53 protein-coding genes (2 of these 53 cut by a window edge) are annotated in these 57671 nt (G+C 38.8%); 35 read left to right on the top strand and 18 right to left on the bottom strand.

Features of this window, described 5'->3' with window-relative positions:
- The 5 genes from nuoL to SOI81_RS13860 all read left to right on the top strand — a co-directional run.
- Positions 1 to 805: the 3' portion of an NADH-quinone oxidoreductase subunit L gene (nuoL, locus tag SOI81_RS13880; RefSeq protein WP_239975485.1), read on the top strand. 1085 nt of this gene lie to the left of the window's left edge; 805 of the gene's 1890 nt are visible here — the last part of the coding sequence; its start codon lies off the left edge, out of view; the stop codon is at positions 803 to 805.
- Between the two features lies 1 nt (position 806).
- The gene (gene nuoM, locus SOI81_RS13875; RefSeq protein WP_002120006.1) at positions 807 to 2405 is read left to right on the top strand and encodes an NADH-quinone oxidoreductase subunit M; all 1599 of its coding nucleotides are present in this window, start codon (positions 807 to 809) and stop codon (positions 2403 to 2405) included.
- Positions 2406 to 2407: 2 nt separating this feature from the next.
- Positions 2408 to 3901 (top strand): NADH-quinone oxidoreductase subunit NuoN, encoded by a 1494-nt coding sequence (gene nuoN, locus SOI81_RS13870; RefSeq protein ID WP_016142090.1) that lies wholly within the window; start codon positions 2408 to 2410, stop codon positions 3899 to 3901.
- Between the two features lie 100 nt (positions 3902 to 4001).
- Complete coding sequence (gene upp, locus SOI81_RS13865) at positions 4002 to 4637, top strand: uracil phosphoribosyltransferase (protein ID WP_002120045.1); 636 nt, start codon at positions 4002 to 4004, stop codon at positions 4635 to 4637.
- A gap of 115 nt (positions 4638 to 4752) precedes the next feature.
- Positions 4753 to 5046: a cold shock domain-containing protein gene (locus SOI81_RS13860; protein WP_239975486.1), complete on the top strand. Its 294-nt coding sequence runs from the start codon at positions 4753 to 4755 to the stop codon at positions 5044 to 5046.
- A 19-nt stretch (positions 5047 to 5065) separates the two neighbouring features.
- Here the strand turns inward: SOI81_RS13860 and gigC are convergent, their stop codons facing one another.
- Positions 5066 to 5950, bottom strand: coding sequence for a LysR family transcriptional regulator GigC (gene gigC / locus SOI81_RS13855; protein WP_009393857.1), 885 nt, complete (start codon positions 5948 to 5950; stop codon positions 5066 to 5068).
- Positions 5951 to 6036: 86 nt separating this feature from the next.
- Between gigC and fpr the strand changes: the two genes are divergently transcribed.
- The gene (fpr, locus tag SOI81_RS13850; protein WP_320540919.1) at positions 6037 to 6798 is read left to right on the top strand and encodes a ferredoxin--NADP reductase; all 762 of its coding nucleotides are present in this window, start codon (positions 6037 to 6039) and stop codon (positions 6796 to 6798) included.
- Positions 6799 to 6847: 49 nt separating this feature from the next.
- Here fpr and SOI81_RS13845 read toward each other — a convergent pair whose 3' ends face one another.
- Positions 6848 to 7267 (bottom strand): hypothetical protein, encoded by a 420-nt coding sequence (locus SOI81_RS13845; RefSeq protein ID WP_171067949.1) that lies wholly within the window; start codon positions 7265 to 7267, stop codon positions 6848 to 6850.
- 290 nt (positions 7268 to 7557) lie between these two features.
- Here SOI81_RS13845 and SOI81_RS13840 point away from each other — a divergent pair, with 290 nt between their 5' ends.
- The 3 genes from SOI81_RS13840 (at position 7558) to SOI81_RS13830 (ending at position 10011) form a co-directional block, all read left to right on the top strand.
- Positions 7558 to 7785 carry a hypothetical protein gene (locus SOI81_RS13840; protein WP_005803268.1) on the top strand — a complete coding sequence of 76 codons (228 nt, stop codon included), beginning with the start codon at positions 7558 to 7560 and terminating at the stop codon, positions 7783 to 7785.
- Between the two features lie 225 nt (positions 7786 to 8010).
- Entirely contained in the window at positions 8011 to 9711 is a 1701-nt protein-coding gene (locus SOI81_RS13835; RefSeq protein ID WP_320540918.1) for a mechanosensitive ion channel, read from the top strand.
- A 129-nt stretch (positions 9712 to 9840) separates the two neighbouring features.
- Positions 9841 to 10011, top strand: coding sequence for a hypothetical protein (locus tag SOI81_RS13830; protein ID WP_016142085.1), 171 nt, complete (start codon positions 9841 to 9843; stop codon positions 10009 to 10011).
- A gap of 12 nt (positions 10012 to 10023) precedes the next feature.
- Here SOI81_RS13830 and SOI81_RS13825 read toward each other — a convergent pair whose 3' ends face one another.
- The 5 genes from SOI81_RS13825 to SOI81_RS13805 all read right to left on the bottom strand — a co-directional run bounded on the left by SOI81_RS13825 (position 10024) and on the right by SOI81_RS13805 (position 15653).
- Positions 10024 to 11223 (bottom strand): NAD(P)/FAD-dependent oxidoreductase, encoded by a 1200-nt coding sequence (locus SOI81_RS13825; RefSeq protein ID WP_224993307.1) that lies wholly within the window; start codon positions 11221 to 11223, stop codon positions 10024 to 10026.
- Between the two features lie 117 nt (positions 11224 to 11340).
- A complete protein-coding gene (gene dcyD, locus SOI81_RS13820) occupies positions 11341 to 12222 on the bottom strand; it encodes a 1-aminocyclopropane-1-carboxylate deaminase/D-cysteine desulfhydrase (protein ID WP_320540917.1) in 882 nt (293 codons plus the stop codon).
- 65 nt (positions 12223 to 12287) lie between these two features.
- Complete coding sequence (hlyD, locus tag SOI81_RS13815) at positions 12288 to 13403, bottom strand: HlyD family secretion protein (RefSeq protein ID WP_320540916.1); 1116 nt, start codon at positions 13401 to 13403, stop codon at positions 12288 to 12290.
- A 40-nt stretch (positions 13404 to 13443) separates the two neighbouring features.
- Positions 13444 to 15087, bottom strand: a complete 1644-nt coding sequence (gene emrB / locus SOI81_RS13810) for an MFS transporter (protein ID WP_016142081.1) — start codon at positions 15085 to 15087, stop codon at positions 13444 to 13446.
- On the bottom strand, positions 15084 to 15653 hold the full coding sequence (locus SOI81_RS13805; protein WP_224993300.1) for a TetR/AcrR family transcriptional regulator: 570 nt from the start codon (positions 15651 to 15653) through the stop codon (positions 15084 to 15086). Before SOI81_RS13805 ends, emrB begins: the two co-directional genes overlap by 4 nt.
- Before the next feature lie 178 nt (positions 15654 to 15831).
- Between SOI81_RS13805 and SOI81_RS13800 the strand changes: the two genes are divergently transcribed.
- From SOI81_RS13800 to SOI81_RS13790, 3 genes are all read left to right on the top strand, one after another.
- Positions 15832 to 16455: a LysE family translocator gene (locus tag SOI81_RS13800; RefSeq protein ID WP_002120398.1), complete on the top strand. Its 624-nt coding sequence runs from the start codon at positions 15832 to 15834 to the stop codon at positions 16453 to 16455.
- Positions 16456 to 16617: 162 nt separating this feature from the next.
- Positions 16618 to 16806: an NF038215 family lipoprotein gene (locus SOI81_RS13795; RefSeq protein WP_016142079.1), complete on the top strand. Its 189-nt coding sequence runs from the start codon at positions 16618 to 16620 to the stop codon at positions 16804 to 16806.
- Positions 16787 to 17122 (top strand): calcium-binding protein, encoded by a 336-nt coding sequence (locus tag SOI81_RS13790; protein ID WP_414017390.1) that lies wholly within the window; start codon positions 16787 to 16789, stop codon positions 17120 to 17122. The genes SOI81_RS13795 and SOI81_RS13790 overlap by 20 nt, the downstream gene beginning before the upstream one ends.
- An 88-nt stretch (positions 17123 to 17210) precedes the next feature.
- Here the strand turns inward: SOI81_RS13790 and metG are convergent, their stop codons facing one another.
- Positions 17211 to 19274 carry a methionine--tRNA ligase gene (gene metG, locus SOI81_RS13785; protein WP_224993402.1) on the bottom strand — a complete coding sequence of 688 codons (2064 nt, stop codon included), beginning with the start codon at positions 19272 to 19274 and terminating at the stop codon, positions 17211 to 17213.
- 285 nt (positions 19275 to 19559) lie between these two features.
- Between metG and SOI81_RS13780 the strand changes: the two genes are divergently transcribed.
- The 3 genes from SOI81_RS13780 (at position 19560) to SOI81_RS13770 (ending at position 22415) form a co-directional block, all read left to right on the top strand.
- Positions 19560 to 20060 carry a hypothetical protein gene (locus SOI81_RS13780; protein WP_239967472.1) on the top strand — a complete coding sequence of 167 codons (501 nt, stop codon included), beginning with the start codon at positions 19560 to 19562 and terminating at the stop codon, positions 20058 to 20060.
- A 145-nt stretch (positions 20061 to 20205) separates the two neighbouring features.
- Positions 20206 to 21396 carry an iron-sulfur cluster carrier protein ApbC gene (gene apbC / locus SOI81_RS13775; RefSeq protein ID WP_239975493.1) on the top strand — a complete coding sequence of 397 codons (1191 nt, stop codon included), beginning with the start codon at positions 20206 to 20208 and terminating at the stop codon, positions 21394 to 21396.
- A 146-nt stretch (positions 21397 to 21542) separates the two neighbouring features.
- Positions 21543 to 22415 (top strand): 5'-methylthioadenosine/S-adenosylhomocysteine nucleosidase, encoded by an 873-nt coding sequence (locus SOI81_RS13770; RefSeq protein ID WP_320540915.1) that lies wholly within the window; start codon positions 21543 to 21545, stop codon positions 22413 to 22415.
- A gap of 32 nt (positions 22416 to 22447) precedes the next feature.
- On the opposite strand, the gene SOI81_RS13765 is transcribed toward SOI81_RS13770, so the two are convergent.
- Positions 22448 to 23014 carry a DUF2062 domain-containing protein gene (locus SOI81_RS13765; protein ID WP_224993294.1) on the bottom strand — a complete coding sequence of 189 codons (567 nt, stop codon included), beginning with the start codon at positions 23012 to 23014 and terminating at the stop codon, positions 22448 to 22450.
- A 361-nt stretch (positions 23015 to 23375) separates the two neighbouring features.
- Here SOI81_RS13765 and SOI81_RS13760 point away from each other — a divergent pair, with 361 nt between their 5' ends.
- The 7 genes from SOI81_RS13760 to SOI81_RS13730 all read left to right on the top strand — a co-directional run bounded on the left by SOI81_RS13760 (position 23376) and on the right by SOI81_RS13730 (position 32927).
- The gene (locus SOI81_RS13760; RefSeq protein WP_016142072.1) at positions 23376 to 23969 is read left to right on the top strand and encodes a LysE family translocator; all 594 of its coding nucleotides are present in this window, start codon (positions 23376 to 23378) and stop codon (positions 23967 to 23969) included.
- A gap of 115 nt (positions 23970 to 24084) precedes the next feature.
- Positions 24085 to 24654 carry a dCTP deaminase gene (dcd, locus tag SOI81_RS13755; RefSeq protein ID WP_003653416.1) on the top strand — a complete coding sequence of 190 codons (570 nt, stop codon included), beginning with the start codon at positions 24085 to 24087 and terminating at the stop codon, positions 24652 to 24654.
- Between the two features lie 303 nt (positions 24655 to 24957).
- A complete protein-coding gene (locus SOI81_RS13750) occupies positions 24958 to 26307 on the top strand; it encodes a hypothetical protein (RefSeq protein WP_224993293.1) in 1350 nt (449 codons plus the stop codon).
- A gap of 227 nt (positions 26308 to 26534) precedes the next feature.
- Positions 26535 to 28628, top strand: a complete 2094-nt coding sequence (locus SOI81_RS13745; protein ID WP_320540914.1) for a hypothetical protein — start codon at positions 26535 to 26537, stop codon at positions 28626 to 28628.
- A 15-nt stretch (positions 28629 to 28643) separates the two neighbouring features.
- The gene (locus SOI81_RS13740; RefSeq protein ID WP_224993289.1) at positions 28644 to 29369 is read left to right on the top strand and encodes a DUF6160 family protein; all 726 of its coding nucleotides are present in this window, start codon (positions 28644 to 28646) and stop codon (positions 29367 to 29369) included.
- Positions 29370 to 29400: 31 nt separating this feature from the next.
- Positions 29401 to 31812 carry a DUF6160 family protein gene (locus SOI81_RS13735; protein ID WP_239975496.1) on the top strand — a complete coding sequence of 804 codons (2412 nt, stop codon included), beginning with the start codon at positions 29401 to 29403 and terminating at the stop codon, positions 31810 to 31812.
- A gap of 161 nt (positions 31813 to 31973) precedes the next feature.
- On the top strand, positions 31974 to 32927 hold the full coding sequence (locus SOI81_RS13730; RefSeq protein WP_239975497.1) for a DUF6160 family protein: 954 nt from the start codon (positions 31974 to 31976) through the stop codon (positions 32925 to 32927).
- 78 nt (positions 32928 to 33005) lie between these two features.
- Here SOI81_RS13730 and dusC read toward each other — a convergent pair whose 3' ends face one another.
- Together dusC and SOI81_RS13720 are read right to left on the bottom strand one after the other, a co-directional pair.
- Positions 33006 to 33950, bottom strand: a complete 945-nt coding sequence (gene dusC, locus SOI81_RS13725) for a tRNA dihydrouridine synthase (RefSeq protein WP_016142066.1) — start codon at positions 33948 to 33950, stop codon at positions 33006 to 33008.
- 84 nt (positions 33951 to 34034) lie between these two features.
- Entirely contained in the window at positions 34035 to 34844 is an 810-nt protein-coding gene (locus SOI81_RS13720; protein WP_016142065.1) for an inner membrane protein YpjD, read from the bottom strand.
- A 140-nt stretch (positions 34845 to 34984) separates the two neighbouring features.
- Between SOI81_RS13720 and ffh the strand changes: the two genes are divergently transcribed.
- Entirely contained in the window at positions 34985 to 36397 is a 1413-nt protein-coding gene (ffh, locus tag SOI81_RS13715; RefSeq protein ID WP_016142064.1) for a signal recognition particle protein, read from the top strand.
- Between the two features lie 49 nt (positions 36398 to 36446).
- Here ffh and coaX read toward each other — a convergent pair whose 3' ends face one another.
- Positions 36447 to 37181 carry a pantothenate kinase gene (gene coaX / locus SOI81_RS13710; RefSeq protein ID WP_239975498.1) on the bottom strand — a complete coding sequence of 245 codons (735 nt, stop codon included), beginning with the start codon at positions 37179 to 37181 and terminating at the stop codon, positions 36447 to 36449.
- Between the two features lie 15 nt (positions 37182 to 37196).
- Positions 37197 to 37949, bottom strand: a complete 753-nt coding sequence (gene birA, locus SOI81_RS13705) for a biotin--[acetyl-CoA-carboxylase] ligase (protein WP_239975499.1) — start codon at positions 37947 to 37949, stop codon at positions 37197 to 37199.
- Positions 37950 to 37979: 30 nt separating this feature from the next.
- On the opposite strand from birA, the gene SOI81_RS13700 reads away from it, so the two are divergent.
- From SOI81_RS13700 to SOI81_RS13670, 7 genes are all read left to right on the top strand, one after another.
- Entirely contained in the window at positions 37980 to 38783 is an 804-nt protein-coding gene (locus SOI81_RS13700; RefSeq protein WP_224993281.1) for a sulfite exporter TauE/SafE family protein, read from the top strand.
- Between the two features lie 257 nt (positions 38784 to 39040).
- Entirely contained in the window at positions 39041 to 39736 is a 696-nt protein-coding gene (locus tag SOI81_RS13695; protein WP_016142060.1) for a GntR family transcriptional regulator, read from the top strand.
- A 10-nt stretch (positions 39737 to 39746) separates the two neighbouring features.
- On the top strand, positions 39747 to 43196 hold the full coding sequence (gene smc, locus SOI81_RS13690; protein ID WP_239975500.1) for a chromosome segregation protein SMC: 3450 nt from the start codon (positions 39747 to 39749) through the stop codon (positions 43194 to 43196).
- A gap of 1 nt (position 43197) precedes the next feature.
- Positions 43198 to 44244 (top strand): cell division protein ZipA C-terminal FtsZ-binding domain-containing protein, encoded by a 1047-nt coding sequence (zipA, locus tag SOI81_RS13685; RefSeq protein WP_239975501.1) that lies wholly within the window; start codon positions 43198 to 43200, stop codon positions 44242 to 44244.
- Between the two features lie 94 nt (positions 44245 to 44338).
- A complete protein-coding gene (gene ligA / locus SOI81_RS13680; protein WP_238515678.1) occupies positions 44339 to 46378 on the top strand; it encodes an NAD-dependent DNA ligase LigA in 2040 nt (679 codons plus the stop codon).
- A 252-nt stretch (positions 46379 to 46630) separates the two neighbouring features.
- On the top strand, positions 46631 to 47095 hold the full coding sequence (gene ftn / locus SOI81_RS13675; protein WP_001214863.1) for a heteropolymeric bacterioferritin subunit Ftn: 465 nt from the start codon (positions 46631 to 46633) through the stop codon (positions 47093 to 47095).
- 289 nt (positions 47096 to 47384) lie between these two features.
- The gene (locus tag SOI81_RS13670; RefSeq protein ID WP_239967543.1) at positions 47385 to 48578 is read left to right on the top strand and encodes an MFS transporter; all 1194 of its coding nucleotides are present in this window, start codon (positions 47385 to 47387) and stop codon (positions 48576 to 48578) included.
- Between the two features lie 68 nt (positions 48579 to 48646).
- Here SOI81_RS13670 and otsA read toward each other — a convergent pair whose 3' ends face one another.
- Complete coding sequence (gene otsA, locus SOI81_RS13665; RefSeq protein WP_239967498.1) at positions 48647 to 50080, bottom strand: alpha,alpha-trehalose-phosphate synthase (UDP-forming); 1434 nt, start codon at positions 50078 to 50080, stop codon at positions 48647 to 48649.
- Positions 50068 to 50919, bottom strand: a complete 852-nt coding sequence (gene otsB, locus SOI81_RS13660) for a trehalose-phosphatase (RefSeq protein WP_239975502.1) — start codon at positions 50917 to 50919, stop codon at positions 50068 to 50070. The genes otsA and otsB overlap by 13 nt, the downstream gene beginning before the upstream one ends.
- A gap of 356 nt (positions 50920 to 51275) precedes the next feature.
- Here otsB and SOI81_RS13655 point away from each other — a divergent pair, with 356 nt between their 5' ends.
- The 5 genes from SOI81_RS13655 to bioD all read left to right on the top strand — a co-directional run bounded on the left by SOI81_RS13655 (position 51276) and on the right by bioD (position 55931).
- Positions 51276 to 52007 carry a hydrolase gene (locus SOI81_RS13655; protein WP_320540913.1) on the top strand — a complete coding sequence of 244 codons (732 nt, stop codon included), beginning with the start codon at positions 51276 to 51278 and terminating at the stop codon, positions 52005 to 52007.
- A 93-nt stretch (positions 52008 to 52100) separates the two neighbouring features.
- A complete protein-coding gene (gene bioA / locus SOI81_RS13650) occupies positions 52101 to 53381 on the top strand; it encodes an adenosylmethionine--8-amino-7-oxononanoate transaminase (protein ID WP_320540912.1) in 1281 nt (426 codons plus the stop codon).
- Between the two features lies 1 nt (position 53382).
- On the top strand, positions 53383 to 54540 hold the full coding sequence (gene bioF / locus SOI81_RS13645) for an 8-amino-7-oxononanoate synthase (RefSeq protein ID WP_320540911.1): 1158 nt from the start codon (positions 53383 to 53385) through the stop codon (positions 54538 to 54540).
- Positions 54537 to 55286 (top strand): malonyl-ACP O-methyltransferase BioC, encoded by a 750-nt coding sequence (bioC, locus tag SOI81_RS13640; protein ID WP_320540910.1) that lies wholly within the window; start codon positions 54537 to 54539, stop codon positions 55284 to 55286. The genes bioF and bioC overlap by 4 nt, the downstream gene beginning before the upstream one ends.
- Positions 55287 to 55931: a dethiobiotin synthase gene (bioD, locus tag SOI81_RS13635; RefSeq protein ID WP_320540909.1), complete on the top strand. Its 645-nt coding sequence runs from the start codon at positions 55287 to 55289 to the stop codon at positions 55929 to 55931.
- Positions 55932 to 55992: 61 nt separating this feature from the next.
- Here bioD and rluB read toward each other — a convergent pair whose 3' ends face one another.
- The 3 genes in view from rluB to SOI81_RS13620 are tightly spaced (at most 41 nt apart) and all read right to left on the bottom strand, a layout consistent with a single transcriptional unit that may run on beyond the window.
- Positions 55993 to 56916, bottom strand: coding sequence for a 23S rRNA pseudouridine(2605) synthase RluB (gene rluB / locus SOI81_RS13630; protein ID WP_016142048.1), 924 nt, complete (start codon positions 56914 to 56916; stop codon positions 55993 to 55995).
- Positions 56917 to 56957: 41 nt separating this feature from the next.
- On the bottom strand, positions 56958 to 57554 hold the full coding sequence (scpB, locus tag SOI81_RS13625; RefSeq protein ID WP_016142047.1) for an SMC-Scp complex subunit ScpB: 597 nt from the start codon (positions 57552 to 57554) through the stop codon (positions 56958 to 56960).
- Positions 57551 to 57671 carry the 3' portion of a segregation and condensation protein A gene (locus SOI81_RS13620; RefSeq protein WP_031945544.1) on the bottom strand. 671 nt of this gene lie beyond the right edge of the window, so the window shows 121 of its 792 coding nt (coding positions 672-792); its start codon lies beyond the right edge, outside the window — the gene reads right to left on this strand; its stop codon occupies positions 57551 to 57553. Before SOI81_RS13620 ends, scpB begins: the two co-directional genes overlap by 4 nt.

The following is a 57671-nucleotide window of genomic DNA, read 5'->3' as shown; positions in this document are numbered from 1 at the left end:
TTTCAAAATGGGTGGTTTGTTCAAACGTAACAAATTCCTGTTTGCTTGTTTCGCGATTGGTGGCGGTGCATTAGCAGCGATTCCATTCTTGACTATCGGCTTCTTCTCTAAAGATGCGATTCTTGGTGAAGTTTGGGTACAAGGTCAATCAGTTGCCCTATATCACACCTTATATTGGGTGGGTGTAGCAGGTGCATTCCTGACTTCAATCTATACATTCCGTTTAATCTGGGTTGTATTCTTTGGTCAAGAAAACACGCCTTACCATGAAATTAAGGGTGCAACTTACTGGGCTCCATTGGGTATTTTAGCTGTATTGTCTACTTTTGTAGGTGCAATCTTAAAAGCTCCAGTAGCAGGTATTCTGAATACTGCAAAAATTCCTGAATTCCATGTAGCTGAACAATTTGTAGAAGGCATGCATGGGGCAGAGCATTTAGCGGTAGGTATTGCGCTAGTTGGTCTAGTTGTTGGTATAGCATTATTTACATTTGCTTATGGTGCAGTGAAATCATTTGCTCAAACAAGTTTGGGTTCAGGTTTGGCACATATTTGCCGTACCGCTTTTGGTTTTGATGCGTTGTATGACATCGTTTTTGTTAAACCTTATTTATTCTTCGCCAAAATCTTTGGCCGTGATCCGATTGACGGTTTGTGGTTGGTTCTTCCTGCACTCGTGAAAGGCGGAAACAGTTTTACAAGCTCACGTCAAACAGGTTCATTGCGTGAATACGCATCAAGCATGTCACTCGGTGTAGTGGTGTTATTGATGATCTTGATCGTTATTCAGGTAGTGGGGAAATAAAATGGAAAACAATTTAATTTTACCCGCGCTGATCCTTGTTCCGTTCATTGCCGGTTTTATTTGTTGGTTAGTCGATAAGCTCGACAAAACTTTGCCACGTTGGATTGCCTTAATTGGTATGCTCATTACTTTGGGCTTGGGTCTTGCGCTTTGGCAAAGCGGAACTTATAGCTACGAGTTGGGTTCTAAGATCCCAACTTGGTCTGCTGAGTTCTATTTACCGTGGATTCAATCACTCGGTATTGGCATTCACTTAGCTGTGGATGGTTTATCTTTACTCATGGTGTTATTAACAGCGTTACTTGGTGTACTTGCTGTTGGTTGTTCATGGGGCGAGATTCAAAAGAACGTTGGTTTCTTCCATTTAAACCTCTTATGGAGTTTAGGTGGTGTTATCGGTGTATTTTTAGCGATTGACCTGTTCTTGTTCTTCTTCTTCTGGGAGATGATGCTTGTACCAATCTACTTCTTGATTGCGTTATGGGGTCATAAAGGTTCGAACGGTCGTTCACGTGTTTACGCTGCGACTAAGTTCTTCCTTTACACGCAGATTGCTGGTCTAGTGATGTTAATCGGTATCCTTGGTCTTGTGGTTTATGGCTACATGATGACAGGCATGATCGGTTTCGATTACAACTATTTATTAGCTGTAGCTAACCATTTACCTGCGGGCTTAGCATACGGTTTCATGATCTGTTTCTTCATCGGTTTTGCGGTGAAGTTACCAGTATTCCCATTACACGGTTGGTTACCAGATGCGCATGCTCAAGCACCTACAGCGGGTTCTGTAGACTTAGCAGGTATCTTGATTAAAACAGCTGCGTATGGCTTGCTTCGTTTTGTTATTCCATTCTTCCCGACAGCTTCTGCACAATTTGCAGACATTGCGATTATTTTCGGTTTGATTGGCATTTTCTACGGCGCATGGTGTGCTTACCAGCAAACTGACATGAAACGTTTACTTGCGTATACGTCGATTTCACATATGGGCTTTATCTTACTTGCAATCTACGCAGGTAACATTTTGACCTTCCAAGGTCTAATGATCATGATGTTGGCACATGGTTTGTCATCAGCTGCATTGTTCATTATGTCTGGTCAAATCTACGAACGTTTACATACACGTGATTTACGTTTAATGGGTGGTCTTCGTGGCCAGCTTCAGTACTTGCCATTTTTCTTAATGTTCTTCGTTGCTGCTCTTGTAGGTGTGCCGGGTCTAGGTAACTTTATTGGTGAATTCCTGATTTTGATGGGTTCATTTAATAAATATCCTGTCTTCACGATTCTTGCTTCTATCAGCCTTGTATTCGCAGGTTTATATGGCTTGATCTTGATTCACCGTGCTTTGTTTGGTGAACCAAATCCTGAACAAAAGCAACATTACACTAGTCCATTGAAAGACTTATCTGCTCGTGAAGTTGGTATTTTGATGATTTGTGCGATTGGTCTCGTTTGGCTTGGTATCTACCCACAAACATTCTTGGATGTATCTCATTCAAGCATGCAGTGGTTGGTCAATAGTTATGTGCCAGTACAAGAAGTCGTTGAAACTGTTCAGCAAACAGCTACTCAACTTGACCATGTGGAGATCCAATAATCATGAACTTCACAGTATCATACTCTACGCTTATGCCTTTAACTCCGGTGATGATTGTTGCTTTGACAACAATCGTCGTCATGTTGTTAATTTCTATTAAGCGTAATCATAATTTAATCGCAACGACTTCTGTTGTTGGTTTAAACCTCGCTGCACTTTATATTTTATTTGCAGTATTTGGCGGTAAGTTTGTACCGGCAAATGTGATGGGCATGTTTATGGTTGATCCATTTACCATGTTCTATCAATTTATGATTTTGATTGCGGCATTGGCTTGTTGTACTTTGTCTCACGCCTATATCGAAACTTATAAAGACAACCGCGAAGAATTATACCTTTTGTTACTTGCTTCAGTAGCAGGTGCAATGTTGATGGTTGCAAGTTCTCACTACGCGTCGTTCTTCATTAGCCTTGAGTTAATGTCGATTCCTGTATATGGCTTACTTGCTTATACGTATCAACGTAGTAATTCACTTGAAGCGGGTATTAAATACCTTGTACTTTCAGCAACAGCTTCTGCAATGTTGTTGATGGGTATGGCATATATCTATGCATATACTGGTTCGCTTTCATTCTATGATTCTGTACAAGCATTATTTGAAGCAATCAAACAGCCAATGGTGTTATTAGGTTTAGCACTTATTATCTTTGCTGTTGCATTTAAATTGTCGCTTGCACCGTTCCATAAATGGACACCGGATGTATATGCAGGTGCGCCAGCACCAATGGCAACTTTCTTAGCGACTGCTGCTAAAGTTGCAACAATTGGTTTATTCGTGCGCTATATGCTTGCTTCGGGCGCAATGATGGTGAACTCGTTAGTAACTATTTTGACAATCATTGCTGTATTGTCGATTTTGGTTGGTAACTTACTCGCCGTTCGTCAAGTTAACTTAAAACGTATTCTTGGTTATTCATCTATTGCTCATTTTGGTTATTTGTTAATTGCTTTAATTAGCATGACTTATGCAAGCTTGGGCAGCGTAACTGTATATGTGGTGTCTTATGTATTAACAACTATCGGTGCCTTTGGTGCGGTAGCGTTAATGTCTAGCCCATATAACAACGTAGATGAAGCGCAAAGTCTTGCAGACTACCGTGGTTTATTCTGGCGCCGTCCAGTACTTACAGCAACTTTAACAGTCATGATGTTGTCTCTGGCTGGTATTCCATTAACAGCAGGCTTCATTGGTAAGTTCTTGGTGGTAATGGCAGCTGTAACAACTCAACACTGGTTCTTAGCTGCAATGATTATTGTGGGTAGTGGTATTGGTTTGTACTATTACTTACGTGTGATGGTTGTCATGTATATGACACCACCAGAAACTCCTCGTATTGATGCAGATGCTCATTGGGGACAAAAAGTGGGTGGTTTAATGGTATTGGCTGCTGCTGCATTAGTTATTATTTTGGGTGTTTACCCAGATCCAATGATTAATTTGGCATTAAAAGCAGAAATTTTATCTCCATTACATTTCATGCTTTCACAACAGTAAGTCTGGTGTACAAAAAAGCCTCCAAAACTGGAGGCTTTTTTTTATTGAGCATTAAAAAAAGATTATAATAAATACGTTTTTATATTTTTAGGTAACATCTGTGGCCATTCAAGAAATTCGTCACCCACTTATTCGTCATAAATTAGGTTTGTTACGTCGTGCTGATATCAGTACCAAGAACTTCCGTGAGCTTGCTCAGGAAGTGACTATGTTATTGACGTATGAAGCAACAAAAGATTTACCAGTTGTGGATTGCGAAATTGATGGATGGGCTGGAACTGTTACTACACAGCGTATTGCTGGTAAGAAAATAACGATTGTACCGATTTTACGTGCCGGAATTGGTATGTTGGATGGTGTGCTTAACCTAATTCCAAGCGCAAAAGTGAGTGTTTTAGGTCTTGAGCGTAATGAGGAAACATTAGAAGTTCGTACTTATTATAAAAAACTAGTTCCAGATGTCGCTAACCGTCTTGCGATGATTATTGATCCAATGTTGGCAACAGGTAATTCTTTAGTTGCTGCTATTGATGTGTTAAAGGCGAGTGGGTGTAAAGATATCCGTGTTATGGTGTTAGTTGCCGCTCCAGAAGGTGTTGCTAAAGTTGAAGCAGCTCATCCAGATGTGCAAATTTATACAGCATCTATTGATAATGGCTTAAATGAACAAGGTTATATTGTTCCTGGCTTGGGCGATGCTGGCGATAAAATTTTTGGTAGTGTACAAAAAGATTAATTTTTTGAAATCGTAATAAAAAGAGACTTCATTAAACCGTATAATTTTAAAACGGAATCGTGAGTCTCTTTTTTATTTACCGCAACAACTGGATTGGAAAAGTAGGGGAAAGATGATGAAGCAAGAGTTTTATACTGGATGGGTAAAACAATATAACCCTGATAAAGGGTTTGGTTTTATTGAAACTACAGAAGGAGATATTTTCTTTCATATTTCTGATTTCTCTGCATCAGAGGGCGAACCGAAAAGAAATGAAAAAGTAAGATTCCTTGCCGCAGATAATCAGGGCAAATTTAAAGCGATCAAAATTGAGCGTGTTGACCCAAATCCTGCGAAAACCAAGAAAAATAAAATTGCGGATCACAATAAAGCGATCACAAGCGAATTGTTGTCAAATTTTCGACGTTAATGAATGAAAAGATCAGGTTTTAAACCTGATCTTCACAAAATTGTAAGAATGCTTTGAGACCTGGACCTTGATACTTTTGACGGTGTACTAACATATAAAGTGGGCGGGTAAGCTGCCAGAATGGCGTATCTAAAATCACTAATTGACCCTTTTCAATTAGAGGTTCAATAGCAAGTTTAGAAATACATGACATACCTAAACCGCCAGCAACGATTTTTAAGATTGCTTCATTGTGACCCAGGGTTAAGCGAATATTCGCGTCTGGTAGATCTTGCAATATAGCGTTATCAAATACTTCACGCGTTCCTGAACCTTCTTCACGTAAAATCCATTCGACTTGAAGAAAATCATGAGCTGTTAAAGGTCTATTTAAGCGTGCTAATGGATGATTTGGGGAACAGCATACTGCAAGCTCATCATCACGCCAATGGATACATTGGAGCTGAGGTAAATGACATGATCCTTCAATTAAAGCTAAATCAAGTTGGAATTGATTAACTGCTTCAATCATTTGGCGTGTATTGCCCACTTGTAATTGTAAATGTGCTTTAGGATGATGCTGTAAAAAGTTTGCCATTAAATCTGGCATGAGGTAATCACTAATCGTTAAAGTGGCCCCAATACGTAAATCAATGCTTTGTAATTCACCTTTTGCAGCTTGTTCAAAAGCTTCACAGCGACCTAATATTTCTAGGGCTTGTGGTAATAAAAAGCGACCTAAATCATTAAGCTGTAATCGTTTACCTAAACGATCAAATAGAGGAGCACCAAGCCCATCCTCTAAATCTGCTAAAGCCATACTTGCTGCACTTTGCGTCAGTCTGACCGCATCACTGGCTTTAGTGACAGTTCCTTCTTGAGCGACTGCTACAAAAACAGCCAACTGGCGTAATGTCATGCGCATGTTTAAAAAGCCTTAACGTTTAAAAGTATTCATTATTTCGGCTGTCATGCTAACATGAGCGCACTATTTCATGCCACGTTGAAATCATGTCAATTGAAAAATTTAGCGTAGAAAAAGTTTTATCTGTACACCGTTGGACCCCAACTCTTTTCAGTTTCACCATGACTCGCCCTGCACATTTTAAATTTACGGCTGGGCAATTTGCACGTATTGGGCTGAAAGTTGGAGATGAGCTTGTTGTTCGTGCTTATTCGGTCGTCTCCTCACCATTTGATGAAACGCTTGAATTCTTTTCGATTGTAGTGCCCGACGGTGCATTTACATCAAATCTTCAACATCTAAAAGTAGATGATGAGCTTTACTTAGAAAAAATACCTTATGGCTATTTGACCTTAGCTCGCTATCAACAACCTTTACCGCATGATTTATGGTTACTGGCAACAGGTACTGGTTTAGCTCCATTTTTATCGATGCTACAAGACTTTGAAACTTGGTCTAATTATCAAAAGATTAATTTGGTTTACAGTGTTCGTACTGAAGCTGAATTAGCGTATGTCGATCGTATTCAAGAGATTGCTGAAACTTTTGGAGAAGGGCACGATGGTTTTAAATTTATTTCAATTATTACCCGTGATCCATCTGCGCCTTTACATGAGCGTTTACCAATTTTGATTGAAAATGGTGAACTAGAAAAATCTGCTGGTATAGAACTGAACCCTGCCACTAGCCATGTCATGCTTTGCGGAAATCCGCAAATGGTAGATGACACTAAAGAGGCTTTAAAACGACGTGGTTTGACGATGAATCGTCGAGGTGAGGGAAATATTGCGGTAGAAAATTACTGGTAATAAATCTTATTTTGGAATTACTTAAAAATTAATTTTATGGATATGTTTATTAGTGGACAAACATATCCATAAATTCGCGAATTTCTGCGATTGCACTATCTACATCAGTTGAGAGCCAAGTTGGTTCAAAAAGACCTGCATAATGTTCCAAACGATCTTGAGGGACAACTAAGCGAACAGGGCAGTCTTCTTCAAGCAAACGCCAAGGTAAAATCGGAACTTCATTATCCAAAAAAATATTGATATTACGAATATCAACAATCATGGCATTAATGCAGTCAGGAAATGGCATGACGGAAAATTCTTCGGTACGGCGACGAAAATACTCTAAATCACCCCATTTGAGTTCATAACTTGGTTTATTAAATTCAATAATACCAATGAGATGTTCGTCTCTCGTCTGATGTAAATAACATTGATGTGTGACGTCAGTGTCGAGATCAAGTGTTACGTTTTGCTGACGATACATCATAAAATAGAGCAGCTTTAAAACAAGGGGGCTTATTATAGCCTATTTTATAAAAAGTGAGCGCTAAAACATATTGTATTACAAATAGAACATTGAAGAAGCTCGGGCATAACTCATCATTATTTTTAAAGGGCAAAATAATTTCGCCTAAATTTTATACTGTTTTTATGATTTTAATAGTAGAGTTTTGCAACCACAGACACCTTAGAATAATGCTTTTTCACACAATGCAACAAACGAAATTGCTATGATGATTATAAAGTTAATGATAAAAGAAGAGGGGAAAGAAGATGCATGATTTTTCAAAACCACCTCATGTGACGAGTCCTGAAGAAACTGCGAAAAAAAGAAGATTGCCAGTTTACATTTTAATTATTGTTGGGCTTTTTCTTATTGCATTGATCGTCTACATGGTTGCTGATCACAGCAAAACACCTAAAGAAGAAGCCGCTTTTCAACATGAGGCCACACCACATGTCATTAAGAGCACTTCAGATTTGAATATTTATAAAGGGTAATAAGCTAACCAGTATATCTTTATAGAAAGCCTTTAGGACGTGACCTGAAGGCTTTTTTTGCAACCTTTTGCATCAATTTGTTGTATTTATGCAGAACTGTGTTGATTAGAAAATATTCAAAACATAAGGTGAGATAGACCGCATTCATCGTCATTTTTAACAACGAAAAGTGTTTTTCATTATTGAAAGCACTGAAAAGAACATAACAATTGAGGACATAACAATATGAATGAATTTTTTGATGGGCCTCGCGGCGCTCAATTTGATGCGATGTATTACTGGGATCAGTTTCATCCTATTTTAGCTGCAATCGTCATCTTACTTGTAGGCTGGATAATTGCTTTATTGGTTGCGGCAGGTGTAAAAAAACTTCTGCAAAAAGTAAATACCAATGCAAAATTATCTTCAGCAACTGGGCGTGCTCCAAACATAGAAGGTCTTATTTCAAAAGTCGTATTCTGGTTTATTCTAATCTTAGCTGTTGTCGCAGCTCTCAATGTGCTTAACATTAGTGGAGTAAGTGGCCCGTTCAGCAATATGGTGAATCAGGTACTCGTCTATATTCCAAATATTATTGCTGCTGTTGTGGTAGGTTTTATTGGTTGGATCGTTGCTCGACTGGTGCGAGCAGGGGTGACCAATGTTTTATCGCGAACTCAACTTGACGATAAGTTAAGCAGTGAAGTGGGTGTAGGTGGAATTAGCCAGAATATTGGTGAAATTCTTTACTGGCTTGTATTGTTACTTTTCCTTCCGATTGTTCTTTCAATACTAGGATTAACAGGCTTACTGATTCCAGTTCAAAATATGGTAAATGACGCCGTAGCGTTCTTACCAAATATCTTTATTGCTGGCGTTATCGTTTTTGTTGGTTATATCTTGGCAAAAATTGTACGCGGTATTGTTGAAGGTTTGGTAAATAGCTTAGGTGTTCAGGCCCAAGCTGAAAAAATTGGTCTTTTCAAAAACTCTAATGTAGGCAAATTCTTAGGTTCATTTGTTTTTGCAATCATCATTATTACAACGTTGATTGTGGCATTTGAAGCTTTAGGCATTGAGACAATTTCTCAGCCAGCGACAGCAATGCTTAATGAAATCTTGCAGGCAATTCCAAATATTATTGCTGCTGGTTTAATTCTACTGGTTGCTTATATTGTTTCTCGTTTTGTTGGCCGCTTAGTCGCTGAATTAATTGCAGGTACAGGTGTTGATGAAATTCCTAAAAAATTAGATGTACAACGCTTTTTAGGTGAAACTAAAGTTTCTAATGCAGTTGGCTGGCTAATTGTATTCTTTACGATGCTGTTTGCAGTTTCTGAAGCTGCGGATCGTCTTGGTTTCGATCAGATTAGTGGTCTAATCGCAATGTTTATCCATTTCGGTGCAAACATTCTATTGGGCGCAGTAATCTTGGTTATTGGTTTCTGGCTTGCTAATGTTGTGGCAAACGTAGTTCAACGTGGTGAATATAATAGCTCGCGTTGGTTGGGTAGTTTAGTTCGTGTGCTAATTATTGGTCTAGTACTTGCGCTTGGTTTAAGAGCGATGGGTATTGCGGATTCAATCGTTAATCTTGCATTTGGTTTGACTCTAGGCGCAGTTGCAGTTGCTTTCGCTCTTGCATTTGGTTTAGGTGGTCGCCAACCAGCTGAAAGACTATTGAGTGATTTGTTAGATAAAGCTAAAAAAGAAGCTAACGAACCAAATCCTCTGTATCAACCACCTTCTACTACCACTACGAGCACTCCATCTGCCGGTAATTCATCTGCAACGACTACTTCGTCAACATCTACAATTGCACCGACGACAACTTCACCGTCAACCGTGTCATCTGATGCAAAACCAGCTGATTCTGCGCAAGTAAATCCAGCACAACCACCAGTAAATAAACCGTTTGGATCTACTGGAGAAAATGACGAAATTTAGTAGATGAAACTAATTTTTCAGATAAACCGTACAAAAAATCTTTGATTTTTGTGATAAGTTCGACCACTCTATATTGAGTGGTCGTCCTTTTTTGGGCCGTTATAAAAACAAATAAGTGAGGAAAATACGATGAAGAAACCAGGTCGTTTTTTAGCACCGATTGTCATTGCGGGAATTACCGTAGGTTTTTTAGCAAGTGCTTATAAATTTGTCTTTAACAAATCTAATTCATCAAAACAGACAACAACTCATACGCGTAATTCTGAAAATTCGTCAAATGATTCGAAAGCATCAAATTAGCTTCTTTGTCATTTAAACATATTGTGCTGCTGCATAAGCGGAAGACCAAGCCCATTGGAAGTTATAACCTCCTAAGTGGCCAGTTACATCAAGTACTTCGCCAATAAAAAATAGTCCTTTTTGCTTTTTACTTTCCATGGTTTTGGAAGATACTTCAGTTGTATCCACTCCACCTAAAGTAACTTCGGCAGTACGATATCCTTCTGTACCTGATGGTTTGACAGTAAAACCATGTAGTTGCTCGGCAATATGATCTAACAGTGCATCACTGATATTACCAATCGCTATTTCACTCTGCTCTGGCCAGATGAGTTGCTGTAACTCTTGGACAATACTTTTCGCGGTAAACTCGCTAAGAAGGGTACGTAATAGAACTTTGGGTTGCGCTTTCTTTTTATCTTTTAAATAAGTTGCTAAATCTTGGCTTGGGAAAAAGTCAATTTTGAAGCTTTCTCCCGAGTTCCAATAGTTTGAAAGCTGCAAAGAACTTGGTCCACTTAAACCACGATGCGTAAATAATAATGCTTCAGTAAAGCTATTTTTCGAGTTACTGAGTGTCACATCTAAAGCATTACCACTTAGACGTGTAGTGACCTCTTTAATATGATCTGAAAAAGTAAATGGAACTAAACCTGCACGAGTTGGGTAAACCTGATGTCCAAACTTTTGTGCCAGTTCATAGCCAAACCCAGAACCACCAAGAGTCGGAATAGATAAGCCGCCTGTAGCCACCACTAATGACTCACAACTAAACCGACCTTGGTTTGTGTGTACAGTAAAACCGCCTTGTTCTAATGGATCAATCTGGACAGCTTCGCATTGGGTTTGAATATCAACGTTGTTGGTTTTATTGCATTCACTCACCAGCATTTCTAAAATTTCTTTAGCGCCATTTAGTGTGAATAACTGCCCGTGTTTTCGTTCTTCATAAGCAATTTTATAATCACATACCAAACCAATAAAGTCCCAGTTGCTATAGCGTGATAGGGCAGAAATAACAAAGTGTGGATTATGAGAAATATAGTTGTCAGGCTCTACATACAAGTTAGTAAAGTTACACTTACCACCGCCTGACATTAAAATCTTTTTACCAATTTTATTGGCTTTTTCTAAAATTAAAACCGAGCGCCCTCGTTTAGCAGCATGTGCAGCCAACATGAGTCCAGAAGCACCTGCACCTAAGACAATGACATCGACATGACTGTTAGACATAAGAGATTCTCGATTAATCGTGAAAATTTAAAAGGGGCATATACTATCATGCCGAGCCTTAGTCGTGCTAAAGACATTTACTGCTGTGGGTAATAATACGACCTGAACATAAGTAAGTTATTGATGTGATTTATTTCTTATATCTGCCTGTAAACCACCTGAGTGGATTGCCAGAATGCGAGTTCCCTCAGCAAAGTAATTATTTTTTATAAGATCAAGCAGACCAAACACCATCTTTCCCGTATAGATCGGTTCCAGTGGTACGGCATGTTGCTCTTCAAAATTTTCTATAAATGCCAATAGCTCGGGTGAGGTTTTTGCATATCCGCCACAGCAGTATGCATCTATCAGTGACCAATTTTGTTTTTTAGTCCACTGCCGAATTTCTTGTTGTAAAAAATCACCTTTTAGAGCCGAAAATCCTAAAATCTTTTGATGCGATGCACTTCGCTCAATGAGCCCTGAAATCGTTCCGCCAGTTCCGACTGCACAGCAAATTACATCATATTGCTCTAAATCGCTTTGACTGAGAATTTCCTGACAACCTTGAACTGCCAGTTCATTAGAACCACCTTCAGGAATAATGAAAGTTTCAGGAAATTGATGGTGTAACTGTTGAAGATAGTTGGCATCATCTCGTAATCGATATTCATGGCGTGAGACAAAATGTAGCTGCATTCCTAAGCTTTGGACTCTTGCTAAGGTTGGATTAAGAGGTTTGTCAGCTAACTCTTCTCCACGAATAATGCCTATACTTTTTAAACCAAAAAGATGAGCTGCATAGGCAGTTGCGGCAATATGATTGGAATAAGCCCCACCAAAAGTCAAAATACTTGATAAATTTTGTTGTTTTGCGGCAAGCAAATTGTATTTCAATTTGAAAAACTTATTACCCGAGATTTGAGGATGAACTAAATCTAATCGCTTAATGTCGAGATGAACAGATGAGGGGAGTTCAATGTGTTGGCAGGAGATAGGCTGGGCAATGTGATCAAACATTAGAAATTGAGAAAAATAATGATTGATCACATTGTAGCTTTTTAAATAGAGCTTTAAAAAGCTGTTTACGAACTTGTATCGACAGAAGTAACCACTGACATGCCAGGGCGTAAATGTTCCATTCCTTCCTGATTTGGATCAATGGTAATACGTACCGCAATTCGTTGAACCACTTTGGTAAAGTTTCCTGTTGCATTATCAGGCTTTAACACACTGAACTCAGAACCCGCAGCAGGTGAGATCTGTTCAACATGTCCTGTAAATTTTTTATGTTTCATGGCGTCGACTGTGAACCATGCTTTTTGACCGATTCGCATATTAGCAATTTGGGTCTCTTTGAAGTTAGCGATTACCCAAGTTTGCTGTGGGATGAGGTAGAGTAATTGGGAGCCTGCTGCTACATATTGCCCAACACGAGGGTTCACCTCACCAAGTTGACCATCCATTGGTGCAACAATGACACTGTAATCTTTGGTAGTTTGTGCCTGATCTAATTGTGCTTTAGCGCTGGAAACTTGTGCTTCTAAACCTGCTTCTGCGACTTGTGCCGTTTTAAGTGCTTCTTTGGCAACTAAAACGTTAGCCTCTGCCTGTTTAAGGGCTGCAAGGTTATTTTCAGCATCTGCAGCAGCTTTATCTTGTTCAGATTTAGAGGCTGCTCCGCTATTTCCTAACTGTTGATAGCGTCTAAGTTGGGCTAAAGAGAGATCATATTGAGCTCTAACTTGTTCAACTTTAGCTTGTGCAGCCACAATATCAGCTTGTTTTTGAGCAATGGACTGGGTTTGATTGGCTAAAGTATTTTTAGCTTGTTCAACCCCTGAGGCCGCTTGCGCTACTTTTTGGTCATAAGTAGTGGCATCGATATGCATGAGGACTTGACCCTTTTTGACATGGTCAAAGTCCTTAACAACTACATCCTTTACGTAGCCATTAATTTGTGACGATAAAATCGTTGTCTTACCTTTTACATAACTATTGTCAGTTTGCTGAACACTCGTTGCGAAAGGGCCGATTCTCCATGCCCATAAAATCACTAAAATACCGACAATAAGAACACCTAACATCCATAATAAAGTTGAGCGTTTTGTCGGAATCAGTTTACTTGCAGGTGCAGGTGTTGGCTCATTGGCAGGAGCCTGAGCAGGGGTTTGTTCCGATTTGTTTTGATCATCTGACATATATCAATCTCAATTTCTATTTCATCAATAATGAAAGCCATTAAGGACGGCTAATTCCTCTACGTTGTAAATATTTACTTCGTGCAATATTAAAACCACCCCACAAGAGTAGTGCGACAGCAAAAATACCGTTTAATGCAATTACATCATTGTAGGCACGCACTTGGGCTTCACGAGTGACCACCTGATTAAGCGAACGCATGGATTGTGCTGTTTGTAATGCTGGGTCAGTCGTAGTAACTGATGCACTGTGTTGATAGGTAGAGAGTCTTTGAGCGACTAGAGGGTCTGCTTGTTCTAAATCTTTAATAATCTCGGCTTGATAGTTTTGCGTGCGGTGTTGTTGATAGGTTGAAAAGAATGAAGACCCGACAAGACCACCGAAAGTTTGGGTTGCAGAAAATAATACGATAAAGGTAACGACATAAGATGGACCTTTAGCAAGTGTCTGTGCAAAGCCAATAAGCAGTAATGGGCCAATAAATAGACCACCAGCAAAGCCGACTAAAAACTGGCTTGCAAAGAAATTGACAGGTCGGACATCACTGGTTAAGTGATAATCTAGTCCACACGCGACTAAAATTAAAAACTCTGCAAAAAGTAAGTGGAAGATAATTCTTTCGCGTGAAAAAGTCAGGGCACTAAAAAGAGTTCCACTTAAAATCCCCACCAAGATGACAACATAGAGTGGAACAAATTGGTCTGGACCCATCCCCATTGTTTTTAAGAAGTTAACCGCTGCATAGCTTTGTTCTGACATTAAAAGCCGAATAGCAAAAGCACCAAAAATGAAACGTAAGGTTGAAGCAGCACCTAACCAACGCGTCATAATTAATGGATTGGCACGATAGTGTTCATAGAGCAACCCAAGAACAACTAAGCTAAAACCTGCAATTAATACGTAAGCAAGCCACTGGCTATTAAACCACCATAAAATTGGGCCTTGTGTGAGCACAATACATAAACAGGCAAAGCCAGGAGCGAGTAAAGCAAAGGTAAAAAAATCTTGCTTCTCAAAAACATAAATTCGTAAGCTACGTGGTAACTTCAATGAAACAACCATGGCTAAACAACAAAGTGCTAAGCCGAGCTCAAACGTATATAGGACAGACCAACTGTCTGTATTTACAAGAAATGGAGAAATAATCCAAGCCAATGGTACGCCGAGTTGCTGGAAACCGAAGGCAATATATATTCCTTTTGCCATGTCTGCTTTTTTAAAAGCTTGCATGGTGTAATACATGCCTAATGAGCTCAGTGGCGCGCCAGCTAAACCGGCCACAACCCGAGCAAATAGCGCCATTTCATAGGTATGCACAAAAATATGTAAGACCAGAACCGCAATAAAAATCACGAGTCCTATTTCTGAAAATACTCTCAGTCCATACTGTTGTCTGGCTTTGAATAAAATCAGGTTTGAGCTAACGTTTGCCATAACATAGGCCGCAGGTAGCCAAGCAGCCTCGGAAGGCGTCAGTCCATACTCACCTTGAATTAAAGGTAAATTCGCCGTAATAAAACCATTACTTAAGCTTGCTGAAAGAGCGACAAATAAACCGATAAAAAAATAAATAAACCGTTTAGGTACAGAATGTGCAATAGCTGCCGGTGAACCTGGTAGAGTCGGTTGCTCTTCTGGGGTCCAGTCGGGTGGTGTTTCTAAATAACGAGGCGTTTTACTCATTCTATCCCTCGAATTTTTTGTATTTGAATACCTTGAAACAGTAATTCAATTGCTCGTTTTGCTAAGCGAGTCTGTTCTTCTGGCTCATGTCCTTGAAATGAAGAACCTAACATTGCATTGATCATTGCATAGTCATCAGCAGTGAGATCAGCTCGGCACAATTTTTGTTCTATCGCATTTTCAATCAGTGGGTTAAGTGCATTATTCCGCCGTTCATAAATTTTTAACATAATTGGATCTTGTCGATCAATCACTCTCCAAAAATCTTGCAAAATTGCAAGTTTAGGAAGTTGTCCAATATGTCCTTCAATTAAACGAAATAAACCATCCTCGAATTGTTGAAAATAAGCTGCTTTTTGCTCTAGCTGTGTAATCGCACGTTCTAAAAGGGCGTTAATTAAAGCTTTGCGATCACCAAAGTTACGATAGAACGTTGCTCTGCCGACACCAGCATGATCAATTACAACCTGTAAAGGGACGTTAATACCATGAATACGAAAGCATTCTTCGGCTGCATTGAGTAATTCATCCCGATTCTGGGCAGCAATTTTTTGACGTTTACTCATGTCATTGGTTGGAGAGTTTTAAAGGTTATATATTTAACGGACATTTTTGTCCGTTGTGAAGATATAAATTGTAAAAACATGAAAATTCAATTTTCATCATTTATATCTTCGCTATTTTTATATGCGTCATAAAAAGCTGTTAGAATAGCGCGCAATTGCATGATGCTAGGTCAATACAATGTTTGAGTCCCTTATTCCTCTTTTTTCAATTGCTATGGCATTGATGCTTGGAGCAATAAGCCCTGGGCCAAGCTTTATTTATGTAGCGCAAAATTCAATTTCTAAATCACGTAAACATGGGTTGTTTACAGCATTAGGGACGGGGACTGGCGCAGCTCTTTTTGGTCTATTAGCAGTTATGGGGTTACAAGCAGTTTTGTTGGCGGTACCTTCTGCTTACTTAATTTTAAAAATTGGTGGTGGGCTTTATTTGCTTTGGCTAGCTTTTAAAATTATTAAACATGCCAAAGAACCTATTGCGATGGAAAACGACGGCAAATCGAAAATGACTTATAAACAAGCATATCGATATGGCTTAATTACCCAGTTAAGTAATCCAAAAATCGCTGTTGTATTAGCCAGTGTATTTACTGCCTTGTTGCCAAAAGAAATCCCAAATTATTACTACGTCGCATTACCAGTGATTTGTTTTATGATTGATGCTGGTTGGTACTCATGTGTGGCAATGCTGTTATCTTCAGAAAAACCTAGAAAAATGTATTTGAAAGCAAAAACTGGCGTTGATCGAGTTGCTGGGAGTATTGTTACTCTACTAGGTTTAAAGCTTATCTTTTTCAAGTAAATAAAGTTTAATTAAAATATCTAAAAGATAAAAAGCCAGACAATTAAAGTCTGGCTTTATTTTTGCGTAAAATATATACAAATTAAAATATCTTTTTTGGCACTTAAACGTTTAAAAAGTGGTAACTTAATAAATAAAACAAAAAGAAATGAGGATCACGTTATGAAAAAACTAATGGTGAGCATTTCTGTAGTTTTTCTCATCTTAACTACAGGATGTGAGATGAGAACGATGAGCAAGCAGCAACCAGCAAATGAACGGACCATGAGTATTGTTGGTACACCTGTGCACGAAAAAGACTATAAGATTTCCGACTTACAAGCCAATAATCGTGAGCAATCCAATTATTAAGTTATTGGTAGGGTGTATCATTTATTGCATTTTTAATGTGGTAAGTGCTTGCGAACCTGCCTCTTTAGATTGGGAGCTTTTTCAGGAAAAGTACGATGTAAATCATGACGGAATGTATAGCTTAAAAGAATTTCAAAGGGTTGAAAATTTCTATCCGTATAACTGGCCGAGCGATAAACGCTTTCAAGGTGAAAACAAGCAAACAGAGCTATTTAATTATTTGGATGAAAATAAGAATGGTTATTTAACAAATGAGGAATTAGGAAACATACATGTTTTGTTTAATAATCCTTGTGAAGGGTGGCCATGGTCGTAATTTAAATTTGTTTATTCATGATTGTTTAAAACTCAGATATTCAAAATAAAAAAGCTCCCAATTTAGGGAGCTTTTTTATGAATCTAGATTAAGAAACTTTATCGCCAGGTTTTGCACCGCTATCTGGAGAAATAATGAAAATACCTTCACCATTTCCAGCAGCAAGTACCATACCGTTTGAAATACCAAAACGCATTTTACGTGGTGCGAGGTTAGCAACCATCACGACTAATTTACCTTTGAGGTCTTCTGGTGCGTATTGGCTACGAATACCACTGAATACATTGCGTGGTTCAGCTTCACCAACGTCTAAAGTAAGTTGAAGTAACTTATCTGAACCTTCAACTGTACCTGCTTCCACGACCTGAGCCACACGTAAGTCAACTTTTAAGAAATCTTCAATACCGATAATTTCAGCTTCACCCACTGCTGGAGTAGGGGCTGCTTTTTTCTCGGCAGATTTCTCTTTTTTCGCTGCTTTAGTTGCTTGTGGAGCAGGAGCACCTAAAGACTCTTTAGAAGCATCAACCATAGCTGCAACAGCTTTTGGATCAACACGCTGCATAAGAGGTTGGAACTGCGCAATTTCATGGCTTAACAGAACTTGTTTACGTGACTCGAAATCGAAGCTTTCAAGTTTTAAGAAATCTTGAACTTGCTGAGCTAAAGTTGGCAGAACTGGAGCTAAGTAAACCGCTAATTGACGGAATAAGTTGATACCAACCGAACATACATCAAGAACTTGTTGTTCTTGACCTTCTTGTTTAGCAAGTGCCCAAGGCTTTTTCTCGTCAATATATTGGTTTGCACGGTCAGCTAGCGCCATAATTTCACGAATAGCTGTAGAGAATTCACGTGCTTCATAAGCAGCCGCAATTGAATCACCTGCATCAATAAAACTTTGTACTAAGTCAGATTCTGCACAGTCAGCAGATAAAGTATTGTTAAAGTTGCTATTGATGAACTTCGCACAGCGGCTAGCAATATTGACAACTTTACCAACTAAGTCTGAATTTACTTTTTGAACAAAATCATCAAGGTTCAAGTCAGAGTCTTCAACTTTATCTGAAAGCTTAGAAGCAAAGTAATAGCGTAAATATTCTGGGTTTAAATGCTGTAAGTAAGTCTCAGCCTTAATGAAAGTACCACGTGACTTAGACATTTTTTGGCCATTTACAGTCAAGAAACCGTTTACAAACAAGCCAGTTGGAGTGCGGTAGTTCGCGCCTTCAAGCATTGCAGGCCAGAATAAAGCATGGAAATAAACAATGTCTTTACCAATAAAGTGATAAACATCGTTTTGGCTATCTTTTTTCCAGAAATCATCAAAGTTTAAATCTGGGCGTTTAGTTTTGATGTAGTTTTCAAAACTAGACATATAACCGATTGGGGCATCTACCCAAACATAGAAATATTTATTTGGCGCATCTGGAATTTCAAAACCAAAATAAGGGGCATCGCGAGAAATATCCCAGTCTGCTAAACCAGCTTCAAACCATTCATCAAGTTTGTTTGCAATCGAAACTGGTAAACGTCCTTCATCACGGGTCCATTTCTGCAAATATTCAGCGAAGTTAGGAAGTTTGAAGAAATAGTGATCTGATGATTTTTCAACTGGTGTTGCACCACTTAAAGTCGAACGAGGGTTAAGTAACTCGGTCGCATTATAAGTGGTACCGCAGACTTCACATGAGTCGCCGTATTGATCTTCTGACTTACATTTGGGGCACGTACCCTTAATGAAACGGTCAGATAAGAACATACCTTTTTCTGGGTCAAATAATTGAGTTACAGGACGAACTGCAATATTTCCAGCTTCACGATTCTTAATATAGATATCTGTTGAGCGTGCTTTGTTAGCATCGCTATGCGTTGAATCGTAATGATCGAAATGTACGCCAAAACCGTCAAAATCACGGATGTGTTCTTTTTGAACATTCGCAATTTGTTCTTCTGGGCTTATACCATTTGCTTCGGCACGTAGCATGATGGCAGTACCGTGAGCATCATCCGCACATACATAAGTCACATCATGACCCATTGCTCGCATGGCACGAACCCAGATATCTGCCTGGATGTAACCGAGTAAATGACCCATATGAATTGGACCATTAGCATAAGGGAGGGCATTAGTGACTAAAATTTTACGCACGGATTTCATTCTCTCATTCGTATTTATAAGGTGGAAGATTTTAACTGATGCACGGAGATAAGCAAAGATTAATAATCTTAGGCTTGGCGTAAGAGGTTTCGACTAAAATAGATTTTTGCTCAGAAATGTTTCTCTTTAGAACAGATAAACAAATCAAAAAATATTTGAATCTTCCTGTATTGTCTTTGTTTCAAATTGCAGTTACGGTCAGAAAATAAGCCATAACGATGTATAACTAATAACTTATTCAAGTAATTTTTTTAATTAACTATGAGGATAACAACGATGACTACTGAAAATAAATTAGACGAATTAAAGGCAAAAGCGGCTGATGCAAAAGTACAAGGTGAAAAAGCTTTGGATGATTTAAAAGAAAATGTAAAAGAGAAGCAAGCTGCTGGTAAAGAAGCAGTTGAAGATAAAGTAGACCAATTAAAGGCAAAAGCAGCCGATGCAAAAGTACAAGGTGAAAAAGCTTTGGACGATTTAAAGGAAAATGTAAAAGAGAAGCAAGCTTCTGGTAAAGAGGCTCTTGAAGATAAAGCAAACGACTTGAAAGGCAAACTTGAGGATGCTCAGCATACTCTACAAGACAAGTTTGATCATTTACGTACAGAGGCAGCCCATAAACTTGACGATGCTAAAGCCAAAGCTGCGGAATTAAAGGAAGAAGCTGCTACCAAATTGGATGAGTTGAAAACTCAAGCAACGGCAAAACTTGATGAGTTAAAGAAAACGGCAACCGATAAATTAAACAAGCTAAAGAATCATGATTCTGCTGAATAAGCTGATTTAAACTAAAATCCGTACTCCTTACCTAAAAGATGAGATGTGAAGTTAGTAATTATTCATCCCAAGGTGAGCGAGTGCGGAGCAATACTGTTACACTATCTCCATTAAGCTGTAATGATCTGTTTTTGGAGTAAACAATATGTCTTGGCTTTCTTCATTAAAGTCCGTTTTTTCACCCGCACAAGAAGTGAAAGAAGATGAAATCCAAACCGTACTCCAGAATTATTTATTACCGCATTCAAAAGATGCTTTAAAAGATCGCATTAGCCAGCTCCAAGTTCAGGGTCGTGTGTTACAACTTACTATTAATACATTTCCTGATGAAAAAGAGCATTTGCAGCAAATCCATGATGACTTAGCTAGTGCATTAGAAAAGTGTGGTATAGAAGAACTTAACTTACACGTAGTTCAACAAAAGCGTCCTGCACAAGAAAGTTCGAACTTACCTCCTGTACTTGATGCTTCACCTAAATCAGAACCTGATCCAAATAATCCACCGATTCAAAAAGCTGCTCCGCAACAGAGAGATGTTCCACTTCATCCTCGCATTAAGAATGTTATTTTAGTTTCATCTGGAAAGGGCGGTGTTGGTAAATCGACAACTACTGTCAATTTAGCACTTGCCTTGCAAAAAATGGGGCTTAAGGTTGGGGTATTGGATGCTGATATTTATGGCCCAAGTATTCCGACAATGCTAGGCAATGCAGGTAAAACGCCACTTATTGAAAGTGAAAATTTTGTACCGTTAGATGCTTACGGTATGGCTGTACTTTCTATTGGGCATCTAACTGGTGATAACAACACACCTGTTGCATGGCGTGGACCAAAGGCAACCGGCGCTCTAATGCAATTGTTTAATCAAACACTTTGGCCAGATTTAGATGTGCTCATGATTGATATGCCACCAGGTACTGGTGATATTCAACTCACGCTTGCACAGCGTATTCCAGTTACAGGTTCAATCATTGTGACTACGCCACAAAATGTTGCTTTATTAGATGCGACCAAAGGAATTGAGTTATTTAATAAAGTTGGCATTCCGGTATTAGGTGTTGTTGAGAACATGTCGACTCATATTTGCTCAAACTGTGGGCATGAAGAGCAAATTTTTGGTATCGGTGGTGGTGATAAGCTTTCCGAGCAATACCATATTCCATTGCTAGGCCGTTTGCCTTTAAATGCTCAAATACGTGAACATGCGGATCAGGGCAAACCGAGTGTGGTTGTAATGGATGACGCAGCTGATAGCTATATCGATATTGCTAAAGCGGTGTGGCAACAGATTGAGAAAGTTCCTCAGCGTGCACGTGATGATAAGCGTATTTTCTAATTTATTAAAACCCGGCTTTAAGTCGGGTTTTTTATCATCTGATTAAAATAAAAAATTAAATTACTGAAACCTAATAACAAAGCTAAACTTGTAATTGGCATGCAGATTGCTACTTTACGCTTCTTTTTCAAAGAAACAGGTGAAAAATGCAATTTAAATGTGCTTTTGGCGTAATCAGTTTATGTAGCGCTTTATTTTTAGTGGGATGTAATGATGACAACTCATCTGTCTCACAAACACCAACCGTTCAGGAACAAAAACAGAAATTACAGCCGATCATTATTCAGGGTGCTTTGCCAGTAGAATCGGAAAGAATGGCTTCAAAATTGGAGAATAAGACTGTTGAAGAAATCGGTGGGTGGAAATTCTGGAAGGGTACCTATAACGGATATCCAGTGATTATTTCTAAAACCCGTATGGGGATGAGTAACTCAGCTGCTGCGACGGCTTTAGCTATTGAACGTTATAAACCGATTGCGATTATTAATCAGGGAACAGCAGGTGGACACGACCCAGATCTACATGTTTACGATATTGTTTTAGGAAAATATGCAACCAATATTGGAGCATTTAGAACGCCTAAACAGCCAGTAGGTGCTGGTTCAGACTCACTCACATGGAATGAGGCTTTTGATGTTTTGCCAACAGATGAATCTGATCCAGAGCCTATTGCAATACGCAAATTTGAAGGTGACCAAGAGTTATTAATGGCGGCCCATAAAGTCCGTTATGACAAAGGTGATATTATTGAAGGAACGATTGGTTCAGCAGATGTTTGGAATAATGAGCTAGACCGTATTCAATTTTTCCATCAGCGTTATGGCACTTCTGTTGAGGAAATGGAAGCAGCTTCTGTTGCACAAATCGCAAGCCAGTTTAATGTTCCTTTCCTCGGTATTCGAATCTTATCTAATAATATTACCAATAATGGAGCTTATGACCCAGGTACGGGAGAGGCTTGCCAAGAGTATGTACTTAATGTGGCTGAAGAGTATATGAAATCAAAACTATCAAAATGATGATTTAAACTTATGCAAGAAGAGAGGAGTTTTTATAAAACCTCTTCTTGCTTTTTACGGCGATGTCTACTTTTCCAGTTTTTAATGACCATCCAACGCCAGAAAATTTCTGTGCATATATATAAAATAACAGCAAATACAAAAGCTTCTACGACTAGACCTGTCATCAAGATTTTCGCGAGACTAAAATCAATATGACCATGGCCGAAATGAGTGATCCAGCGAGAAATTTGATGCAATACACCCAGTAACATTTCCTTGTTGATCATATGCACATGAAAAATATGCGCACCAAACCAAAAACCAATATATAGAATCGGAACTAGAGTAAGAGGATTACTTAACCAAGCGAGCATTAAGCTAATGGGTAAATTTACTTCGAATAATAAGACCGCCATCACAATAAATACACTGTGAAAAGGAATAGGGAGTAAACCAAAAAAAGTTCCGACAAAAACAGCTCGGGTAATCGATTTTCGATTGACATACCAAAGCACAGGATTAAGGGTCTTTTGACCAAAAATCCTTAGAAATTTCATATTCGAAACTTTCTCGGGGGAGGGAAGCCAAGATTGAAAAAAGTGCTTTGCCATAATCATTAAGGTAGTAGAGCGCGGTACTCTATATAAAAAATCAGAAATAATATAAGAATTGAAACTTATTAAAAGCTTAAAATTTAAACTTACCATTACTATATATTTTTTATTATAAAGACTTTTGATGGAAAAATAGACTTAAAATAAAAATACTTATGTTACTTAATGCGTAATCTATTTGAAAAGCATCACAATTGACCGTAAAGTTTTCTTTTCTACTTTTTGAAATAATTTTATAAATATTTGTTTTTATAAATTTTATTGAGATAGTAAAAATAATTTTAAAAATTTTGTCTTACAATTACCTTTTGCCTTGTAACAGGATATCTATTAATCTGAGATGACTATATTGTGAGGTCATTCAATGATTTCATGGCTTTTTATTGGCTTAGTAGCCACAATTTTACTTACTCCTGGTCCAACCAATACACTACTCGCTTCTTCGGGCGTGCAAGTAGGTTTAAGGAAGTCAGTAAAACTTATTCCAGCAGAAGTTTTGGGTTATGTGATCTCTATTTCTGCGTGGGGAATGTTGATTGGAAAAGTGTCTAGCACACTGCCAATGCTGCCGCCTATTCTAAAGCTATTGAGTGCTTGTTATATTATTTTCTTAGCCATTAAGTTATGGCACACGGCAAATCAAGAAGTTGAATTAAATCAGCCTACGATTCGTGCTCGTGAATTATTCTGTGCAACTTTATTAAACCCAAAAGCCTTACTCTTTGCTTCAGCTATTTTTCCGGTAGCTGCATGGAGTAATTTTCATATTTATTTAATTCATATGATGGCTTACTTAGCACTTATTACCCCAATTGCATTGTTCTGGATTTTTTTGGGATCGGTTTTAGCATCTAAGAAAGTGGGTTGGTTAAATCAAACTAATTTACAAAGAACGGCCTCTCTTGTTTTGGTCAGCTTTTCAATTCCAATTAGTTATTCTGCTTTACTGAACCTTTAAATGTACAGCTGAGCTATTCTTATCGAGAAGAGTAGCTCAAGCGTTGTTTTCATAATTGCTTTTTTACGTTAAAGTACGTCGCAATCAATGAAATTACCTTTTGGATAGAAAATACATGGCTATTAAGTCTGATCGTTGGATTCGCGAGATGAGCGAAAAACACGGCATGATTGAACCTTATGCAGAGAATCAAGTCCGTTTTGATGAAAATGGTGAAAAGTTGATTTCCTACGGGGTCTCTAGCTATGGTTATGATGTACGCTGTGCCCGTGAATTTAAGGTTTTTACAAACGTACATTCTGCAATTGTCGATCCAAAAAATTTCGATGACAAAAGTTTTATCGATATTGAATCTGACGTTTGTATTATTCCACCAAACTCATTTGCTCTAGCGCGTACAATTGAATATTTCCGTATTCCTCGCAACGTGTTGACTGTTTGTTTAGGCAAGTCGACCTATGCTCGCTGCGGTATTATTGTAAATGTGACTCCCTTAGAACCTGAATGGGAAGGTCACGTTACTTTAGAATTCTCAAATACGACTAATTTACCTGCACGTATTTATGCAGGGGAAGGCGTAGCGCAAATGCTATTCTTTGAAAGTGATGAAGTATGTGAAACCTCTTATAAAGACCGTGGTGGTAAATACCAAGGTCAAACAGGTGTTACTCTTCCTAAAACATAATTTTCTTAGCTGAATAATAGTTTTGATAATGATGGGTCACTGAGGTGGCCCAATTTTATACATAAAATTTTTATGAGAAGCGTTTATCGGAATTATGATAAACGACAGTTTTCTTTTGTAAAAAATGATATAAAATGATCAATGATTGATTTGTTTTTTGCTCTGTATCACAGAATTTAAAAGCAAATAGAGTAGATATAGGCACTCTTTGATAATGTTTAGTTAAATACATGATCAAATGTAGATAGGCCAAATAAAAAGAAATTAAACAGGATTATGCCCCCACGGATACGGAGGTCGGCCATGCGACAGTTTACGTCTCTTCGAGTAGCACTCTTAACACTCGGAAGCTTATGCTTTTCTTCAGCTTATGCTGCTTCGACATTAGTTCCTATGTCAGATTCGGAACTATCAGCAACTCGGGGCCAAGCCTTGATGAGTATGTCTTATATTGCACCTAATGATTCTGCAAATCTGGAAAAATTGCGTGATAGCAATAGTAATGTAGGATTTTATAAATTAGGTTTAGAGGCCGAGTTAGAAATTAATGCCAATATTCGTAAACTACAGTTAGGTTGTGGTGGGGTAAATGGTGCAGGCGGCTGTGATATTGATTTTGATAATGTTAGTTTAAGTGGTATAGCAGATACACGCGAGGGCCGGGTGGCAAGCGATGCTAAACTGACAAATCCTTTTTTCGAATTGGCAATAAAAAACCCAAATAGTGCATCAACTCGTGAAGTAGCTGGTATTCGCTTGAGTGCTGAAGCAGTTGAGGGGCTTTTAACTATTGGTTCAGAAAACTCAGCTACACCAAATGGTATTAATAGTTTAAGTGGTTATATGGTAGTAGCACCCCAAGTTGGTGCGGCGACTGTTGAGGCTGCACGCATTACCCAAACAGGTAGTCCTGCTTGTGGCGTCTATCCATCTCCTGCGGGTTGTGGTGTTAATCAGGCAATTACAGGTAAAGCTAGAGGTGAAATTGCATTGGGAGCAGGATTTAATCTTGATTTCCAGACTAAATCTTATGATATAACACTGTCTCCTACACAAAAAGCACAGTTATCATTACCACAATCAATCGTATCCGGACAACGGATGAGCAGTGTAAATTTATTAGCCTCTGCTATAGTCAATGGGATTGACTTGTCGGGTACATTGGCAGCTGATGTTGATATCCTTGGGGGAATTACGTTAAATGGTAATCTTCGCGGGACCATTAATAATTTACCTGTAACAGTGCCGTTGTTAGAAAATTTAGGTTATATCCATAAAATTAATTTGAGTGGTAGTCCATTATCATTATCGATGCAGGGACAGGATATACGTTGGCCTGGAACAGTATCAACAGCAATGCGTGGTTGGTGGCTAGAGTTATCAAATCCAATAGATATTGGTCGAATTGACCCGACTAATAGTGTCGTTATTAAAACAGATACTATTAGAGATGCCCTTACTGAGGTGAGCAAAGAATTAACCCAGAATCCATTAAACTGTGGTTTCTTGGCTGTAAATTGTATTGGTGGTGATTTTAATGTTGGGACAAGGGATTTATCAAACGCGAGACCAGCAGTACTAGAATTACAGAATTTACAATTGGCTAACCAGTCTTTTGCTCCAAACTGCTACGGAAGTTTAAAGTTCTGCTAAGTATGAATGTGTAGTTTAAATTTTGCATTCATCGGAAAAGTAAGTTTTTAAGCTCTTTTTTTTGCATTCGTGCAAATATTGCGCATAATGGAAATGTGGAAGGGTTGGCAATATCTATTTAGATTTGCCTTCTAGTCTAGGGGGAAAAGGAAAAATTCACCTAGCATCAAGGATTGTTAAAGAAAAATAAATATGGTGCGCGGCATCGTATAAACAGGAAGGTCAAGATGACTACACTTAATTATACGGTAAGGTTTCAAAAAACCGTTTTGGCAAGTTTAATCGGGCTTTGTATAAGCCAGCCAAGTTTTGCTCTTGAAGAACTTTCTGATGCAGGTTTAAGTGAAACCACTGGTGAAGGTATCGCTATTTTGCCTCAAAATACTTATATGGTATTTCGTGGAGCTGGAGCGAATGAAACTACAAACCAAATTTTAACCGACCGCACTAAAGATACGGGTTATATCAATTATGTACCTGTAGGTCCATTAAGTATGACTTCGGCAGACACCAATAAAAACGGTTCGGTTGATTCAGGTGACCGTGCAGTGGGTAAAGCTGATATTTATCTTTATGGCTTAGCTCTTTCTAAATCTGATAATAATACTAACACCCGTATTGCCTCTACTGATGCGGCTGCCGCAATTTCAAGTTGGGGTACAGCTGTTAACCCTTGGATATTTAAAGTTGCCACTGAAAATTCAGTGCCGAATTTTAGTGCAAATAACTGTACAGGTGCGACTGATCCTACTTGTCAATTAACCTATCTAGCTTTGGAAGCGCCTTTATATGAGATTGGAACAAAAGATACGGCGGGTATAGATGCTTATAAGTTGAAGCTAGGTCTATGGTCCGATATCTTCGTTCGAAATCCGAATAAAATAAATGGGGCAGCAGATCAATTTAATTATGGCGACTCAAATGGTTTAATTGGTACAAGTACTGATGCAACACGGGCAAATCGTCTTCGTCTACAGGGGATTTGGAATAATTTTAGTCTAAATGGTAGTCGTTTACAGGTATTTCAAACTTTAGGTGGAGCCACAACTAGTGGAGGCATGAGCCCTTTTTATAATAATACTTTGGGGATTGCTGGAGTTATACGTTTGAATAGCGGGGACAGCAAGGATGTTAAGGCTATTACTACGAGTTCTCTAACAGAGGGATCTACTACTTCTCCGTGGACTCTTATTCATGCAGGCGCCAATTCAACATTAAGTACAAGCACAACAGGTGATTGTAATAATGGCGGAACAGGAAGTTTTGGTACCTCAGCGGGATGTCGGTATTATGTAGAAAAACGTACACGTACAGATAGTAAAACCGCCACAAAAACATGGGATGCTTCAGGTTTATCGAATGCTGGAGTTTTACGTTTGAGTACACGTGAAACGAGCGATAGTGGAAATCTTATTACACCTGCAATTAATGGTGGCGTAGCACCTACTTTTGATGCTAACGAGGGTGTTTACCTTTATAACCCAAATATTAATCTTGTATTAGGTACTTTATATCAGCCTTTGATTTTAGGTTCTGATGGTAAAAACTTTAGTTTAGAAATTGCCCGTATTGCGAATAAGCCAGAAATTTATAAACAAATTTATACGGACTATAGCGGTGCGGATACTTCTTATAAAGGCTCAACTTGTAATGTTTATCAATGTGGTAACCAACTAACTTTAGGCGGTAAAAATTACCAAGGCTATAATGCGACACACAGTAGTATTACCATTGGTACTGCCTTTAGTGAGGATGGTGGAAAAACTCTAAGAGCTTCAACAGATGAAGGAGCAGTGGGTATTTCGTTTGGTAAGTTAAATTCTGGGACGGTTTCAAGAACAACTTCTTCAAATCAGATGACTGAAGTACATTATAAACAACGTGGAGTAAATACTCAGACGTGGGTTCAGTCTTATAGTTGTACTCTATTTATTTGTGGTGCTGGTACAACAGGATATTTATATCAGTGGGAATATAATAATGGTTCTACACCTTGGGCAATTTTAGCTCCAACAACAAAGCCTGCTGATGCTACATGCTCTACAACTATTGGTTGTAGTAGCACTTCTGGAACTACGCCTATGTATGGTTCAGTAGCAAACCGTGTTTGGGCAAACTCTTCAGCTGTTTGGTTAACCGCAGCAAATAACGAAGTAAATAATTTAATTAGCGCTAATAATGGAATGACAGGTACAACTTTTCCAACATTAAATCAGGCGCCAACTCCTGTTATAAATTCTAGCCCAATAAATAATTTAGGTTCAGCTGTTATTGATGGTGTATTAATTCAACACCTTAAATTAACAACTAAAGGCCTATAAGAGGAGGAGCGTAATATGAAAAAAATAAGTACCTTAATCCTCGCTCTTTGTGCAACTGTCACTCATGCAGAGCTACAAACTTTAGATAATGAAGCATTACAGGCCATAAATGGCCAAGCAGGTGCTGATTTGTCTTTAATGCTTAATTTAAACCAGACATCTAACGGTATATTTGACAATGGTAGTGGTGGTGTCTGTGAGAATGTAGAGTTCTGTCATATTGGGTTGGCAATTAACAAACGTTTTGTACAGGCAGATCCGTCGAAACCAAGTGGTTGGGCTGAAAATAGTGATAGTGGCAATAAACTTTGGCTTGTATTTAAAGGTGTACAAGGTACTTTAAATATTCAAAAAATGGGTTTGGATGGTGCTGATTTAAAGTATTTGGATAAAAACAATACTGAAATGATTAAGCCTGCTATTCAACTGAGTTTTAGTGCAGCACAGCCAATTTTAATTCGTAACTTTGGTTTTAATGCCTTATCAATTGAGCAAGATAACTTTACCAGCTCAACAACAGCGCAAGGGTCGAGCGCAAATATGTATGATTATGCATATTTCAAAAAGCCAACTTATGCAGCGACTGCTAATAGTGCGAACCAGCAAGTTGCTACAGCGACACCATCGGCATATGACCATGGACGTGAAACTGGTTTTATGGGCTTGATGATGAATGGGAACTTGGCTATTCAAGGAAAAGTCATGGTCTTTAGCTGTGATGGCAGCCATCCTCGTTGTTAAGGTTAATGTAGATTTCAAAGGAACTGAAGTGATGAAAAAAAATAAAGAAAATCACAGCTCAAAGTTTATTTTAAACGCATTAACAACCAGCATGTTGTTAGTGAGCGGACATGTTTTTGCTTTAGAAGCTTTAACAGATGCTGATTTGAGTGCTGTTAATGGACAAGATGGAATTTCGATTCAAACGACGTTCAATGAAATCAATATTGATAATGCTTACTGGGATGATCATGCAGGTACATCTAGCAGTGCTGATCAGGTCTTAAGAGCACAAGCAGGCGGGATAAAAGTTCAAAAAAGTAATGCATCTAGTCAACCTTTAAGTACAAATTATCGGTTAGATGTTGGGAGCAATCCAACTACGGGTAAAACTGGACTCGACTTTTCTATGCAAAGCAGTCCATCACTCATTACTGTAAATAGTTTTAAAGTATGTAATAACTCTGCTACTTGCTCACCGACAATGGGGCAGTTGGCTATTCAAACGACTTCTCCACTAAATTTGGCACTTACCACCCAAGATGGTCTATTTAATACAAATAGTCAGTCAAGCATGACGCTCGGTATTAATAATGCCAATATTTATTTAGGGCAAGTGGATGCGCGCAGCCAGTTAAATCAATTAATTTTAAGAAATTTTAACTTTAATTTTGTTGGTAAAGGGGCAATGTTGATTGACCCAACTCGTGGCGTAGTTTTACAGACAAATACTGGAACTAACGTCGCTAGCGTAGGGCAAACGCCGAATAGTACCTATGGCTATGTTGATTTTAACCGTGTAGCAGATTCAGCTTCTGGTTTAACTGCAGGTACATATGTAGATAGCAGTGGGAAAGTAACTAATTCAGGCCTGAATATTGAGGTCATGCTAAGTTCCAATGTCGATAAAACAAATCCTTATGCTTTAGATGCAACCAATAGTCCACAAAATGCGAAAGGTTTGATTCGTTTAGGTGCTAGCGGACGTATGGTAAATAGTTATTTACAAGTCCGTGGTATGGATGGTACTTCAAATACAACAATATTAGGTACGGCAAATACCGCTTCAGGTACCAGTTCAAGTAATAGCATTTTAGGTAATTCTGGAATTGCCTTTCGTATGAAAGGTGAGTTCACTAAAGATAATGACTCAATGCTAGGTTCAGATGGTAAAGCAACCACGTTAGAAATAGGTGGAGCAGGTCTGAATGCTTATGGTTTCGAATTTGGTAATTTAACAGGTCTTAACTCAGCTACTCGCGGATATTTCGACAGCGGAAATATTTATTTAAATCTCGCTGATACAAAAACATTATTAATGCCAAACAACGCGACTTTAAATGCAATTCGTTTAGGATCAAGCACTTTAACGACAGCTGCTGATTATCAGCATAATATTCACCGTGATACGGTGACTAATCCATTTAGTTTAATTCTTGCGATGCGTGGAGCTGAGTTTCAGGCATTTTCAAGACGCGGTCGTTTTACGACAAGTGCAAATGTCGCGGCTGCCAATCAGTTTGCAGACAATGGTGCAAATAACCAGTGGGGCTTAGCCTTACCTTTTTATAACTTAAATGCTAATGCTGCTGTATATGGTTTAGATGCACCTGCAAATAGTGCTTATTACTATACCAAAGATGCAAATGGTAAGCCTGTTCGAAATGTTGTGGCGACCTCTGGAACGACTTCGCGTTTAGGTATCGGTATTGCTGCTGGAACTACGGGACGTGATGCGACTGGAACCAAAACAACCTCAATTTTATTAATTGATGGTTCTCCAAATGCTAATAATGGCGGTAGTCCTACTGATTATTACATGGGATTACGTAATATCGATATGTTCGTTAAAGGCAATGGAAGTATCGGTTTGGAAAATGGCAGTCTCAATATTAGTTTAAAAGAGATGCTACTTGCTTTATCAACAGAAATTGCAGCAGGTTATTTACCGGGAGCTAAATATAAAACTTGTCCAGCGACAGGTTCCTGTACTTCACCTATTGATAATTTTGCCAAAAATAATGATGTCTTATTTGGTTTAAAACTACGCTTAGGTGGTGATCTTAACTTATCGATTGTGCCAAATAGTTCAATTGCAGATGGTAGTGCTTTAACTGTACTGGGTGATTTTACAATGCCTGCGACCGCAACTGGAAATACGGTTCAAATTAGTGATCCGATTGATGGTTCTGCAATTGGCTTTGATAATATTACCGGAAAGCTAGCGTTTAATACTGCTTTGGTTGTGGGTAAAGATACAGCAAGTGGTTTAGGTAAAGTTGGCGTAAATACGGCGGTTTATTTTAACCCTGATAAGAGTATTGATGGCGCATTACGTGTTAAAGATATTAATTTCTATCCGCCTTCAACAGGAGCTGGAGCGCGTTTAGGTGAGCTTGCAATTACTGGTGGACGTTTAAATAGTAGCTTTAGTATTGTGCCTAGAAATGGCGCCTTTAACTAATTCAAGTAAGCAGCTTTAATTGCTGCTTTTGTATATAAATTTTATTTTAGTGTGATTGGATTTGCATTCGTCGGGTTATAGGGATAATTGCTTTGTAGTGGAATATTATTCTGATAGTCTGAACAAATAATAAACGTTTGTCTCTTAAGGATTAGAGCGACATGAAGAATAAAAATATAGGGTTCTGGCTGCTACTTGCCAGTAGTTCAAGTGTTTTTGCAATGCAGCCTTTGGATGACCAAAGCCTTGCAGCAGCGACGGGCCAAAATGGTTTAAACTTAGGTATTCAAGCTGATAGTGTTAAATTTAATCAAGTCGCGCTCATTGATACTAATGGTATTGCTTCAACGTCTTATAACAGTAAGGCTGGTTTTGTCATTGCCGGAAACTCTACTAATCCGGTTCCTGGTATAGAGTTTATTAAAGCTGCCGTATCTGGTAATCCTTCTTTTAATATTGCAATCGATGCCGACGCGGGTGGTGGGAATCCGTTTTTAAATTTAGCTATATCGATGGGGAATGATGTAAACGGTATTCGACTTTTACCTTTCTCAGTTTATTTGGCTCCAAGCGCATCTTTATCTAGTCCATCCGATTACGCACTAACGAGCTATGCACCCAAATCAATATTTAGTTCGGGAACGACAGTGAATACGGGTGTAAAAGAAATTATTCGTTCTAGTGGAAATTTGGATATTAACTTTGTATCAACCAATAAACCCCGTTTAAATATTCAACTTGGCCATGCTGCGCAGTCCGTCATGGTTAAATTTGGTGGGGCAATTCAATCTATTTGTTCTGCTACCGCGGGTTGTCCAATTACTTTAGTGTCCGATAATACAGGTGCAACATTTGGATTTAAATTTGCAGGAACAAATACCTCAACCGGTTTTGTGTTAGATGGTTTTTATGCAGGTGTTGATTCGACTGGATTAACTTTTGGAAATACAGGCGCATCTAGTAAATTTGATGCTTCACTTAACAATGTCACTTTAGGAAATATAGGGAGCCAAAATACAACAACGTTTAATAATTTACCTAATGGCTCAATGGGGAGTTTTGGTGTCACTGGCGTTTCTGTAACTGACTTTAAAATGAAAGTAAGCGGCTTTTAAAAAAGAAAAATAGCTTAACCTGAAATACGAGAGGGCGACTATGAAAATAATCGCCCTCTTTTTTATGGCTATACCGAGTTAAATATTGTCTGATCTGGTGTGTTCTAATTGTTGAACAATTTCCTCTAAAGCTTTAATACGTTTCACTTGGTCCCATAATTCTTTTGCTTGTGGATAAGCTTTGGTCATCATACCTAACCATTGCTTATAACGACCTACCATTCCAATTTCTGTTTTTGCCTGACCGTTTAAAAATCGAATTTGTAAGTCAACGAGTTGTTCCCAAGTAAATAGTGCTTCATCCATATTTTGGCGAATACATTGGGTTAAATCTGGAGTAGTCACCGCACCACGGCCAATCATGAGGTCTTCACACCCAGATTGTTGCTGGCAAGCCCTAGCATCAGCATTGGTCCAGATTTCACCGTTAGCAATGACATTAATTTTCAAAGCTTCTTTAATAGGCAGAATTTTTTCCCAATAAGCGGGTGGCGTATAGCCATCTGCTTTAGTTCGAGCGTGTACGGTTAACCAGCTTGCACCGGCATCTTCAACCGCATGAGCATTTTCCATGGTGTGGTTTTCATCGAGATAACCTAAACGCATTTTTGCTGAAACAGGGATGTGCGCAGGTACTGCATCTCGAACAGCTTTAATGAGCAGATGTACTACATCTGGTTCATCAAGAAGTACTGAACCACCGCGATGTCGATTAACGGTTTTTGCAGGACAACCGAAATTAAGGTCGATTGCGGGTGCACCTAGTTCAACGACTTTTGCTGCATTTGCTGCCAGCATATCTGGGTTGTTCCCTAAGAACTGAACATGAACAGGTGTACCAGCTGCTGTTTTACCGTCATTTTTTAATTCTGGGCAAAAACTATAGTAAATATGGTCTGGCAAAATACTGTCTGTAACGCGAATAAACTCGGTCACACACCAGTCGAAATCACCAACAGATGTGAGTGTATCCCGCATGATCGGGTCAGTTAAACCTTCCATTGGAGCGAGTATGAGTTTCACAGTCTGTGTCACCTGAGTAAAACGAAAACAGCGTTATACGGGATATGTATAACGCTGTCTAGTATCGATTAAATTTTAATTTATCTAGCGACCCAAGATCATCTCAAGTACAAATTTACTACCGATAAATCCAATCGCCAAAAGCACGAAACCGATTAAAGTAAAGCGAATCGCTTTTTGACCTCGCCATCCGAGTTTGTAATGGCCGATCAATAATGAGCCATAGATAAACCAAGAAATAATACTAAATACGGTTTTATGAGCGAGATGCTGAGCAAAGAAGCTATCAATTGTTAAAAAACCAAATGCAAGCGCAATCGTTAATAAAATGAAACCAGTAATAATCAGATCAAATAGTAAAGATTCCATCGCCTGAATCGGCGGGAGTAAATTGACCCAGAAACGTTTTTTTTGTTTCTTTTTGAGTTCACGATTTTGGAACCATATTAAAATCGCATGTATGGTTGCCATCAGTAAAACTGCATAGGCCGAAAGTGAAAGAATAATATGAGTATCAAGACCTAGCGAATGTTGCTCAATAAATTGATCTGGTCGGCTAAAGGCGAAACCTAAAATAAGACCAATGGCCGCTACAGGAATGCCTAATAAATTTAACGGTACAATCGGACGAAAAGTACTAAAAATTAAACTTAACAACAACATAAGCCATGATGTAAAAGATACTAAATTAAAGACATCATAGTTAATTCCAGCTGGAGTCAGCATGCCATGGCATAAAACTGTACCGTGCAGTAGCAGTGCCAATGTTACGACAAATGCAAATAACCATGGGTTTGGTTCACGTTTTGACATTAAACGAATAAACAGATACCAGAAAGAAGTGGTATATGCGATGAGTGCCAAAATTGTGTAAACCAAGGGGAGGCTAATCATGTCAAACCTTTTTCAGGATTAATTCATCTATATAAGATATAAATTCGCTGCGAACTAAAGTATCCTATAGCATTCTATGCATAAATTTTCTATTTCGAGAAAGATTTTTTTGCAACTAGCCATTTTAAGCGGATTTTGCAATGTTTGATACCTTAACAGAACGACTCACACAGAGTTTAAGAAATGTTACTGGCTCAGGGCAGCTGACCGAAGACAATATTAAAGATACCTTACGTGAAGTACGTATGGCACTTCTTGAAGCCGATGTCGCGTTACCTGTAACTCGTGAATTTATCGCGAAAGTTAAGGAAGAGGCATTGGGCCAAGAAGTGATGACTCAGTTATCACCAGGCCAGGCATTTGTAAAAATTGTTTATGATGAACTCACCAAGATGATGGGTGAGGCGAATGAAACACTTGATTTAAGTGCGAAACCTCCTGTTGTAGTGTTACTTGCTGGTTTACAAGGTGCAGGTAAAACAACAACTGCTGCCAAGTTGGCACGTTTCTTAAAAGAACGTCAAAAGAAAAAAGTAATGACTGTTTCTGCCGACGTTTACCGTCCGGCAGCAATTAAACAGTTAGAAACTGTTTCAAATGAAGTTGGCGCAGGCTTTATTCCTTCAGATCCTTCTGAAAAGCCAATCGATATCGTTAATCGTGCAATTGAACAGGCAAAAATCCAGTTTGCTGATGTGTTGATTGTCGATACGGCAGGTCGTTTGCATGTCGATGAAGACATGATGGACGAAATTAAAGAATTGCATGCAGCAGTTAAGCCGACTGAAACCTTGTTTGTGGTTGATGCCATGACAGGTCAGGATGCTGCAAATACAGCAAAAGCATTCAATGATGCTTTAGCACTTACAGGTGTAATTCTTACTAAAACTGATGGTGATGCACGTGGTGGTGCTGCGCTTTCTGTGCGTGCCATTACTGGTAAGCCAATCAAGTTCTTAGGTATGGGGGAGAAGCTTGATGCTTTAGAACCATTCCATCCTGACCGTGTTGCTCAACGTATTTTAGGTATGGGTGACGTACTTTCTTTAGTCGAAGAAGTTGAACGCAAAATCGACAAAGAAAAAGCCGAAAAAATGGCGAAAAAATTGCAAAAAGGCGGTAGCTTCAACTTTGAAGATATGCTGATGCAATTTGAGCAAATGAAAAAAATGGGCGGCATGATGGGCTTCTTAGATAAGTTGCCTGGCATGAGCGGTGCAGGAATTCAACAAGCGATTGAGCAAGCGAACCCTGAAAAACAAGTCAAGAAGATGGAAGCTATTATCCAGTCAATGACTGTTAAAGAGCGCCGTAATCCGGACCTAATGAACCCAAGTCGTAAAAAACGTATTGCGGCAGGTTGCGGTATGGATGTTGCTGAAGTGAACAAACTTATTAAGCAACAAGCGCAAATGGCTAAAATGATGAAGAAATTTGCGAATCCATCTGGTATGAGCAAAATGATGCGTTCATTAGGCAATATGCAAAAGCAATTCGGCGGCGGTGGCGGCGGAATGGGACCACTCTTTGGTAACAATGACCAAAAGAAATAAATCCATAAAATAAAAGGCGCATATAGCGCCTTTTATTTTTTTCTGTATTTTAGTCTTTAGGGTAATGGGCAATATATTGCTGTAATCCTTTGAGCAAAAGATCGGTTTCTACAGCAGGATCATATTTTTGTAAGAACTTGGCAAAAAGAGGAGCATCGCCACCAGTCAGCAGCAGCTTTTTAGGAGATTGCTGCATAATATTTTCGATGGTACTAATGAGGCCTAATAAAATACCGTGGTGTACTGCATCAACGGTGTTATTGCCTGGGTTTAGGTTATCGAAAGCAGAGTCTGGAATTTTAATGCCTTTGGTATTTTGAATAAGAGCATCGCGCTGCAAATATAAATTAGGAAGGATGTAACCTCCTAAATGTTGTTTACCTTGCGTTAGGTCAATTGTGAGCGCTGTACCACATCCAATAATGCAATAATTTTCATCTGCTTGAGCTACAGCTAAGACTTGTAACCAGCGATCAATACCGAGCTGGCTTGGTACTTCATAACCACACTGTAAGCCTGCATATTCTGAATGAACTTTGGCAAAGATCACAGGAATTTCAAGCCATTTTAAAATCTGCTGAATACGTTGGTTGTTTTCAGTATCGAGTACCGATGAAATTCCAATTCGATGCAGACCTTGATGTTTAAAGTGTTGGATTAATCCCAGTAATAAATCGGCAGGAGACTGTAAATGTAGCTCGGCTGCATGCTCAATAGTTTGCTGATTTTCAGTAATCCAGTATTTTAGACGAGTGTTTCCGATATCAAGCCATAAACTTTTCATGGAGAAAACACCTATTTACTGAGTGGTCTGTGGTCTTAAACGACCTTGATAAAACTGCTGTGGTTCTGGTGTTTCAATAATTACCGCACCTTCATTGGAAATCCCCACAAAACGACCATGTACCAGTCCTTGACTATGTTCGAACTGAACTAACTGGTTGATCCATGCCGCATGATGGTTAAAACGTCCTGCCAAATTGTAGCAACCATGATCAAACCAGCGAGCAGCATTTTGAATTGCAACATAAAGCTCTGAAATTAACTCAAGACGACTCATTTGCTCTAAGCCTAAATCTTTTAGAGAGGTAATCGGTTGATCGCTATCTGTCACTGGTGGTGTTTTTAAATTAATGCCCACACCCACAATAGCCTGATGCTGAGAAAGCGGTTCAACTAAAATTCCACCCCATTTTCCATGCGTACTATATAAATCGTTTGGCCATTTCACTTGCAGGTTTAAAGGTTGTAACTGCGGTATTTGTAGAATATTTAGAGCAACTTCAAGTGCTAAGCGACCATCTAAGGGTGTTCGAGTTTGCACCAATGTGCTTAAATAAATGTTTCCTTCAGGTGAAATCCATTGCCGTTGATGTTGGCCTCGCCCTTGAGTTTGTTGAGCACTGCAAACCAAGCCTGTTGTAATGCCTTTTTGGGCAATTTCACGAATATCATCATTGGTCGAAGTTGTGGTTGCTTTTAATAAAACCACTTCTGGAAGCTGGTTTTTTGCGCTTAAAAGTTGTTGTAGTTGGCGAGTCTCTAAATCCATGTTGAATATGAGCAGAGTGGTAAAACATTTATGGAGTTAATCATATATTTACTCATTGGCGCAATTGCTGGTTTTACTGCCGGATTGTTTGGGGTGGGCGGTGGCCTAATTATTGTACCAATCCTCTATGTGGTTTTTACCCAGCTAAACTATGACCCCGCGGTAATCATGCATATTGCAGTTGGAACATCGCTTGCAACGATTATCGTGACGTCTTTTAGTTCTGTTTCGGCTCATCATAAAAAGGGTGCGGTACTTTGGCCTGTTTTTCGTAATTTAGCGCCTGGGTTAGTGATCGGCTCATTTTTAGGGGCAGGCATCGCCGACTTGATGTCTGGTCAGCATTTGCAACTTCTTATTGGTGTTTTTGCAGTTTTTATGGCTTATCGAATGTTTAAAGGAGCACATGTCGTTGTTGACCCAACACGTCAGCTTCCTTCAACACCCATGCAATTTATGGCGGGTGGTGGCATTGGCATTGCCTCTGCAATTTTTGGAATTGGGGGCGGAAGCTTAACTGTGCCATATTTAAATCGTCATGGCGTGGTAATGCAAAAAGCAGTTGCGACTTCTGCTGCTTGTGGTTTACCAATCGCAGTTGCAGGAGCGATTGGATTTATGTGGTTTGGTGCGAAAGAACAAATTTCAGTGCCTAATACGATCGGTTATGTACATATCTATGCTTTTATTGGCATTAGTATCATGAGTTTTGTCACAGCGAAGCTTGGAGCGAAGGTTGCTCATGCACTATCACCGCAAATGTTAAAAAAATGCTTTGCTTGTTTGCTAGTCGTGGTCGGCAGTTATTTTGTTTATAAAGGTATTATGCACTAGAAACTAACTTATTAGTTTTAGTAAGAAGATTATGTAATAGCTTGAATTTTTAGAAATTTGAGCTTTTTTTATTAATGAAATATAAGAATATTCGAAGCTTTTATTCATCTGATTTTAGTATTGTTTTTAAATGAGTTGGCTTAAAATGCAATGAAATTGTCAGACAATGACATAGTTTTTAATCGATGGGATCAGTTAAAAACAAGGATGCGAAAGAAAAGCATGGATTAATGCATATAAAAAGTAGCGGGTGATTTATGAATCTCGAAGAGACAGAAAGTCTTTCTGAGCAAATTGTCAAATATATTAGCGAACAGATTATTAGTGGCGAACTGGTTGAAGGCGAACGTATTCAAGAGCTTCGTATTGCCAAAGAACTTGACGTCAGCCGAGGGTCGGTTCGTGAAGCATTGTTATTATTAGAGCGTACTCATTTAATTGAGATATTTCCACGCCGCGGGGCAATTGTCTCAGAAATGTCTGCACAACAAGTTAAAGCACTGTTTGATACAAATATGATGATATTGGGGCATATCGTACAACGTATGAGTGAAACATGGCGTGCGCATGAAGCTGATCAATTGCAGCTATTGTTAGAACAACTTCTTGAGCATGTTAAAGCAGGGGATATCGAAAAATTTTATGATGGGGTCTTCCAATATTTAGCTGAACAGCAAGATATGGTCGGTAATCCTTATCTAATGAAGTTTTATAAAGAGCTATTGCCTTCATTACGTCGTAGTTATTTTTTGACCTTAAATACCTCTAAGCGTGAACTGCAAGAAGCATTTGCATTATTTAAACTCGTGACTGATGCAATTTTAATCCGAAAATCACAACAAGCCGCTTTATTTATGGAAGATTTTTGTCGACACTTACGTAACCTTGTGTTGGAATCGCTGACACGAATGAAACAGATTGAATTGGCCTGGGCAAGACGCTCACGCCGCTAGTTAGGGCATTATGCGTTTAAGCAGTTTAAAACTTTCCGGCTTTAAATCTTTTGCAGATAGTACAACTTTAAATTTTAAGGCGAACCGCACAGCAGTGGTTGGCCCAAACGGTTGTGGCAAATCCAATGTAATCGATGCGATCCGCTGGGTGATGGGTGAATCAAATGCCCGTCAACTCCGTGGTGGTAGCATGCAAGATGTTATTTTTACAGGAACATCCAAGCGCAAACCCGTTGGTGTGGCCAGTGTTGAGCTACGCTTTGATAATACCTATGGTAAATTGGGCGGGTCTTATAATGCTTATAATGAATTAGCCGTTCGCCGTCAGGTTACTCGTGAAGGAAAGTCCGAATATTTCTTAAATGGTACTCGTTGCCGCCGTCGTGATATTACCGATATTTTCTTAGGAACAGGCTTAGGGCCGCGTTCTTATGCGGTGATTGAACAAGGCATGATTAACCGTTTGGTTGACGCCAAGCCAGAAGAAATGCGTGTTTTTATTGAAGAGGCGGCAGGTGTTTCACGCTATCAAGCGCGTCGACGCGAAACATTGCAACATCTTGAACATACCGAGCAAAACCTTTCACGTTTAGAAGATATTGCGCTTGAGTTAAAATCGCAGCTTAAAACGCTTAAACGCCAGTCAGAAGCGGCAGTTCAATATAAAACGTTAGAAAGCCAGATTCGTACTCTAAAAATTGAAATTTTGTCTTTTCAGGCAGATAAAAGTGTACGCCTACAAGAAGAATATACAGTTCAAATGAATGAACTGGGTGAAACCTTTAAATTAGTCCGCTCAGAATTAAGTACAATTGAACATGATTTAGAATCAACCAGTGCTTTATTTCAGCGACTTATTCAGCAATCTTCACCGCTACAACAAGAATGGCAACAAGCTGAAAAGAAACTGTCTGAACTGAAAATGACTCTAGAGCAAAAACAGAGTCTATACCAGCAAAATAGTATGACTCTCGTTCAGTTAGAGCAGCAAAAATTCCAAACTAAAGAACGTTTACAGCTTTCTGAATTGCAACTTGAAACACTGAATAGTCAGCTAGAAGAGCAAACCGAAGCTTTAACTGGAATTGAGCATACAGCTACTGAAGCTGAACAAAACTTTGCTAATTTACAATCTCAGCAAAAACAAGCACAACAACAGTTTGACCAAATCAAAGCTCAGGTTGAAAAACAACAGCAGCAAAAAATGCAGATGTCAGCTCAAATTGAGCAGTTGGGCAAAAATGTTCAGCGACTTGAGCAGCAAAAAGAAACATTGCAACATCAAGCAAGCCAAATTCAATCACACGTTCATGAAGATGAGCAGAGCGAGCTTGAGCAATTACAACAACAGTTATGTGGCGAAATAGCGACGCTTGAAACTGAAATTGAGCAACAATTGCTAAGTTTAGAGCAATCTCAACAGCAACATCAGTTAAGTAAAAATCAACAACAAACTCTGAAAACCGAAATTCAGGTTTTATTATCAGAGCAGAAAAATTTAAGTCAGCTGGTTGCAAAGCAAAGCCCAAAGCAACATCAAGATGCGCTACGTTTAATGCAGGCTCTACAGTTAACTGAGCAAGGTAAACCGCATGCGCAGATTGTTGAGAAGTTTTTAGCAAAATGGTTGCAGGCGCATATTGTTGAAACTGAACAAGCCTTTCAGGAAGGAATTGCTCGTCAGTTAAAACCTTCCGAGCAAATAAGTAAATTTAAGGGGAATTTGGCCTGTTTAAATGACTGGATTGCTTCGCCACAGCTATCAATATTTTCAAATGTAGCGATTGCACAAGATTTGGCTCATGCTTTGAATGAGCAAAAACAGCTGGAACATGGTCAATCTATTTTGACCTTAGATGGCTATCATGTTGGGCAGGATTGGGTGATTGCCCTTATGTATGATGACGAGAGTCAAAGTGCACAAGGTATACTGAGCCATCGTATTCGTTTAGATGAAATTGAACAAACTCTTGAAAAGCAACAACCTGAATTACAAGCATTAGATCAGATTGTAGTACAGCAAAAGGATGAGTTAGGGCAGTTACAGGCTGATGTGCAGCACAAACAGCAAGTGGTGAAACAAAAACAAAAAGACTTGCAACAGCTGGATGTACAAATTGCTAAACAACAAACCGCAGCCCAAGCATTTTTATTGCAAAAACAACAATTGAAAGATCAACTTGGTCAGTTAGACATGCAGCTTGAAGAAGATGCGATGCAAAAAGACGATCTTGAAATTGATTTGCATGCATTGGCAATCAAGCTCGAAACCATCTTACCTGACTATAAAACTTTGCAATTTCGGGTAGATGAGTTAACAGAGCAGTTAGAAGAACAGCAACAAGTTCTACAACATCAGCAGCAAGAACGTGAAATTTTACGCCGTAATAGTACGCAGACTTCTCAACAGATTGAGTTGCTTGAAAAAGATATCTCGTTCTTGCAGAGCCAATATCAGCAAATTACCGCTCAAATGGAACAAGCGAAAAAGTTTGTTGACCCTATTCAGTTAGAGTTACCAAACCTTGAGTCAGAATTTCAGCAGCAATTTGCTCAAACTGAAAAGTTGCAAAAGAACTGGAATGAGTGGCAGCTTGAACTCAATAGTGTGCAGGAAAAGCAACAAACACTGACAGATCAGCGTCATCAATATCAACAAAAAGATGAGCAGCTTAGAGAACAACTTGAACAGAAACGGTTAGCATGGCAAGCAGCTAAGTCAGACCGTGAACATTATCAAGAACAGCTTAAAGAACTAAATGCCGAGATTCAAAAGGGCTTACAAATAGATTTAACCGAGCATCAGCAAAAACTGGAAAAAGTACAGAAACAGTTTGAAAAAATCGGTGCGGTTAACCTTGCTGCTTCACAAGAATTTGAGGAAGTTTCTCTGCGTTTTGATGAGCTGAGCCACCAGATCCAAGATTTGGAAAATACGGTAACCCAACTAAAAGATGCGATGAAAAGCATTGATCAGGAAACCCGTAAGTTGTTTATGACAACTTTTGATCGAATTAATCAAGAGTTGCAAAATCTGTTTCCAAAGGTCTTTAATGGTGGAGAAGCGAGTTTAAGTCTTGAAGATGACTGGCAATCTGGTGTTAAACTGATGGCAAGACCACCGGGCAAAAAAAATAGTTCTCTAGCATTACTTTCCGGTGGAGAAAAGGCTCTAACAGCGTTAGCATTGGTATTTGCAATTTTTAGATTAAATCCGGCACCGTTTTGTGTATTAGATGAAGTGGACGCACCACTCGACGATGCGAATGTTCAGAGATATTGTAATTTGGTAAAAGAGCTTTCTGAACATGTACAATTCATTTACATTACACATAATAAGCTGGCGATGACCATGGCAACTGATTTGTTGGGTGTGACCATGCCTGAACCGGGTACATCAAAATTAGTCACTGTCGATTTAGAACAGGCAAAAGAATACGGGTTAGTTTCGGAGTCATAGAATGGAAATCAATACGATTATTGGCATCGTTGTTGCCATTATAATTATGCTAATTGGCTTAAAAATGATTTTAAAAAAGCCAAACCATGCTGAACCCTCATTAGACAGTGATTTACATATTAATCCTGATAGTAATCAACCGGTTATACCTAGACATGTAAGAGATCAGCTTGAGAAAACTGAAGCTGAATCTGTAGCGGTGACTAGTGCTGAGCGAGTAGAACCGACTTTAAGCGGAGCTGCACCCTCACAAGTTCCTGAAACAAAACAAGCAGAAATTGAGTCTGTAGAACTCGCTAAAACAATTCAAACTGAACAAACTCCACCAGTTGTTGAAAATGCTTCTGTAGAAGAAATTAAAGCTGAAGAAGAAGTAACAAGCTCTGCTATTACTACAAATGGTTCAGTTGAGTTGGTCGATGCAGTTTCTGTGAAACCGGAAGCTGAAGCTTTAGCACAAGAAAGTCTGGAAGCTGAAAGCGAAAAAGCTGAGCCTGAGTTGAGTTTAAACCCGAATATTGAAACTGCCAAAATTGCTGAATTTGAAGGCGAGAGCAATATTCTGGATGTGCATTTACATGAACAGCAACGCTATGATGATGAAAGTGCATTGGCGATGGCTGAACAGATTATTGCGTTAAATGTGTATCCAAACCCTCGTCGTGCTTTGTCTGGCGATAAAGCCCTTAAAGTGCTGTTAAAATATGGTTTACGTTACGGCGAAATGTCATGTTTCCATCGTTATGAAAATACGGATGAGCCGAGTGTACTCATGTTCTCTGTATTACGTATGACAGACAATGGGCCAGCTGGGTTTGATCTTGAAACTTTATCTACCGAACAAGTTCAAGGGTTGGCATTTTTCCTTGCGCTTCCAAACAGTAAAGCCGTGACTGGTTTTGATATGATGGCGAGTATTGCGGGTCTAATTGCTCGCGAAATCGATGGCAAAGTTTACGATGAAAATAATCTTGAATTTACGCCACAGTTGAAAGAGCACTGGCGTCATCATGTGATTGATTATCGTCCGGCACAGGCCACTGCCTAGTTTTAATTTTTTACGTTCGTTGCGATAATTGCAACATATCTAGTCGCAGCTCAGGGTGGAGAAATTTCCACCCTTTTTTATGGTGAATAACATAATGGCAACAACTTCCGTGATCGAACAGATGCGTCAGCTTATTCAACTGATTGCAAAGCATAACCATGCCTACTACGTCATGGATCAGCCGACAATCTCGGACAGTGAATATGATCATTTATTTCACCAGTTAAAAGCTTTAGAAGAGCAATATCCTGACCTTGTTCAATCAGATTCACCAACAACCAAAGTAGGTGGACAAGCACTCTCTAAATTTCAAAGTGTGACCCATGTAGTTCCGATGCTTTCTTTGGGGAACGTTTTTAATCAGGAAGACTTGTTCGCATTTGCTCGTCGTGTTGAAGAGCGTTTGCCTAATCAAAAAGTACAATATGAAGTCGAATTAAAACTTGACGGTCTTGCGATTTCGCTCTGGTATGAAAATGGTGTCTTAGTACGTGGCGTTACACGTGGTGATGGCGAAACCGGCGAAGACATTACCCAGAATGTTAAAACGATTCGTAATTTGCCTAAAGTGTTGCATTCAGATCACTTTGAAATTCCACGTTTGTTAGAAGTACGCGGCGAAGTACTTATGCCAAAGTCTGGCTTTGAAAAACTCAATGCTGACCAAGAAGCAAAAGGTGATAAAACATTTGCGAACCCGCGTAACGCAGCAGCGGGTAGTTTAAGACAACTCGATCCTAATATTGCTGCTGGTAGACCTTTAGCATTTTATGCTTACGGTATCGCTCAATGTGAACCTAATCATGGCTTAACTACCATGCATGACAGCCTACAATGGCTCACAAAACTTGGATTTGAAATTGCGGAACGTCAGTATCTTTGTGATTCAATTCAAGAAGTACAGCAGCGCTACGAACAAATTCAGCAAGAACGTCCAGATTTACAAGTTGAAATTGATGGGATGGTTGTAAAGGTTGATGACTTAAGACAGCAGCAACAACTTGGTTTTTTAAGTCGTGAGCCACGTTGGGCAACAGCCTATAAATTTCCTGCACAAGCTGCATTAACGACGGTTGATCAAATTGATTGGCAAGTAGGGCGTACAGGTACTTTGACCCCTGTAGCACGTTTAAACCCAGTATTTGTGGGTGGTGTTACGGTTTCTAATGTAACCTTACACAATATTGGTGAAATCCATCGTCTTGATGTGCGTGTGGGCGATACAGTCAGTGTTTACCGTACAGGCGACGTTATTCCTAAAGTAGAAAAAGTTTGGCCAGAGTTTCGTTCACCTGACGCTGAAATTGTACATTTACCAGAAAGCTGTCCTGTTTGTGCTTCACCAGTTGTGATGCCTGAAGGAGAAGCTTTAGCACGTTGTTCTGGTGGGCTTTATTGCGCTGCGCAGCGGATTGAAGCGATTCGCCATTTCGTATCACGTAAGGCGATGGATATTGAAGGTTTAGGTGATCGTTGGGTAGAGTCTTTATTACATCTCGATTTACTTAAAGATGTGGCCGACATCTATCATTTGCATGAACACCGAGAAACTTTACTTGGTATTGAAAAAATGGGCGAGAAATCGGTCCAAAATCTGATTGATGCCATTGAAGCGAGTAAGAAAACAACTCTTGCGCGTTTTATTTATGCTTTAGGAATTCGTGGAGTAGGTGAAACAACAGCTAGAATGTTAGCCAATACTTTCCAAACTTTGGAAGCGCTTAAAGCTGCTGATGTTGAAGCTTTAAAGAAAACTCCAGATGTTGGTGATATTACCGCAGAGTGGATTGCTGACTTTTTCTTGGCACCACACAACATTGAAGTGCTGGATCGCCTAATAGCAGCAGGGATTCATTGGGATGCGCCAACAGCACCAACACGTCAACCGTTAAATGGCGAAAGTTGGGTATTAACAGGCACTTTAGAGCAAATGACTCGTGATCAGGCAACCCAAATGCTGCAAGCGTTAGGTGCACGTGTAAGCGGTAGTGTATCGAGTAAAACCAAATGTGTTGTTGCTGGTGAGAAGGCTGGTTCGAAATTAGAAAAAGCAGCAAAACTTGGTATTGCAGTTATGAATGAGACTGATTTCTTATCACTTATGGCGAGCTATGGGCAGACTTTAAGCGAATAGATCTACCGAAATAAGAACCATTGATTTTAGTTACAAATTTATAAATTGATGGTTTGTGCCTTATTTTAACGCTTGTCTGAGCTAATAAATCGGACAAGCGTTTCTTTTTGCAGAGAAAATTTAAATAACTTAAACTGCAAATGCGTATGTTTCTCATTTTAATTTGATAAAAATCATAAACTTAACTATTTTTTGTTTTGCAATCACTTTTAAGATTGCCCATAATAGTTCTCATACGATAGGAGATTTATTATGCGTGGCAATCCAGAAGTCATAGACTATTTAAATATGCTCATTGGCGGAGAATTGGCTGCCCGTGATCAATATCTAATCCATTCTCGTATGTATGAAGATTGGGGCTTAAATAAAATTTATGAACGTATTGATCATGAGATGCAAGAAGAAGCTTCTCATGCTGATGCGATCATTCGCCGTGTATTATTTTTAGGTGCTAAACCAAACATGCACCGTGAAGATATCAACGTTGGTACAGACGTTGTATCTTGCTTAAAAGCTGATTTGGCGCTTGAATATCACGTTCGTGAAAAGTTGGCGACAGGTATCAAACTTTGTGAAGAGAAGGGCGATTACATTAGCCGTGATATGTTGCGTCAACAATTATCAGATACTGAAGAAGATCATACATACTGGTTAGAAAAGCAATTACGTTTAATTGAGTTGATTGGCTTACAAAATTATATTCAATCTCAAATTTAATAAAAGAACCCAGCTCAGGCTGGGTTTTTTATTGGCTTATTTAAATAAAATTAACTCATCGCTTAAATGTTAGTTTTGTCAAATTGAACATATTCAAAGCCTTACTATATAAGGCTTTGGCAGTTACAAAAAAGTCAGAAAAATTGTATCACACCCCCTGTTTTTTTTATGAAATTGGATATAATTTCGCCAACAAAACCCTTGCCTAGAAATTTAATGAGGCAAGGGTTTTTCTATGGAAAATCGGTTGGTATGGATCGCCCATGATTTTATGGTGAGTTCGCGAAATATGTTATTTACCAAACCTGCTGTTTTAGATACAGCTACACTCTTAAGCACACAACGTCTTGCAACACGACTAAGCTTTTTTAGCTTAGGTTTTGCGACTGCAGCTTGGGCACCTCTTATTCCTTTTGCACAGCAACGTTTAAACCTAAATCATGCCGATTTTGGTTTACTTTTGCTTTGTATGGGTATTGGTTCAATGATTGCTATGCCTGCGACCGGAGCTTTAGTCAAGCGCTGGGGATGTCGTCCATTAATTGCTTTGGCATTGATGCTGTTAATGGTTTTATTGCCTAGCCTTACGATGTGGAGCAGCATTGTGACCATGGCTGTAGCATTGTTTATTTTTGGATCGGCAGCAGGATGTCTTGGAGTAGCTATCAATTTACAAGCAGTGGTTGTAGAAAAGCATAGCTTGCGAGCTCTTATGTCTAGCTTCCATGGAATGTGTAGTTTGGGAGGCTTAACAGGCGCTATGCTTGTGACTGCATTATTGGCAGTGGGCCTTTCTCCATTAATGAGTACGTTATCAGTTGTTATGATTTTACTTGTTATTGGTGGTGTTGCCATTCCCTCTTGTTTAACGTCTTTTGAACAGGATGAAAAGCCACATGAAGATACAACTCAAGCACCGAAAAAATTTTATCGTCCCGATGGCATTATTTTGCTTATCGGTATGATGTGTTTTATCGCCTTCTTATCAGAAGGTGCGGCAATGGACTGGGGTGGTATTTATTTAACAAGTAAATATCAGCTTAACCCTGCTTTTGCTGGCTTAGCTTATACTTTCTTTGCGCTTAGCATGACCACTGGACGTTTTGCAGGTCATGTTTTGCTTAAGCAATGGGGCGAAAAGAATATTGTAACTTATAGTGCAATTGTGGCTGCGATTGGTATGGCTATTATTGTGACTGCGCCAGTCTGGCAAGTAGTTATATTAGGTTATGCACTGTTAGGACTAGGCTGTTCTAATATTGTACCAGTGATGTTTTCTCGGGTTGGTCGACAAAACAATATGCCAAAAGCAGCTGCACTTTCTTTAGTATCAACGATTGCCTATACGGGTTCTTTAAGCGGCCCAGCTTTAATTGGTTTAATTGGTGAATGGACGGGTTTAAGTACTGTTTTAACAGGCGTAGCTGTATTGCTATTTGTCATTGCTTTACTTAACCGTTTTACATTAATAAAGACAAATTAATTTATAAATAATAGAGATCTTCAAAGAACATCGAGAAATTTAATTCCTCGATGTTCTTTTATTTAGATTTATAAAACCTGATAGATCGATTGATAACTATCTTGTAATAATCGCTGAGGTTTCATCAGTAAAGTTGGTGTCTTTTCTAAATCATCCAAGAAATTATTTCGCCAATGGGTAAGATCAGATGATGTTAATCCTTCTATCAATTGCTGGTAACGATTAATACGCTCAGTTTTAGACATTTCTAAAGCCATTTTTAAAGCATCCATCATCGCTGCTCTATCTTGCGGATCAACAATCAAGGCTTGAGACATCTGCTCAGCAGCACCAGCATATTTAGATAAAATGAGTACGCCCGGATTTTCTGGGTCTTGGGCTGCAATATATTCTTTAGCGACCAAGTTCATACCATCGCGTAGTGAACTGATCCAGCAAATATCTGAATGGCGATAAATGTGCATAAGATTATGGTGTTGAACCGTGTCATAGCAGCAATCTACAGGTCGCCAGTCTTCATGTGCAAACTCTTCGTTAATTAGCTCGAGCTTGGTTTTAAAACGTTGGAATAAACGCTGATAAGCTGGAATATCCGTACGAGAAGGTATTGCAACTTGAAGATGCCGAACTAGACCATGATATTCAGGACTGGTTTCCAAAAAGGTTGCAAATGCATTAAATCTTTCGAGCAAACCTTTCGAATAGTCAATACGATCAACCCCAATAATTGTTTTTTGACGTGGTATTTCCTCAAAATTAAACACAGAAGAGGTCGCCAAATCTTGTTGGGCTTGCTTTTGTATAATTTCGGGCTGAACACCAATTGGGTATGACTTAATTAATATTTGACGTTTCTTGTAGCTAATACTGTTACTTTGTATTTTCTGAGCTTCGAGTAAATTTAGACAAGTCTGCATACATGCATTTTGATCGATTTGGGTTTGTAAACCAATAACATCATATTGACTCAAGTCTTGAATTAATTCTCGGCCCACTGGAATTTTGCGCCAGATATTGAGACTAGCAAATGGTATATGTAAAAAGAAACCAATTTTATTTTGCATGCCTAATTCACGGCAGTAACGTGCTACACTAAAAAAGTGATAATCGTGTATCCAAATAAGATCTTCAGGTTGAGCAAGCTGTTTTAACTTTTCAGCAAACAAACGGTTGACCTTTTGATAGGTGCTATATTCTTGCGCATCATATTCAATTAGATCTTCGCGACTATGCATTGCTGGCCAGAGAACCTTATTTGCAAAACCACAGTAATATTGCGCATATTGTTGATGGGTAAGAGGGCAGGTAATGTAATCAATCCCTTGAGAAGAGGCTTGTTCAAACTCTGGCGCTTCGCTATCGGTAATTTGCTGGCCATTCCAGCCTAACCAAATGCCATTACTATCATTCAAAGCGTCTTGTACAGCCACGGCGAGGCCACCAGCTGAAGCTTTACCTGAGGGCATACTTATCCGGTTCGATAATACGATTAATTTAGACATATTTTTTCTCCATTCTGATTTTGGCTATTTTTGACATATAAGCTTTTTATTCTGTTTTGAAATAAAAAAAGAAAATTAGCGACACTATCAATATCTTTTAATCTATATTCAGCTTGTGTTACACCGGAACCCACTTTAATTGTGAGACCAGATTGTTGATTAATAAATACAAAACCTGATTCATCTGTTAAATCATCGCCTATAAAAATAGGTAAAACAGAAGGTAAATTAAGATGATTTAATATGGTTTTAATTGCTTTACCTTTATCAGCTTGATGAGGAATTAATTCAATAACAAATTTTCCCTTATTTAATTTTAATTGAGGATAATCAGAGCTAATCTGTTGCATAATATTAATAGCGTGATTTTCTAAATCTGGGTTCTTGCGATAATGTAAAGCGACAGAATAACCTTTGTCCTCAATTAATAACTCGGGATATTTTTCGCAAGATTTTTGAATATCTTGTTTTAATTGTTTAAAATTAATCTGACTTAAATCTGGCCGAATATAATGATCTGAATTAAGACAAATATCTAAACCATGTAAGCCCGCAATTGGAACTTCAATAGGATATAAGAGTTTACTAGCTGTATTGACATCACGACCTGTTACAGCAATAACAGGTATATTTAATTGAATAATTTTTTTTATAATTTCTAATGTGGTGTTTGGAATAAAACTATGCTCAGGATTAATTTGAAAGGGTGCTAATGTCCCATCAATATCCAAAAATAAACAATAATTTTTATCTAAAGATAAATTGCTTATAATATGATTGGGTGTAACAAAATATGTATATTTTTCTCTCCCATCAGATATTGTATTTTGACTGTTCATATTAGCCTTCCCAATATTTTTTGATCAATAATTACTCTTCTAACATTAAAATGAATTGATGAGTCATTTCTTTTAATAAAAAAACATAAGTATTAACATTAATTACATTGCATAATGGATTTATAGGCGAAGTGTGGAGTATGTTGTTTTTTGATTGGCTTCAATGTTTAGATAATTAAAGTTTTGTATATTTAATATGAATAATGCAGGTCTTATTTATCAATATATTTCAGAATATTAACGTATTATAAATGCTTGATTTTATGATTTAGAAATTGTTTTTAATATTGTTTTTAAAGGATATTTTAAATCAATATTATTATATAATCTTTATAAAATCGGTTTTGGATAGGCATATGAAGTTACAAAATAAAATTTTATTAATTACAGGTTGGGGATTAGGAGTGGAACCTTTGCAATCTCTTAAATTGCATTTGGAAAAAGTAGGATTTGAGACACAACTTATTAATATTTTTAATATTTTAGATAGTAACTTTCAAGCACAGCTAGACTTAGTGGCTAGGGCTGATGTAGTCGTAGGCTGGTCTTTAGGTGGACAGTTAGCAACTCAACTGGTCGATATTTTTTATAAGCAAACAGGGCAGACTAAGACATTAATTACACTTGCTTCAAATCCTTGTTTCGTTGCCAACGATAATTGGCAACCTGCAATGCCTACAGATGTATTCACTCAATTTAAATCTTCTTTTTTACAGAACCCGCAAGCCACGTTAAAGCGTTTTTATTATTTGATTACACTTGGCTCAACCCAAGCTAAACAAGATTGGATAAATATTCAAAATATAGCAAATCCGCCATCAAATGAACTTTTAATAGAAGGTTTGCAAATGCTTGAACAATTAAACTTGGTAGATAACTTAAAAAACTATTCTGGCCGACAACTTCACCTGTTTGCTGAGCAAGATAATGTCATTCCTTGCAAAATTATCGAAAAATTTGAGGAGATCGTGACAGAAAACATGAATTGTAAAGTGCTAAAAGGCGCTACTCATGCTTTTCCATACCTCGAAGTAGACCGAACAATTGAAGAAATCTGCCAATTTTTAACAATTCATCAGCAAAGTTAATAAGCTTTGATTGATCTCGCAATTTTCTTTCATTCTTAACAGGTTTAACATGTGCTAAATGAGAGATTTAATTGCTGTAAAAGGGTAAATAGGATGACCGATAATTTTGATTTGGAACATATTTGGCATCCTTATACTTCAATGACCCAACCTTTACCGACCTTTAAAGTTAAACGTGCCTATGGGGCAACGATTGAACTCGACGATGGTAAGACTTTAATTGATGGTATGTCATCTTGGTGGTGTGCAATTCACGGCTATAACCACCCTGAACTCAATCAAGCAGTGACAGATCAATTACAAAACATGTCACATATTATGTTTGGTGGGTTAACCCATGACCCTGCCATTGAGTTGGGTAAAATTCTTTTAAAAATTACGCCGCCAAGCCTCGACAAAATTTTTTATGCAGATTCGGGGTCGGTTGCCGTTGAAGTTGCTTTGAAAATGGCTGTGCAATTCTGGACAGCACAAGGCCAACCTCAGAAAACAAATTTTATTACTACACGTTCTGGTTATCACGGTGATACATGGAATGCGATGTCTGTTTGTGATCCAGTAACAGGCATGCATCAGATTTTTGGTACAAGTTTACCAAACCGTCTTTTTGTAGCAGCACCGCAAACCAAATTTCATGAAGAGTGGAACCAAGAAGATATTGCTGAGCTAGAACAAGCTATTCAGCAAAATCATGAAAATCTTGCTGCACTGATTATTGAGCCAATTGTACAAGGCGCAGGGGGCATGCGTTTTTATCATCCTGAATATTTACGTCAGGCTAAAGTGCTTTGTGAAAAATATAACCTGCTTTTAATTTTCGATGAAATTGCCACTGGTTTTGGCCGTACTGGTAAGCTCTTTGCGTGGGAGCATGCCCAAGTTGAGCCAGACATTATGTGCATAGGTAAAGGGCTAACAGGCGGCTATATGACCTTATCTGCTACTTTAACGACAAAGCATGTTGCAGAAAGGATTAGTCGCGGTGAGGCTGGGGTCTTTATGCACGGCCCAACTTTTATGGCCAATCCACTTGCTTGCGCGGTCGCTTTAAAAAGTACGCAATTGTTAATTGAACAAGATTGGCAGGCCAATATTGAGCGAATTGAGCAACAGCTTAGTCAATATTTAACGCCTTTAAGTCAGCTTGATTATGTTGCCGATGTACGGGTGCTCGGTGCAATTGGTGTAGTAGAACTCACCTTTAATGTTGATATGAAAACTTTACAGCAACAATTTGTAGACCGCGGAATCTGGATTCGTCCTTTTGGAAAATTGGTTTATGTGATGCCACCGTATGTCATCACTCATCAAGAGTTAAATAATTTGCTTGAACAATTGGTTGAGGTTGTTCAAACGATGCAGGGAGCGTATTAAGATGTCATTGCTTAATCATTTTGCTGCCGAGTTAGATGAGTTAAAACAACAAGGTAACTTCAGACACTTTACTCAAAATGTGCAGCATGACCGTTTTATTACGATTCAAAATAAAACGATGCTTAACTTGGCTTCAAATGATTATCTTGGGTTGGCGGCTGATATTAATCTTCGCCAAGAGTTTCTAGATAGCTATCCATTAGAAAGAAGCTATTTTAGTTCTTCATCTTCACGCCTATTAACGGGCAATTTTGAAGAATATGAACAGTTAGAAAATAGCCTAAGTAAAGCATTTGGTGATCGGGCGGCCCTATTATTTAATAGTGGCTACCATATGAATCTTGGTATTTTGCCTGCGGTTGCTGATAGCAAAACTTTAATTTTGGCAGATAAGTTAGTCCATGCAAGCATGATTGACGGTATACGTTTGTCTGGTGCCCAATATGTACGTTATCGACATAATGATTTACAGCATTTGGAACAACTTCTCCAAAAATATCATGATGATGAAAAGATTGAACGTATCATCGTGGTCACAGAAAGTATTTTTAGTATGGATGGGGATGAAACGGATTTAGCGGCTTTAGTCCAGCTCAAAAAACGTTTTGCTAAAACCATGTTGTATGTCGATGAAGCACATTCAATCGGTGTGCGTGGTCAGCAAGGATTAGGGTGTGCTGAACAATACAATGTCATTCAAGAAATTGATTTTTTAGTTGGTACATTAGGTAAAGCATTGGCAGCAGTTGGTGGTTACATTATTTGCGATCCAATTATTAAAGATTATCTCATTAATAAAATGCGCCCCCTTATTTTTAGTACTGCACAGCCCCCGATTGTGATGGCATGGGCAAACTTTATTTTTCAAAAAGTATTAGTCGCTCAATCTCAGCGTGAACATTTAGAAAGCATTAGCCAATATCTTCAACAAGCTGTCGTGCAAAAGGGTTATGTAAGCCCATCGACCAGCCATATTATTCCCGTCATTGTTGGAGAAAGTCAGGCTGCTATCGATAAAGCGAAGCAAGTTCAGGAAAGTGGTTTTTATGCTATGCCTGTGCGTCCACCCACAGTACCTAAAAACAGTTCGCGTTTGCGTATTTCTTTAACGTCAAGGGTGCAGCAACATGAACTTGAAGAATTGGTGAGTTTTCTGTGAGTTTGAATAAAGACTTGGTTGCCCAGCGTTTTGCTAAAGCAGGGCAAAGCTATTCAGAACAAGCAATTGTTCAAAAACAAATTTGCCAAAATTTAACACGGTTACTCCAGCAGTTTTGCCCAAGCACAATACCACGTGTTTTTGAAATTGGTTGTGGTTCTGGCAATTTAACTCGTCTTATTACTGCATCTTTTCAAATCGAAGAATTAATTTTGAATGATCTGTATGCAGATGTGCAGCAGCACTTTAATTCTCACGAAAGTTTGAAATGGTTGATTGGAGACGTTGAGGCGTTAGATTTTCCTCAGCAGCTCGATATGATTGTTTCAGGTTCAGCTTTACAGTGGATGCAAGATTTACCGCGCTTGCTCGAACGTTGTGATGAGGCTTTAGTCGATCAAGGTTGGTTATGCTTTTCAACATTTGGCTCTAAAAACTTATTAGAGATTAAAGAGCTAACAGGACAAGGCTTAAGTTATTGGTCAGTTGAAAATTGGAATAGGGCTTTAACTCAGGCTGGTTTTGAGATTTTGCATTTGTCAGAGTCGGAAACTCAACTGTATTTTGATTCGCCTAAGGCTGTGTTGCAGCATTTAAAGGCAACAGGGGTAACGGCAACTGCTCAACATCGTTGGACTAAGCAAACGTTACAACAGTTTTATCAAGATTATGATCGGTTTAAGCATGCCGAAGGATATTCCCTAACATATCATCCGATTTATTGTATTGCCCGGAGAGTGAAGTAAATGAGTGGCCAGATCTATTTTGTGAGCGGGATTGATACCGAAATTGGTAAAACTTACGCAACAGGATTTTTAGCAAAATTATGGACTGAGCAGGGTAAAAAAGTGATTACCCAAAAACTCATTCAGACAGGTAATGCTGATATTTCTGAAGATATCGAAAAGCACCGTGAAATTATGGGTCAAGGCTGGTTTCAAGAAGATCATGACAAGCTCACTATGCCTGAAATCTTTAGTTACCCAGCTTCACCTCATTTAGCAACACGTCTTGATAACCGAGAAATTGATTTTCAAAAAATTGAAAATGCGACCCAAACATTGGCAGAGCGTTTTGAAATCGTATTGTTAGAAGGTGCAGGAGGCTTAATGGTGCCATTAACCACCAATCTGCTAACCATTGATTATGTCGCTCAGCACCAGTTTCCGATTATTTTAGTAACCTCAGGGCGTTTGGGAAGTATTAACCATACTTTACTTAGTCTTGAGGCACTTAAATCTCGTGGACTGAAATTAAAGGCTTTGGTTTATAACCTAAAAGATGAATCAAAAGATCCATTAATTTCACAAGATACTTCAAATTATTTGAAAGATTATTTAGCTGTTCATTTTCCTGAAGCTGAATGGATCGAACTGGCAAAAATGAATTAAGTTCAACAGGCTATAAAAAACCGCTCAAATTTGAGCGGTTTTTTTTACATCTTATGAATGTTTAGAATTTCTTTGAACCACGGTTAAAACCAGTCGCTTTACGTTGGTTGCCCGTGTTAACAGGAGCTTCTTTTTCATCATCGCGACGTTGTTGACGTAAGTAACCACCACGACGTGCTGCCATTGGTTTTTCAGTCATACGGTCAGTACGACGTTTTGCCATACCAAATAAACCTGTACCTTGACGTGGTTTTAACTCAACTGATTTTGCTAAGTTGTCGATATCGGTTTTGTCGAGTTCCATCCAACGGCCAGTACGTAATTCGCGTGGTAAAATAACAGTACCGTAGCGTGTACGTAATAAACGACTTACTTTAAGATCTTGCGATTCGAAAATACGACGTACTTCGCGGTTACGGCCTTCTTTCACTACCACTTGATACCAGCGGTTAATACCTTCACCACCAATTTCAGAGAATGATTCGAATTTGGCTGGACCATCTTCAAGCTCTACTCCGTTAACCATGTTTTGGCGTAGTTTTGGTGTTACTTCACCCATTACTCGAACTGCGTATTCACGTTCAATTTCATTAGATGGGTGCATTAAGCGGTTAGCAAGTTCACCATCATTCGTGAAAAGTAATAAACCAGTACTGTTAATATCTAGACGGCCTACCATTACCCAACGGTCATTCGCAATTTGTGGTAAATGATCAAATACGGTTGGGCGTTTTTCAGGGTCATTACGTGAACAGATTTCACCCTCAGGCTTATAATAAATCAGTACACGACGACGAATTTCGTCTTCAATCTGAAACTGAACTTTACGGCCATCAATGCGTAATTCATCGCCTGGTTCAATGCGCTCACCCACTTGGGCAACACGACCGTTTACACTCACGCGTCCTGCGGCAATAACCTCTTCCATATATCGGCGGGAACCTAATCCGATTCGCGCTAATACTTTTTGCAATTTTTCACTCATGACAGCACAACCTTAGACATAATGATCAACAGTCCACCTCTTTATGATTTCGGTGCATTTGCATCGAGAGCCATAAAGGCTTCCTTGGCGTTCTGTAGGGGAGGCAATTGGCCTAGAGAAGCTAGACCAAAAGCATTCAGAAACTGAGGCGTTGTAATTAGCAACGCAGGTCTTCCGGGTAAATCTCTAAAACCGGCTTCTTTAATCCAGTTCCAGTCAAATAGTGTTCTAAGAATTTGACTATTATTAGATACACCACGAATTTGTTCAATATCAGCTCGGGTAACCGGTTGATGATAAGCAATGACAGCCAGGGTTTCTAGTAATGAAGGCGACAGTTTTGTTGGTCGCTCTGGCCAAATTTGCGCAATAATACTACGATATTTAGATCTTACCTGAAAGCGAAACCCTTGCGCTGTTTCAATCAGCTCAATAGAGCGGCCATGCTGTAATAACGCGAGCTGTTGTAAAAGCTGACGAAGCTGTTGTTTATTATACTGATTATTAAATGCTTCTTTTAAGCGGGCAATTGAAACAGGCGCGTCACTGGCAAAAATAATTGCTTCAAGTTGTAATAAAACTTCGTGATGAATGTCAGCTAATGACAAATCATTATTATTTTGTTCAAAACTACTCATAGTGAAGACCCTTGAATTGCTAGGGGAGCTTCAATACCAGTGGCAATAATTTTAATTTTCTGTTGGCGGGTTAATTCTAAAACCGCCATAAATGTAACAACCATTCCCATACGACCT

The organism is Acinetobacter pittii (assembly GCF_034067285.1).
Taxonomy (GTDB): domain Bacteria; phylum Pseudomonadota; class Gammaproteobacteria; order Pseudomonadales; family Moraxellaceae; genus Acinetobacter; species Acinetobacter pittii_E.
The sequence above is the reverse complement of the archived record's forward strand: the minus strand, read 5'-3'. Positions and strand labels throughout refer to the sequence as shown.

Coding starts and splice junctions, on each gene's coding strand:
- nuoM (WP_002120006.1), top strand. CDS start 807: ATGGAAAACAATTTAATTTTACCCGCGCTGATCCTTGTTCCGTTCATT.
- nuoN (WP_016142090.1), top strand. CDS start 2,408: ATGAACTTCACAGTATCATACTCTACGCTTATGCCTTTAACTCCGGTG.
- SOI81_RS13860 (WP_239975486.1), top strand. CDS start 4,753: ATGAAGCAAGAGTTTTATACTGGATGGGTAAAACAATATAACCCTGAT.
- gigC (WP_009393857.1), bottom strand. CDS start 5,950: ATGCGCATGACATTACGCCAGTTGGCTGTTTTTGTAGCAGTCGCTCAA.
- fpr (WP_320540919.1), top strand. CDS start 6,037: ATGTCAATTGAAAAATTTAGCGTAGAAAAAGTTTTATCTGTACACCGT.
- SOI81_RS13845 (WP_171067949.1), bottom strand. CDS start 7,267: ATGTATCGTCAGCAAAACGTAACACTTGATCTCGACACTGACGTCACA.
- SOI81_RS13840 (WP_005803268.1), top strand. CDS start 7,558: ATGCATGATTTTTCAAAACCACCTCATGTGACGAGTCCTGAAGAAACT.
- SOI81_RS13835 (WP_320540918.1), top strand. CDS start 8,011: ATGAATGAATTTTTTGATGGGCCTCGCGGCGCTCAATTTGATGCGATG.
- SOI81_RS13830 (WP_016142085.1), top strand. CDS start 9,841: ATGAAGAAACCAGGTCGTTTTTTAGCACCGATTGTCATTGCGGGAATT.
- SOI81_RS13825 (WP_224993307.1), bottom strand. CDS start 11,223: ATGTCTAACAGTCATGTCGATGTCATTGTCTTAGGTGCAGGTGCTTCT.
- dcyD (WP_320540917.1), bottom strand. CDS start 12,222: ATGTTTGATCACATTGCCCAGCCTATCTCCTGCCAACACATTGAACTC.
- hlyD (WP_320540916.1), bottom strand. CDS start 13,403: ATGTCAGATGATCAAAACAAATCGGAACAAACCCCTGCTCAGGCTCCT.
- emrB (WP_016142081.1), bottom strand. CDS start 15,087: ATGAGTAAAACGCCTCGTTATTTAGAAACACCACCCGACTGGACCCCA.
- SOI81_RS13805 (WP_224993300.1), bottom strand. CDS start 15,653: ATGAGTAAACGTCAAAAAATTGCTGCCCAGAATCGGGATGAATTACTC.
- SOI81_RS13800 (WP_002120398.1), top strand. CDS start 15,832: ATGTTTGAGTCCCTTATTCCTCTTTTTTCAATTGCTATGGCATTGATG.
- SOI81_RS13795 (WP_016142079.1), top strand. CDS start 16,618: ATGAAAAAACTAATGGTGAGCATTTCTGTAGTTTTTCTCATCTTAACT.
- SOI81_RS13780 (WP_239967472.1), top strand. CDS start 19,560: ATGACTACTGAAAATAAATTAGACGAATTAAAGGCAAAAGCGGCTGAT.
- apbC (WP_239975493.1), top strand. CDS start 20,206: ATGTCTTGGCTTTCTTCATTAAAGTCCGTTTTTTCACCCGCACAAGAA.
- SOI81_RS13770 (WP_320540915.1), top strand. CDS start 21,543: ATGCAATTTAAATGTGCTTTTGGCGTAATCAGTTTATGTAGCGCTTTA.
- SOI81_RS13765 (WP_224993294.1), bottom strand. CDS start 23,014: ATGATTATGGCAAAGCACTTTTTTCAATCTTGGCTTCCCTCCCCCGAG.
- SOI81_RS13760 (WP_016142072.1), top strand. CDS start 23,376: ATGATTTCATGGCTTTTTATTGGCTTAGTAGCCACAATTTTACTTACT.
- dcd (WP_003653416.1), top strand. CDS start 24,085: ATGGCTATTAAGTCTGATCGTTGGATTCGCGAGATGAGCGAAAAACAC.
- SOI81_RS13750 (WP_224993293.1), top strand. CDS start 24,958: ATGCGACAGTTTACGTCTCTTCGAGTAGCACTCTTAACACTCGGAAGC.
- SOI81_RS13745 (WP_320540914.1), top strand. CDS start 26,535: ATGACTACACTTAATTATACGGTAAGGTTTCAAAAAACCGTTTTGGCA.
- SOI81_RS13740 (WP_224993289.1), top strand. CDS start 28,644: ATGAAAAAAATAAGTACCTTAATCCTCGCTCTTTGTGCAACTGTCACT.
- SOI81_RS13735 (WP_239975496.1), top strand. CDS start 29,401: ATGAAAAAAAATAAAGAAAATCACAGCTCAAAGTTTATTTTAAACGCA.
- SOI81_RS13730 (WP_239975497.1), top strand. CDS start 31,974: ATGAAGAATAAAAATATAGGGTTCTGGCTGCTACTTGCCAGTAGTTCA.
- SOI81_RS13720 (WP_016142065.1), bottom strand. CDS start 34,844: ATGATTAGCCTCCCCTTGGTTTACACAATTTTGGCACTCATCGCATAT.
- ffh (WP_016142064.1), top strand. CDS start 34,985: ATGTTTGATACCTTAACAGAACGACTCACACAGAGTTTAAGAAATGTT.
- coaX (WP_239975498.1), bottom strand. CDS start 37,181: ATGAAAAGTTTATGGCTTGATATCGGAAACACTCGTCTAAAATACTGG.
- birA (WP_239975499.1), bottom strand. CDS start 37,949: ATGGATTTAGAGACTCGCCAACTACAACAACTTTTAAGCGCAAAAAAC.
- SOI81_RS13700 (WP_224993281.1), top strand. CDS start 37,980: ATGGAGTTAATCATATATTTACTCATTGGCGCAATTGCTGGTTTTACT.
- SOI81_RS13695 (WP_016142060.1), top strand. CDS start 39,041: ATGAATCTCGAAGAGACAGAAAGTCTTTCTGAGCAAATTGTCAAATAT.
- smc (WP_239975500.1), top strand. CDS start 39,747: ATGCGTTTAAGCAGTTTAAAACTTTCCGGCTTTAAATCTTTTGCAGAT.
- zipA (WP_239975501.1), top strand. CDS start 43,198: ATGGAAATCAATACGATTATTGGCATCGTTGTTGCCATTATAATTATG.
- ligA (WP_238515678.1), top strand. CDS start 44,339: ATGGCAACAACTTCCGTGATCGAACAGATGCGTCAGCTTATTCAACTG.
- ftn (WP_001214863.1), top strand. CDS start 46,631: ATGCGTGGCAATCCAGAAGTCATAGACTATTTAAATATGCTCATTGGC.
- SOI81_RS13670 (WP_239967543.1), top strand. CDS start 47,385: ATGTTATTTACCAAACCTGCTGTTTTAGATACAGCTACACTCTTAAGC.
- otsA (WP_239967498.1), bottom strand. CDS start 50,080: ATGTCTAAATTAATCGTATTATCGAACCGGATAAGTATGCCCTCAGGT.
- otsB (WP_239975502.1), bottom strand. CDS start 50,919: ATGAACAGTCAAAATACAATATCTGATGGGAGAGAAAAATATACATAT.
- SOI81_RS13655 (WP_320540913.1), top strand. CDS start 51,276: ATGAAGTTACAAAATAAAATTTTATTAATTACAGGTTGGGGATTAGGA.
- bioA (WP_320540912.1), top strand. CDS start 52,101: ATGACCGATAATTTTGATTTGGAACATATTTGGCATCCTTATACTTCA.
- bioF (WP_320540911.1), top strand. CDS start 53,383: ATGTCATTGCTTAATCATTTTGCTGCCGAGTTAGATGAGTTAAAACAA.
- bioD (WP_320540909.1), top strand. CDS start 55,287: ATGAGTGGCCAGATCTATTTTGTGAGCGGGATTGATACCGAAATTGGT.
- rluB (WP_016142048.1), bottom strand. CDS start 56,916: ATGAGTGAAAAATTGCAAAAAGTATTAGCGCGAATCGGATTAGGTTCC.
- scpB (WP_016142047.1), bottom strand. CDS start 57,554: ATGAGTAGTTTTGAACAAAATAATAATGATTTGTCATTAGCTGACATT.